General features: G+C 71.6%; 36 protein-coding genes and 1 tRNA gene. 18 read left to right on the top strand and 19 right to left on the bottom strand.

What is annotated here, in order from left to right:
* Nucleotides 1–184: 184 nt before the first annotated feature.
* Nucleotides 185–1,234, bottom strand: a complete 1,050-nt coding sequence (locus tag ACWD3C_RS34970; protein WP_451150307.1) for a mechanosensitive ion channel family protein — start codon at nt 1,232–1,234, stop codon at nt 185–187.
* Nucleotides 1,235–1,560: 326 nt separating this feature from the next.
* Here ACWD3C_RS34970 and ACWD3C_RS34975 point away from each other — a divergent pair, with 326 nt between their 5' ends.
* Nucleotides 1,561–2,097 (top strand): HNH endonuclease, encoded by a 537-nt coding sequence (locus tag ACWD3C_RS34975; RefSeq protein WP_010046718.1) that lies wholly within the window; start codon nt 1,561–1,563, stop codon nt 2,095–2,097.
* Nucleotides 2,098–2,318: 221 nt separating this feature from the next.
* Here ACWD3C_RS34975 and ACWD3C_RS34980 read toward each other — a convergent pair whose 3' ends face one another.
* Nucleotides 2,319–2,699 (bottom strand): winged helix-turn-helix transcriptional regulator, encoded by a 381-nt coding sequence (locus tag ACWD3C_RS34980; RefSeq protein ID WP_451150309.1) that lies wholly within the window; start codon nt 2,697–2,699, stop codon nt 2,319–2,321.
* A gap of 136 nt (nt 2,700–2,835) precedes the next feature.
* On the opposite strand from ACWD3C_RS34980, the gene ACWD3C_RS34985 reads away from it, so the two are divergent.
* A complete protein-coding gene (locus ACWD3C_RS34985) occupies nt 2,836–3,243 on the top strand; it encodes a RidA family protein (protein ID WP_451150311.1) in 408 nt (135 codons plus the stop codon).
* Between the two features lie 29 nt (nt 3,244–3,272).
* Here the strand turns inward: ACWD3C_RS34985 and ACWD3C_RS34990 are convergent, their stop codons facing one another.
* Nucleotides 3,273–4,301, bottom strand: a complete 1,029-nt coding sequence (locus ACWD3C_RS34990) for a hypothetical protein (protein ID WP_451150313.1) — start codon at nt 4,299–4,301, stop codon at nt 3,273–3,275.
* A gap of 118 nt (nt 4,302–4,419) precedes the next feature.
* Here ACWD3C_RS34990 and ACWD3C_RS34995 point away from each other — a divergent pair, with 118 nt between their 5' ends.
* From ACWD3C_RS34995 to ACWD3C_RS35045, 11 genes are all read left to right on the top strand, one after another.
* Nucleotides 4,420–5,040 (top strand): TetR/AcrR family transcriptional regulator, encoded by a 621-nt coding sequence (locus ACWD3C_RS34995; RefSeq protein ID WP_451150315.1) that lies wholly within the window; start codon nt 4,420–4,422, stop codon nt 5,038–5,040.
* A 120-nt stretch (nt 5,041–5,160) separates the two neighbouring features.
* The gene (locus ACWD3C_RS35000; protein ID WP_451150317.1) at nt 5,161–6,369 is read left to right on the top strand and encodes an ROK family transcriptional regulator; all 1,209 of its coding nucleotides are present in this window, start codon (nt 5,161–5,163) and stop codon (nt 6,367–6,369) included.
* A 7-nt stretch (nt 6,370–6,376) separates the two neighbouring features.
* Nucleotides 6,377–7,696, top strand: a complete 1,320-nt coding sequence (locus ACWD3C_RS35005) for a 6-phospho-beta-glucosidase (RefSeq protein ID WP_451150319.1) — start codon at nt 6,377–6,379, stop codon at nt 7,694–7,696.
* 17 nt (nt 7,697–7,713) lie between these two features.
* On the top strand, nt 7,714–8,700 hold the full coding sequence (locus ACWD3C_RS35010; protein ID WP_451150321.1) for an N-acetylglucosamine kinase: 987 nt from the start codon (nt 7,714–7,716) through the stop codon (nt 8,698–8,700).
* A 339-nt stretch (nt 8,701–9,039) separates the two neighbouring features.
* On the top strand, nt 9,040–10,476 hold the full coding sequence (locus ACWD3C_RS35015; RefSeq protein ID WP_451150323.1) for a hypothetical protein: 1,437 nt from the start codon (nt 9,040–9,042) through the stop codon (nt 10,474–10,476).
* Nucleotides 10,477–10,527: 51 nt separating this feature from the next.
* Complete coding sequence (locus tag ACWD3C_RS35020; RefSeq protein ID WP_451150325.1) at nt 10,528–11,541, top strand: glutamate ABC transporter substrate-binding protein; 1,014 nt, start codon at nt 10,528–10,530, stop codon at nt 11,539–11,541.
* Nucleotides 11,542–11,646: 105 nt separating this feature from the next.
* Entirely contained in the window at nt 11,647–12,972 is a 1,326-nt protein-coding gene (locus tag ACWD3C_RS35025) for a hypothetical protein (RefSeq protein ID WP_451150327.1), read from the top strand.
* A gap of 22 nt (nt 12,973–12,994) precedes the next feature.
* Nucleotides 12,995–15,748 (top strand): tetratricopeptide repeat protein, encoded by a 2,754-nt coding sequence (locus ACWD3C_RS35030; protein ID WP_451150329.1) that lies wholly within the window; start codon nt 12,995–12,997, stop codon nt 15,746–15,748.
* 3 nt (nt 15,749–15,751) lie between these two features.
* Entirely contained in the window at nt 15,752–17,125 is a 1,374-nt protein-coding gene (locus ACWD3C_RS35035) for a protein phosphatase 2C domain-containing protein (RefSeq protein ID WP_451150331.1), read from the top strand.
* Between the two features lie 248 nt (nt 17,126–17,373).
* Entirely contained in the window at nt 17,374–18,720 is a 1,347-nt protein-coding gene (locus ACWD3C_RS35040) for a vWA domain-containing protein (RefSeq protein ID WP_451150333.1), read from the top strand.
* Nucleotides 18,721–18,882: 162 nt separating this feature from the next.
* On the top strand, nt 18,883–20,430 hold the full coding sequence (locus tag ACWD3C_RS35045) for an FHA domain-containing protein (protein WP_451150335.1): 1,548 nt from the start codon (nt 18,883–18,885) through the stop codon (nt 20,428–20,430).
* 9 nt (nt 20,431–20,439) lie between these two features.
* Here ACWD3C_RS35045 and ACWD3C_RS35050 read toward each other — a convergent pair whose 3' ends face one another.
* Nucleotides 20,440–21,420: a methyltransferase domain-containing protein gene (locus ACWD3C_RS35050; RefSeq protein ID WP_451150337.1), complete on the bottom strand. Its 981-nt coding sequence runs from the start codon at nt 21,418–21,420 to the stop codon at nt 20,440–20,442.
* A gap of 205 nt (nt 21,421–21,625) precedes the next feature.
* On the opposite strand from ACWD3C_RS35050, the gene ACWD3C_RS35055 reads away from it, so the two are divergent.
* Together ACWD3C_RS35055 and ACWD3C_RS35060 are read left to right on the top strand one after the other, a co-directional pair.
* Nucleotides 21,626–22,039, top strand: coding sequence for a globin (locus ACWD3C_RS35055; protein ID WP_451150374.1), 414 nt, complete (start codon nt 21,626–21,628; stop codon nt 22,037–22,039).
* Between the two features lie 217 nt (nt 22,040–22,256).
* Nucleotides 22,257–22,535: a hypothetical protein gene (locus tag ACWD3C_RS35060; RefSeq protein WP_451150339.1), complete on the top strand. Its 279-nt coding sequence runs from the start codon at nt 22,257–22,259 to the stop codon at nt 22,533–22,535.
* Between the two features lie 491 nt (nt 22,536–23,026).
* Here ACWD3C_RS35060 and ACWD3C_RS35065 read toward each other — a convergent pair whose 3' ends face one another.
* The 7 genes from ACWD3C_RS35065 to ACWD3C_RS35095 form a co-directional block, all read right to left on the bottom strand.
* Nucleotides 23,027–23,719: a hypothetical protein gene (locus ACWD3C_RS35065; protein ID WP_451150341.1), complete on the bottom strand. Its 693-nt coding sequence runs from the start codon at nt 23,717–23,719 to the stop codon at nt 23,027–23,029.
* A complete protein-coding gene (locus tag ACWD3C_RS35070) occupies nt 23,716–24,132 on the bottom strand; it encodes an acyl-CoA thioesterase (protein WP_451150343.1) in 417 nt (138 codons plus the stop codon). The genes ACWD3C_RS35065 and ACWD3C_RS35070 overlap by 4 nt, the downstream gene beginning before the upstream one ends.
* Nucleotides 24,133–24,134: 2 nt before the next feature.
* Nucleotides 24,135–25,799, bottom strand: a complete 1,665-nt coding sequence (gene ettA, locus ACWD3C_RS35075) for an energy-dependent translational throttle protein EttA (RefSeq protein ID WP_451150345.1) — start codon at nt 25,797–25,799, stop codon at nt 24,135–24,137.
* A gap of 228 nt (nt 25,800–26,027) precedes the next feature.
* Entirely contained in the window at nt 26,028–27,440 is a 1,413-nt protein-coding gene (locus ACWD3C_RS35080) for a Cys-Gln thioester bond-forming surface protein (protein ID WP_451150347.1), read from the bottom strand.
* 300 nt (nt 27,441–27,740) lie between these two features.
* Nucleotides 27,741–28,202: a single-stranded DNA-binding protein gene (locus tag ACWD3C_RS35085; protein WP_451150349.1), complete on the bottom strand. Its 462-nt coding sequence runs from the start codon at nt 28,200–28,202 to the stop codon at nt 27,741–27,743.
* 260 nt (nt 28,203–28,462) lie between these two features.
* Entirely contained in the window at nt 28,463–30,472 is a 2,010-nt protein-coding gene (locus tag ACWD3C_RS35090) for a GTPase (RefSeq protein WP_451150351.1), read from the bottom strand.
* On the bottom strand, nt 30,469–32,076 hold the full coding sequence (locus ACWD3C_RS35095; protein ID WP_451150353.1) for a dynamin family protein: 1,608 nt from the start codon (nt 32,074–32,076) through the stop codon (nt 30,469–30,471). Before ACWD3C_RS35095 ends, ACWD3C_RS35090 begins: the two co-directional genes overlap by 4 nt.
* A gap of 310 nt (nt 32,077–32,386) precedes the next feature.
* Here ACWD3C_RS35095 and ACWD3C_RS35100 point away from each other — a divergent pair.
* Nucleotides 32,387–32,459, top strand: a tRNA-Arg gene (locus tag ACWD3C_RS35100).
* Nucleotides 32,460–32,681: 222 nt separating this feature from the next.
* Here the strand turns inward: ACWD3C_RS35100 and ACWD3C_RS35105 are convergent.
* Nucleotides 32,682–33,284, bottom strand: a complete 603-nt coding sequence (locus ACWD3C_RS35105; RefSeq protein WP_451150355.1) for a TetR/AcrR family transcriptional regulator — start codon at nt 33,282–33,284, stop codon at nt 32,682–32,684.
* Nucleotides 33,285–33,409: 125 nt separating this feature from the next.
* Nucleotides 33,410–35,593, bottom strand: coding sequence for an MMPL family transporter (locus ACWD3C_RS35110; RefSeq protein ID WP_451150357.1), 2,184 nt, complete (start codon nt 35,591–35,593; stop codon nt 33,410–33,412).
* A gap of 396 nt (nt 35,594–35,989) precedes the next feature.
* On the opposite strand from ACWD3C_RS35110, the gene ACWD3C_RS35115 reads away from it, so the two are divergent.
* The gene (locus ACWD3C_RS35115; RefSeq protein WP_451150359.1) at nt 35,990–36,445 is read left to right on the top strand and encodes an SRPBCC family protein; all 456 of its coding nucleotides are present in this window, start codon (nt 35,990–35,992) and stop codon (nt 36,443–36,445) included.
* A gap of 126 nt (nt 36,446–36,571) precedes the next feature.
* Complete coding sequence (locus tag ACWD3C_RS35120) at nt 36,572–37,834, top strand: FAD-dependent oxidoreductase (RefSeq protein WP_451150361.1); 1,263 nt, start codon at nt 36,572–36,574, stop codon at nt 37,832–37,834.
* A 91-nt stretch (nt 37,835–37,925) separates the two neighbouring features.
* Here ACWD3C_RS35120 and ACWD3C_RS35125 read toward each other — a convergent pair whose 3' ends face one another.
* The 6 genes from ACWD3C_RS35125 to ACWD3C_RS35150 form a co-directional block, all read right to left on the bottom strand.
* Nucleotides 37,926–39,164, bottom strand: a complete 1,239-nt coding sequence (locus ACWD3C_RS35125) for a cytochrome P450 (RefSeq protein WP_451150363.1) — start codon at nt 39,162–39,164, stop codon at nt 37,926–37,928.
* A 231-nt stretch (nt 39,165–39,395) separates the two neighbouring features.
* Nucleotides 39,396–39,812 (bottom strand): hypothetical protein, encoded by a 417-nt coding sequence (locus ACWD3C_RS35130; protein WP_451150365.1) that lies wholly within the window; start codon nt 39,810–39,812, stop codon nt 39,396–39,398.
* 186 nt (nt 39,813–39,998) lie between these two features.
* Nucleotides 39,999–41,045 (bottom strand): ketoacyl-ACP synthase III family protein, encoded by a 1,047-nt coding sequence (locus ACWD3C_RS35135; RefSeq protein ID WP_451150366.1) that lies wholly within the window; start codon nt 41,043–41,045, stop codon nt 39,999–40,001.
* A 27-nt stretch (nt 41,046–41,072) separates the two neighbouring features.
* Nucleotides 41,073–42,698 (bottom strand): phosphopantetheine-binding protein, encoded by a 1,626-nt coding sequence (locus ACWD3C_RS35140; RefSeq protein WP_451150368.1) that lies wholly within the window; start codon nt 42,696–42,698, stop codon nt 41,073–41,075.
* A complete protein-coding gene (locus tag ACWD3C_RS35145; RefSeq protein WP_451150370.1) occupies nt 42,688–44,274 on the bottom strand; it encodes a class I adenylate-forming enzyme family protein in 1,587 nt (528 codons plus the stop codon). The genes ACWD3C_RS35140 and ACWD3C_RS35145 overlap by 11 nt, the downstream gene beginning before the upstream one ends.
* Nucleotides 44,271–45,335 carry a ketoacyl-ACP synthase III family protein gene (locus ACWD3C_RS35150; protein WP_451150372.1) on the bottom strand — a complete coding sequence of 355 codons (1,065 nt, stop codon included), beginning with the start codon at nt 45,333–45,335 and terminating at the stop codon, nt 44,271–44,273. The genes ACWD3C_RS35145 and ACWD3C_RS35150 overlap by 4 nt, the downstream gene beginning before the upstream one ends.
* Nucleotides 45,336–45,550 lie beyond the last annotated feature (215 nt).

The following is a 45,550-nucleotide window of genomic DNA, read 5'->3' on the forward strand; positions in this document are numbered from 1 at the left end:
AGCGAGGGCGGCCGGACACGGCGCGAGGGCGGCCGGACACGGCGCGAGGGCGGCCGGACACGGCGCGAGGGCGGCCGGACACGGCGCGAGGGCGGCCGGACACGGCGCGAGGGCGGCGCCCGGAGTGTTCCGGGCGCCGCCCTCGCGCCATATCCCGTACGGGCTGCTTCCGTATCCCGTACGGCTACCTCGGCGTCGAGGAGATGGGTGCCGACCGCTCCGCCTGCGAGCCCCCCTCCGCATGCGCCGACGGGGGCGCCGCGTCCACGTCCGACCCGTCGCCCTCCTGGGCGGAGACGCCGCCCACGATGCGGATGCCGACCGCGTCGAAGGCCCGCTTGATACGCCAGCGCAGCTCGCGTTCGACCCCGACCGCCTTGCCGGGCATGGTCTTCGCGGACACGTGCACCACCATCGAGTCGAGGAGCACGCTGTCCAGGCCGAGCATCTCGACCGGTCCCCACAGCGTCTCGTTCCACGGCTCGTCCTTCGCCATGTCCTCGCCCACCTGGGTGAGGATCGCCCGGACCTGGTCCAGGTCCTCCTCCGGGCTCAGCGTGACGTCGACGTGGGCCGTGGACCAGCCCTGGGAGAGGTTGCCCACGCGCTTGACCTCGCCGTTGCGGACGTACCAGATGGCGCCGTTCTCGCCGCGGAGCTTGGTGACGCGCAGGCCGACCTCGATGACCTCGCCGGACGCGACGCCGACGTCGACCGTGTCCCCTACGCCGTACTGATCCTCCAGGATCATGAAGACGCCGGAGAGGAAATCCGTCACCAGGTTCCGGGCGCCGAAACCGATCGCGACGCCCGCGACACCGGCGGAGGCCAGCAGCGGGGCGAGGTTGATGTCGAAGGTGGAGAGGACCATCAGGGCGCCGGTGCCCACGATCAGGAAGGACGCCACCGAGCGGAGGACCGAGCCGATGGCCTGGGAGCGCTGGCGGCGGCGTTCGACGTTGACGAGCAGGCCGCCGAGGGTCGTGCCGTCGACCGTCTGTCCCGCACGGCTCATGCGGTCGATCAGCTTGGTGATGGCCCGCCGGATCATCACTCTCAGCACGGCCGCTATGACCAGGATCAGCAGAACCCGCAGACCGATCGCGAGCCAGGTGGACCAGTTCTCCTCGACCCAGCTGGCGGCGTTGGTCGCGCTCTCCTGGGCGTCCTGGAGCGTGGGGGCCGACGGTGCCTCGCTGGGATCGGCGGCCGACAGCAGGACGGGCAAGGACACGGCAGGTACCTCCAGGTGTAGCGGCTCTGCCGACAGGGGGGACGCGTTGTGACGGCGGGGACACAGTCGTGACCGGCGTGGGGCCGTCGGGCAGGCCTCACACACTATCGGGGCAACTTGTGTGGATCGTTGCGGTGTTCGAGGGAGAGACGGCGCTCACCTGGGGATGAATCAGGACGTGATCCCGGGAATGAAAGTCAGGTGTGGTCGAAAACACTCCCAGCCCGTTACCGGGACATGGTGGCGCTTCCACCAGGCATGAGGGGAGACTGACTACAGATCGTCCCGGCGCGAGCCACGCGCCGCCGACGCACAAGGAGGCATCCGTGCCGCATGTCCTGGTCCTCAACGCGTCGTACGAGCCACTCGGCGTCGTACCGCTCCGCCGCGCGCTCGTCCTCGTCCTGGAGAACAAGGCCGTATGCCTTGAAGAGTCCGGCGCCTATCTGCACAGCGCGACCGTCACAGTCCCCGCACCCAGCGTGGTCCGGCTCAAGCGATTCGTCCGGGTCCCTTATCGGGGGCCCGTTCCTCTCACCCGCCGGGCGCTCTTCGCCCGCGACGGGGGCCGGTGCATGTACTGCGGTGGCGTCGCAACCAGCGTCGACCACGTCATCCCGCGCAGCCGCGGGGGCAAGCACGTCTGGGACAACGTGGTGGCGTCCTGCCGCCGCTGCAACCACGTCAAGGCCGATCGCCACCTCTTCGAGATCGGCTGGCGGCTCCGCCACAAACCCGCCCCGCCCTCCGGCCTGGCCTGGCGCATCATCGGCACCGGCCATAGGGACCCGCGCTGGCTGCCCTACCTGCAGCCATACGGCGCGGACGACGCCTTGGCCCGGATCGACGGCATCTCCGCCTGAGGATCCGGGCTTTTGCATGACCTCACGCCGTACCGGCCGTACCGGGGCCCCGTAGGCACCACGGGGCCCTACTGGCCGGGTCAGCGCACCCAGCTCTTCAGCGGCTCGGTGTCGAGGGTGATCAACTCGGAGGTGACCAGGGCGGCGTCTCCGACGAGGGCCGGGTGCCCCACTCGGTGAGCAGGCGGGCCGTACGATGCGCGTTCCGCATGCTCAACCAGTCAGGCGTCGAAACGGAGGCGGGCGGTCTCGATGTGGCCGAGGTAGCGGTGGGTCCAGTCGCACAGTCCGTCGATCGTCACTCGCAGGGCTCGGCCCGACTCGGTGAGGGTGTACTCGACCCGCGGCGGCACGGTGGGGTGCACGTCCCGCTCGACCAGGCCGTTGCGCTCCAGCATGCGCAGGTTCTGGGTGAGCATCTTGTGGCTGATGCCCTCGATCTCGTTCCGCAGCTCACTGAAGCGCAGGGTGCGTTCACCGAGAACCTCGATGATCAGGAGCGCCCACTTGTTGGCGACGTCGGAGAAGATCTCCCGTGCCAAGGAGTCCGCGCGCGTCAGGTCCGCTTCCTCGGGCGAGCCGCTGAACTGCTTGGTCACCATACGGTTCCCCAGTCACTGAAAAGTGCGTTCTTCCATGTCAGCGGCCACTCTCCTACGGTTCCCCAGTAACCACAAGAGACCGAGAGCATCGCTCATGGGTCATTCATGGGTCGCTCATGGCAAGGAGGCGGGCAGCATGGCCATCACTCTGGTGAACCCCAGCGGATTACCCGAGATCGATGTGTACCGGCAGGTGTCGATCGCGTCCGGATCGAAGCTGGTCTTCGTCGCCGGGCAGGTCGCCTGGGACGCGGACGGGGTCACGGTCGGCGAAGGTGACCTCGCCGCGCAGGTCGAGCAGTGCTACCTCAATGTCGGCGCCGCCCTGGCCGGGGTCGGTGGTTCCTTCGACGACGTGGCGAAGCTGACCGTCTACGTCGTCGACTGGACCCCCGACAAGATGCCCCTGCTCCTGGAGGGGATCACCCGGGCGACCGCGAAGCTCGGGGTCACCCCGGTCCCGCCGGCCACACTGCTGGGCGTCGCGGCGCTGGACGTCCCCGATCATCTGGTCGAGATCGAAGCCACCGCCGTCCTCGACTGAGCAGGTGTTCTCCGCCTGAACTCGCCGTCTCAGCACTCCCGGTGGTAGCGGTCGGCCACAGCGGCGAACGCGGCCTTGGGTTCCCATGGCATGTCGGGGTAGACGGTTCCGAGGCGGCCCTCAAGGACTTTGACGATGCCGTAACTGGCCAGGTCCAGGTCCTCGCGAGGGCCGCCGTCGGGGCGGTGCGGGTAGTCGTACAGCGCGAACGTGAACACAAAGGCGCTGTCGATGCCTCCGGCGTCGAATGCCTCCAGCAGTTCGCGCAGGTACGCGGCCTGACCGGCCTCGTCGCGGACGTACTCACCGTTCAGACGAACAGGCGCACGGGTGTCCTCGTCGTTCTCGACGATCTCCAGACCGTGGGCGCCCCGGTCACCCGCACCGCGGTACCCGGCGGCGCCGAACTCGGTGATCGCGACCGGCTTCCCCTGCGCAACGAGGTTGTGGACGCCTTCGGCGAACTGGTCGGCGATCTCGGCCGAGCGGTAGAGATCCATGGACACGATGTCGAAGGGTGCCCAGTCGACGCGCTCAAGCGGTACGGCGGCGTAGGTCACCTTGCCGCCGAAGCGCTGACGGACGAGTGCCGCCGCCTTGCCGAGGAAGTCGTTGACCCGTGCGCCGATCTCGCCGATCTGTTCGTGCAGACGGTGCGGCTGCCTCAGCAGCTCGACCCGGTCGTCAGTGCTGTCGCCGGGCAGGAATCCCTTGTTCATCAGGCTCAACTCGGCGCCGGTGACGAAGACGACCTCGGCTCCCCGCCGCCGGAGCCGCTCAGCGCGCTCGGCGCAGTCGGCGAACAGCGACAGCATCTGGTCGGTGGTCAGTTCGAGCGGGTAGGGGGAGAACCAGACCTCAAGGCCGAGGTCGGCGGCGTACCCCGCCGCGAGTTCCAGCCGTTCGGGATCACCACCCATGACGCGGACCGCGTTGCAGTGCAGGTCGTCACGGATGATGCGCAGTTCGCGCCTGACCACCTCCGCGTCGAAGTTCTTGCGGCCGGTCACTCCGTTGTAGACGAAGCCGGTGTCGTAGCTGATGCCTCTGGCCCGCATGCGTCGTATCCCCTCTCGACGGAAGCAATTAAGGTACTGACAGTACCTTAATTGCCGTAACTCAAAGACGCAAACCAGAATGGGAAGGTACGGTTGGTACCGCTTACCGGATGGGGCCATGACAGGGAAACCGACGAGGCAGCCAGGCGCCGGGCAGACGCGGCGACGCGGAGCCGCCCTGGAGGAGGCGATCCTGCGCGCCTCGGTGGACGAACTCACCGAGTCCGGATACACCGGGCTGACCATGGACAGGGTCGCCACCCGCGCCGGCACCAACAAGAACGCCATCTACCGCCGCTGGCCGAACCGACTGGAGCTGGGCATCGCCGCCTATCGGCAACTGGCCACGACGGTCCCGCCCCCCGACACCGGCACCCTGCGCGGCGACGCCCTTGAGCTGCTGCGCCAGGCGAATCGCTACTGGAGCTCCCCCCTCGGAGCGATCCTGCGCGAACTGCTCTCCGCAGCCGGCGGCACCGCGGAACTCCTGGCGCAGCTGCAAGAACAGTCCGGCGACGCCGTGGCCGCCCCCTGGCTGACCATCCTGGGGCGCGCGGTCGCACGCGGCGAAGCAGCCCCTGAGGCTCTCCATCCACGGGTCGCCACCGTGGCCATCGTCCTGCTGCGCAACGAGTTCGTCGTGCGCGGGGTCCCTACCGCACCCGCCGACGTCCTCGTCGAGATCGTCGACGAGGTGTATCTGCCGCTGGTGCGGCGACGGGGTCCAACCTCGGGCTGACCTTCCGCCGGGGCCGACACGCTGCTCCTTTGTCTGGACCTACCTTCCCCAGACCTGATAGGAAACTTTCCTAACAACGCTTCCGATAAGCCGAGCAGCCGAAAGGCAGGTGTCCTACACATGCCGGGCACCCCCCGCCTCCTGCGCGCCATGAACGACCGTGCCGCGCTCGACCTGCTCCTCGACCAGGGGCCCCTGTCCCGGACCCGGATCGGCAAGCTCACCGGGCTGTCCAAGCCGACCGCGTCCCAGCTCCTCGCCCGCCTCGAAGCCGCCGGGCTGGTTCTGGCGACCGGTACGAGCGAGGGGCGGCCAGGGCCCAACGCCCAGTTGTACGCCGTGAATCCGGCCGCCGCGTACGCCGCCGGGCTCGACGTCACCCCCGAGCGCGTGCTCGCCGCCGTCGCCGACATCACCGGCCGTACGGTGGGCGAGTACGAGGTCCCCGCTCCCGGACGGCGCTCGCCCAAGACCACCGTCGTGCAGCAGGTCACCAACGCCCTCGACGGGGCCGTGAAGGCCGCCGGACTCACGCGGGCCGACGTCCACCGGCTCGTCATCGGCACCCCGGGCGCCTTCGACCCCAACACCGGCCGGCTGCGCTACGCCTCGCACCTGCCGGGCTGGCACTCCCCCACCCTCCTCGACGAACTCGCCGCCGCGCTGCCGATGCCGGTTGAGTACGAGAACGACGTCAACCTCGTCGCCGTCGCCGAGCAGCGGCTGGGGGCGGCCAAGGGCCACGGGGACTTCGTACTCCTGTGGAACGAGAGCGGGCTCGGTGCCGCTCTCGTCCTCGGTGGCCGGCTGCACCGCGGCTGGACCGGCGGTGCCGGGGAGGTCGGGTTCCTGCCGGTGCCGGGGGCGCCCCTCGTGCGCCAGGTGACCAGGGCCAACAGCGGCGGCTACCAGGAGCTGGCCGGTGCGCAGGCCATCCCCCGGCTGGCCCGGGAGCTGGGGATCGAGGACATCCCCGAGGGGCCGTACACGGAGGTCGCCGCCGCCCTCCTCGCGCGGGCCGCCGACAGCGGCGCCGGGCCCCGACGTCAGCTGCTCGCCATGTACGCGACCGGCCTCGCCACCGGTCTCGCCTCACTCGTCTCGGTACTCGACCCCGAACTCGTCGTCCTCAGCGGCACCGTCCTCACCTCCGGCGGCGAACCGCTGCGCGCCCTCGTCCAGGCCGAGTTGGCGGAGCTGGCCGCCTCCCGGCCACGCCTCGTCATCGGCGACGTACGCGAACATCCCGTCCTGCGCGGCGCGTTGGAGCGCGCGCTCGCCACGACCCGCGACGAGGTCTTCGACACCTCGGGCGGAGTGAAAGGTTGAGCTGTTCATGAAACTCACCGTGGTCGGCGGAGGATCGACCTACACCCCCGAACTCGTCGACGGTTTCGCGCGGCTCAGGGACACCCTGCCCGTGGAGGAGCTGGTGCTCGTCGATCCGGATGCCGGGCGGCTGGAGTTGGTCGGCGGCCTGGCCCGGCGCATCTTCGCGCGGCAGGGGCACGGCGGGCGGATCGTGACGACCGACGATCTGGACCATGCCGTCGACGGCGCCGACGCCGTGCTGCTCCAACTGCGCGTCGGCGGTCAGGCGGCCCGCGACGAGGACGAGACCTGGCCGCTGGAGTGCGGCTGTGTCGGGCAGGAGACGACCGGCGCGGGCGGGCTGGCCAAGGCGTTGCGGACGGTGCCGGTGGTGCTGGACATCGCCGAGCGGGTACGGCGGACCAACCCGCGCGCGTGGATCATCGACTTCACCAACCCGGTGGGGATCGTGACCCGCGCGCTGCTCCAGGCCGGGCACCGGGCGGTCGGGCTGTGCAACGTGGCGATCGGGCTCCAGCGGAAGTTCGCGGGGCTGCTCGGTCTCGCCCCGGCCGAGGTGCACCTGGACCATGTGGGGCTCAACCACCTCACCTGGGAGACGGGTGTGCGGCTCGGGGGCCCCGAGGGCGAGGACGTCCTGCCCCGGCTGATCGCCGAGCACGGGGGCACGATCGCGGACGACCTGCGGCTGCCGCGCGCGGTGCTGGACCGGCTGGGGGTGGTTCCCTCGTACTACCTGCGCTACTACTACGCCCACGACGAGGTCGTGCGAGAACTGCGGACGAAGCCGTCGCGTGCCTCGGAAGTGGCGGCGATGGAGCGGCAGTTGCTCGACATGTACGCCGATCCGGCGCTCGACGAGAAGCCGGAGCTGCTGGCCAGGCGGGGCGGGGCGTACTACTCGGAGGCCGCGGTGGACCTGGCGGCGGCGCTGCTGGGTCATGGCAGCGGGCCCGCAGGGTCCTCGTTTGAGGGCGGTGGTGGGCGACGGGCGGGCGGGGGCAGTACGTACCAGGTGGTGAACACGTACAACAACGGGACGTTGCCCTTCCTGCCGGACGACGCGGTCATCGAGGTACAGGCGGCCGTCGGCGCGCAGGGGGCGGCACCGCTACCGGTGGCGGACGTGGACCCGCTGTACGCGGGGCTGATGGCGAACGTGACGGCGTACGAGGACCTGGCGCTTCGGGCCGCGCTGCGCGGGGGGCGTGACCGGGTCTTCCGGGCGCTGCTCGCGCACCCCCTGGTCGGCCAGTACGAGTACGCCGACGCCCTCACCGACCGGCTGATCGCACACAACCGGGAGCACCTCGCGTGGGTATGACGGGCAGTGTCACCGCCATGACGGGCAGTGTTCTCGCCGTCGACGCGGGGAACAGCAAGACCGACGTGGCGGTGGTCGCGGCCGACGGGGAGGTGCTCGGCACGGCACGCGGGGGCGGGTTCCGGCCCCCTGTGGTGGGAGTCGGGGCGGCCCTGGACGTTGTCGCCGACGCCGTACGGCGGGCCTTCGCCGAGGCCGGGGTCGACTCGGTCGCCCATGTCTCGGCGTGTCTGGCGAACGCCGATCTGCCCGTGGAGGAGGAGCGGTTGGCGGAAGCGCTGCACGCGCGCGCGTGGGGAGCGGTTGTTGAAGTCCGCAATGACACCTTCGCGATCCTGCGGGCCGGGGTCGCCGAGCCGCGTGGGGTGGCCGTGGTCTGCGGGGCGGGCATCAACTGCGTGGGCATGCGCCCCGACGGCCGCACCGCCCGCTTCCCGGCCCTCGGCCGTATCTCCGGCGACTGGGGCGGCGGCTGGGGCCTGGCGGAGGAGGCGCTGTGGCACGCGGCGAGGGCGGAGGACGGCCGGGGCGAGGCGACCGCGCTCGCCCGCGCCCTCCCCGCCCACTTCGGCCTGGACTCCATGTACGCCCTGATCGAGGCCCTCCACCTGGAGTACATCGCCCCTGCCCGCCGCCACGAGCTCGCCCCGGTCCTGTTCGCCACGGCAGCAGACGGCGACCCCGTGGCCCGCACGATCGTGGACCGCCTGGCCGACGAGGTCGTCACCATGGCGACCGTCGCCCTGACTCGCCTCGACCTCCTCGTCGAGGAGACCCCCGTCGTCCTCGGGGGCGGCGTCCTCGCGGCCGGGCACACCCAACTCGACACCCGTATCCGTGACGTGCTGGCGGCCCGGGCGCCCAAGGCCGTCCCCCACGTCGTCACCGCCCGCCCGGTCCTGGGCGCCGCCCTGCTCGGGCTGGACCGCACGGGCGCCCCGGAGGAGGCACACGCGCGCGTGCGGGCGCATTACGAAAGGGGCCGACCCCGGACCCCGGCCTGACCCCAGGCGCCATCACCAACGCCCACGCGCGCGTGCCGACTTACCCCGAAAGGGGCCAGATCGCCGGGGAACCGAACCCGGGTGGAGCGCGTATTCATGGGCAGGGGATGGTGCGGGAAGTCTGTTCCGTGCCGGGGTTCGACAAGTGCGCCGGTCCGGACACGATCGGGGAACAAGATCCAGGCAAGGCCTGTGCGGATGTCAGTCCCGGCGGCGATACTTGCGGCCGTGCACCTCCGCTCGCACGCCGGGCGCCGTGAGACGTCACGCGCCGTCCGGCACCGTGCGGCGCCGCGCGCCGGGCGGGGGTGACCGACGGATGACCATGGGGGAGGTCAAGTGACGTACACGCCGAGGGGCAGCGCGGCGCCGCCGGCGCCGGCCACGCCGGCGGTTCCGGCCGTCCCGCCGCAGGCCTCACGCGCGCCGCAGGAGGGCGCCGGCGCCACCCGGCCGCGCCGCACCGCGTTCGCGGAGGGCGTCGACCAACTGCGCGCGGCCGCGACGACCGAACCGGGCCGGCTGCGGATCATCGGTGCCGTCCTCGCCCTCCTCGTCGTCTCGTTCGGCGCCGTCACCGCCTGGCAGATGACGGACCGTTCCGCCGCCGCCGACGACGTGCTGAACAGCAGTCAGCCGCTGAGCGCCGCCGCGGCCGACATCTACCGCTCGCTCGCCGACGCCAACACCGCGGCTTCCAGCGGCTTCCTCGCCGGCGGCCAGGAGACGCCCGAGTCGCGCCGGCGGTACGAGGACGACATGAGGGACGCCGCCGACGGTCTCGCCAAGGCCGCGGCCGCCTCCGAGCCGGGCTCGACCTCCGCGGACACGATCGCCGAGCTGAACCGGCTGCTGCCGGAGTACAAGGGCCGCGTGGAGCGGGCCCGCGCCAACAACCGGCTGGGCTTCCCCCTCGGCGGCGCGTATCTGCGGTACGCCAACGAGCTGATGCAGGAGCAGATGCTCCCGAAGGCCGAGGATCTCTACAACACCGAGAACGCGCGGCTGCGAGCCGACTACGACGACGCGACGCCCTACCCGTGGGCCGCGATCGGCCTCGGCGTCCTCGCGCTCGGCGGCCTCGCCTGGGCCCAGCGCCGCCACTACCACCGTACGAACCGGGTGCTGAACCGCGGTCTGGTCGCCGCCTCCGCCGCCACCGCGGTCGTACTGCTCTGGCTCGCGGTCGGCCACACCGTCGCCCGCGCGGGGCTGAACGACTCCTACGAGCACGGGGTGCGCTCCCTGAACGTGCTCAACGACGCCCGGATCGCCTCCCTCAAGGCCCGTGGCAACGAGAACCTGACGCTGATCAGCCGCGGCGCGCAGACCAAGGAGGTGGGCGGCGAGATCGTGGACGCGTACGACGCCGACTTCCGGGTCGAGATGGGCAAGCTCGGCAAGCATCTGGAGGCGGCCGGGCGCCTGGCGGACGACCAGGCCGGCGAGCAGCCCGTGGAGGCCGCCAACGGCAACATGGAAGTCTGGATGGAGCGCCACGCTCAGGCCCGCGCGTTCGACGAGGACGGCGACTACCAGGCCGCCCTGGACAAGGTGATCGGCTCCGAGGAGGACGAGCCGACGGGCGAGTGCTTCGACGGTGTCGACGAGAACCTCGCGACAGCGATCACGCACGAGGGCGAGGAGTTCGAGCGGGCGGCCGGTGACGGCCGGGACGCGATGACCGGCCTGCCCGTGGGTGCCGCCGTCCTCGCCGTCCTGGGCGCGGCGGGCGCGGTGTTCGGGATCGGGCGCAGGCTTTCGGAGTACCGGTGAGTGCCGGTAGGTACCGATGAAGGAGGCAGCACGGTGAAAGGGGGAGCGGTGATGAGTGCGGCACGACGTCTGAGGGCCAGTCTCAAGGGCTGGGGCGGCGTGGGCGCGATGGCGGTCGGCTGCGCCCTCACCGCCCTCGTCGCGGTGTTCGCGCTGTGTCTGCCACGGGGCGACACCGGCGGCGGCAGTGCCGGGGGCGAGGCCCGGAAGGTCACCGAGGGCACGTACGCGAAGGCGGAGGAGTGCGAGGCCCCCGAGAAGGAGAGCCTCGCGCCGTCCACCGCCGAGACCGGCCCGACGATCACGCGCATCAAGGAGAAGGGCTATCTGACCGTCGGCGTCGACCAGAACAGCTACCGCTGGGGCTACCGCAACCCCACCAGCGTCGAGCTGGAGGGCTTCGATATCGACATCGCGCACCGTATCGCCGAGGAGATCCTCGGCAGCCCGGACGCCGTCCGCTTCAAGGCCATTCCCACGCTCCAGCGCATTCCCGCGATCCAAAGTGGGCAGGTCGACATGGTGGTCCGCACGATGACGATCAGCTGCACGCGCCTGAAGGAGGTCGCCTTCTCCGCGCCCTACTTCCGGACCGGTCAGCAGGTCCTCGCCGCCAAGTCCTCGACGATCGAGGGGTACGACGATTCGCTGGCGGAGAAGAAGATCTGCTCGGCGGCCGGTTCCACCACGCTCGACAAGCTGACGGACGACCAGAAGACCGGCCGCCTCGTCTCCTCCGCCGACATATCCACCACCGTCCCCAACCAGCTCGACTGCCTGGTCAGACTCCAGCTCGGCGAGGTCGACGCCGTGGTCACCGACGGCGCCCTCGCCGCGAGCCAGGCCGCCCAGGACCCGACGGTCGAGCTGAAGGGGGAGCCGCTCACCACCGAGTACTACGGCGTGGCGATGGAGAGGGAGGCGGAGGACCTGGTACGCCGGGTCAACCAGGTCCTGGAGGAGTACCGGACGAACGGCTGGCAGACCTCGTACGACAAGTGGCTCTCCCCGACCCTGGGCACCGACTCGGGGGACTCCCTGCCGCCCCCGCCCGAGTACCGGTGACCAGTACCGGTGACCAGTGCCTGAGCACCGACAAACGACCTGATACGACTGGAGAGTTCCCCGACCGCATCCCGCGCGGGGAACGACGAGAGCGAGAGGTGATCGATGGGCGTCACGGGACCCCCCGGGCCGGTGATGGACCGGGACGAGGTGGACCGTGCGCTGGCGCGGCTCGGCGCGGAGCACGAGGCGATCGAGACCTCGCTCCTCGCCCTGCAGGACCACGCGGGCCGCAGACTCCTCGAAGGCGCCGAGCTCACGGGTATCACCAAGGAGCGCTGGACAGCCGCGGAGGCGTCGATCACCGTCCTGTGGGCGTACTTCGACGCGTACACGGACGCGCTGCGCAGCGCGCGCGAGGTCCGCTCCCGGCGCCGCTGGTCGAGCCGCGAGGACCTGGCCGAGCTGACCGAACTGCTGCGCGGCGAGAGCGTCACGGTCGCGGGCAGCACCACGGCGACGGCCAACGCGCCGACGCTGTCCGGCTCCGGCAGGCTCAGCGAGCGGTTCACGCTGGCCACGCTGGTGGAGCGGATGAACGAGCTGTACGCGTCCTCGCTCGACATGGTCGTCGCCGCGGACGCGGTGTGGTCGGCGCTGCCCGCGCGGATCGATTTACTGGCCGCGGAGTTGCAGCGCACCCGCCGGCTCGCCCACTCGGTCGGCGTGCGCCCCGGCGAGCACCCGGCGGGCGACGACCTGGAGCGCATCACGCGCACGCTCACGCGTCTGCGCGAGCAGGTGGTGTCCGATCCGCTGGCGTACTGGCTTCCCGCACCGGGCAGTTCGGCCCCCGGCGGCGGCCGCCCGGACACGACGACGTACGACCGCGAGGCGCGCGCCCTGGAGGACGTACGGCGGGAGATCGACGCGGTGCTGACGGTCCGCCAGGACGCGGAGGCGCGACTGGTGAAGCTGCGGGACGTGCTCAGCCGCGCGGACCGCACCCTCGCCGAGGCGCGCAGCGCCCGCGGTGAGGTGCTCGCGAAGATCGCCGCGTCCGAGGTGCCCGCGGTCAGCGGCCCGCCGACCGCGCTGCAGGAGCAGTTGGCGATGGCGGCCGAGTACCGCAGACACGCCCGGTGGCACCGCCTGTCCCCGCTCCTGGAGTCCCTGGAGGAGAAGGCGGAGGACGAACTGATGCGCGCCCGCGAGTCGTTGACCGCGGTCACCGCGCCCCTGGCGGTCCGCGCCGAGCTGCGCGGCCGCCTCGACGCGTACAAGGCGAAGGTCGCCCGGCACGGCCTCGCGGAGGACCCCTTCCTCATCGAGCGGTACGACGCCGCGCGCCGCATGCTGTGGAGCGCGCCCTGCGATCTGCGCGTCGCCGAACAGGCGGTGCTGCGCTACCAGCAGGCGGCCGCCGAGATGCTGGGCTCGCGGGTGCCGGGACAGCAGGGGCCCCTCGACCGGAGGGAGCCGGGCGCGTGAGCGACGACAGAGGTGATGCGGCATGAGTCAGCAGCGGGCATGCCAGCGGCCCGGCTGCACGGGGTCGTACGAGGACATGGGCGGCGGCGAGCTGTACTGCGACACCTGCGGTCTGGCCCCGGTCGTCTCGACGGCCGGCATGATCGGCTCCCCGCCCACGGGCGCCACCGGCGGCAGCGGCGCCGGCGGCAAGGGCTCCAAGGGGTCGGGCCGGGGATCGGGGAAGGGGTCGGGCAGCAGTTCGCGGGCCAGTTCCGGTACGTCTTCCCGTACGTCCTCGCGTTCCTCCCAGTCCCGCCGCTCGGTCTCGGGCCGGCTGACCGGCCGTACCACGGGCCGCTCGGTCTCGGTGCGCAGCTCCGGCTCCTCCTCGGGCTCCACCAGCCGCTCCCGGCTCGGCGTCGGCCTGGTGGAGGTCCCCCAGGTGCCGCGGCCCGACCCGCGCTCCATGGTGCTGGAGAACCCCGAGGTGCCCGAGCGGAAGCGGTTCTGCTCCCGCTCCGACTGCGGGGCGCCGGTGGGGCGGGCGCGCGGTGAGCGGCCGGGGCGCACGGAGGGCTTCTGCACCAAGTGCGGCCACCCGTACTCGTTCATCCCGAAGCTGAAGTCGGGTGACATCGTGCACGGCCAGTACGAGGTCGTGGGCTGCCTCGCGCACGGCGGGCTCGGCTGGATCTACCTCGCCGTGGACCGCGCGGTGTCGGACCGGTGGGTCGTGCTGAAGGGCCTCCTCGACACCGGGGACCAGGACGCGATGGCCGCCGCGATCTCCGAGCGCCGCTTCCTCGCCGAGATCGAGCACGCCAACATCGTGCGGATCTACAACTTCGTGGAGCACCTCGACCAGCGCACGGGTTCGCTGGACGGGTACATCGTCATGGAGTACGTCGGCGGCAAGTCGCTCAAGGAGATCGCCAACGGTCGCCGTACTCCGGAGGGCAAGCGCGACCCGCTGCCGGTGGAGCAGGCGTGCGCGTACGGCATCGAGGCGCTCGAAGCGCTCGGGCATCTGCACAGCCGCAACCTGCTCTACTGCGACTTCAAGGTCGACAACGCGATCCAGACCGAGGACCAGCTCAAGCTGATCGACATGGGCGCGGTCCGGCGGATGGACGACGAGGAGTCCGCCATCTACGGCACGGTGGGCTACCAGGCGCCGGAGGTGGCGGAGGTCGGGCCGTCGGTGGCGTCCGACCTGTACACGGTCGCTCGTACCCTGGCGGTCCTGACTTTCGACTTCCAGGGCTACACGAACGTGTTCGTGGACTCCCTGCCCGACCCGGACAACATCGAGGTCTTCCGCCAGTACGAGTCCTTCTACCGGCTGCTGGTCCGCGCCACCGACCCCGACCCGGCCCGCCGGTTCGCCTCCGCGCAGGAGATGGCGGAGCAGCTGACGGGGGTGCTGCGGGAGGTCGTGTCCCTCCAGACGGGGCGTGCGCGGCCTTCCATGTCGACGCTGTTCGGGCCGGAACTGAGGGTCACGGACACGGAGTTGTTCGGGGAGCTGGACGGGGACGTGTCGCGGCTGGGGGTGCGGACGGTTCCGTTGCGGGGGTACGCGTGGGGGAAGCGGAGGGCTCTCGCGGCGACGGGGGCTTCCGTATCGGCTACGGGTGGTTCCGTATCGGCTATGGCTGCTTCCGCTTCGGGCACGGCTGCTTCCGCTTCGGGCACGGGTGCTTCCGGGGGTGCCGTCGCGTCGGGCTCGGGGAGCGCCGCCGCGGCGGGATCCGGGGGCGCCCTCGCGTCGAGGCTCGCCCCTTCCCCGCTGCCGCCCGCGCCGAACGGCTCCCCCGCCTTCCCGCCCCCGCCCGCGGGCGGGGGCGGGAACCTGGTCAAGCCGCTCGACACGGCCGCCGCCGCGCTCGCGCTGCCCGTGCCACGGGTCGACCCGTCCGACCCCAACGCCGGTTTCCTGGCGGGCCTGATCGCGTCCGCGCCCGCCGAGCTGGTCGTCGCCCTGCACGCGGCGCCGACGGGCTCGCTGGAGCTGCGGCTGCGGGAGCTGCGGGCGCGCCTTGAGATGCGCGAGTTCGCGGGTGCCGTCGGCACGCTCGACGCCCTGGAGGCCGACCATCCCGACGACTGGCGTGTGGTCTGGTACCGGGGCGTGGCCGCGCTGGCGACCGGGGACCGCGAGAGCGCGGCGCTGGCCTTCGACGCGATCTACGACGCCTTCCCGGGCGAGCCCGCGCCGAAGCTGGCCCTCGGCCTGTGCGCGGAGGTGCTCGGGCAACTGGACAACGCCGCCGAGTACTACCGCCTGGTGTGGACGACCGACCCGAGCTTCGTGAGCGCGGCGTTCGGCCTGGCCAGAGTGCAGTTGGCCGCGGGCGACCGGCAGGGTGCCGTACAGACGCTGGAGTCGGTGCCGGAGGCGTCGATCCACTACACGGCGGCCCGGGTGGCGGCCGTACGGGCCCGTCTTCGACAACGCATGGACGAAGCGCCCGACACCCCCTTCCTGGACGACCTCACCGCGGCCGCCGGGCAGGTCGAGGCGCTGAGCGGGTACGGTCTGGACGCGGTTCGCCGCGAGCAGTTGTCCACAGAGGTCCTCGGTTGCGCGCTGGACTGGGTACTCTCCGGTAGCCAGGCCTCGCCACCGGAGGGTGGCGAGCGGAGGCTGCTCGGCAGCGCGCTGACCGAGCGCGGCATCCGCTTCGGCCTGGAGCGCTCGTACCGCACGCTGGCCCGGCTCGCGCAGGGCGGCGAGGAGAGGATCGACCTGGTGGAACGTGCCAACCGTTACCGCCCCCGGACGTGGGTGTAGTTGATGTCGCAGATGCCCCAGCCGACCGCGCTCAACAAGTGCCCCGTCTGCGCCTGGCCCCTCGCCTCGGACGACCGCTTCTGCGAGGGGTGCGGATACGACCTGTCCGCGGTGCCCCCGGTCCCCGAGGACCCGCCGACGATCACCATGAACGGGTCGTCGTCGCCCCCGCCGTCCGAGTCCGCGCCCATGGCCGCCTGGCCCGTCGCCCCCGAGCCGGACGGCTCCGGCGCGCCCACGCCGGTGCATCTGCCCACCGACCTCCAGGGCACGGACTCCGGCGGCGCCGCGCTGCCCCCGCACGGCGTACGGTTCCACCGGCCGCCCGAGCCCGATGAGTACCCGCTGGCCGCGCCCCGGCCGATGGCCGACCCGGCGATTCCCCTGCCGCCGGTGGACCCGGCGGCACCCCAGCCGGTGGCGGACCCGCGCGCCGTCGGCCCCGCCACTCCTCCGGCGGGCACCAAGCTCTGTGTGGCCTGCCGCGCCGGGCACGTCGACCGGGACGGGTACTGCGAGAACTGCGGGCACGCCCAGCCCCGCGAACGCGACCACATGGAGCAGGAGTTGGGGGCGGTCGCCGCTGTCAGCGACCGGGGCCTGCGGCACCACCGCAACGAGGACGCGTTCAGCGTGTCCTCGACCGCGCTGCCCGACGGCTCGCCCGCCGTCGTCGCGATCGTCTGCGACGGCGTCTCCTCGGCGACCCGCCCCGACGACGCCTCCGCCGCCGCCGCGCACACCGCGGGTGAGGCGCTCCTGGAGTCCCTGCCGCGCGGCACGCACCCCCAGCAGGCCATGCACGACGCCATCGTGGCCGCCTCGCACGCCGTCAACTCCCTGGCCCAGGAGCCCGAGACGGCCCAGGTGCAGGCCCCGCACCAGAACGCGCCCGCGTGCACGATCGTCGGTGCCGTCGTCACCTCCAGCCTGCTGATCGTCGGCTGGGTCGGCGACAGCCGCGCCTACTGGGTCCCGGTGGACCGGAGTTCACCCCCGGCCCGGCTCACCGAGGACGACTCGTGGGCCGCGCAGATGGTGGCCGCGGGACTGATGAGCGAGGCCGAGGCGTACGCCGACGACCGCGCCCACGCCATCACCGGCTGGCTCGGCGCGGACGCGTACGAACTGGAGCCGCACACCGCTTCCTTCAAACCGGACCGGCCGGGTGTAGTGGTGGTGTGCACCGATGGGCTGTGGAACTACGCGGAGGCCGCCGAGGAGATGGCCGCGGCCGTACCCCTCGACGCCGCCCCGCGTCCCCTGCACGCGGCCCAGGTACTGGTCGGCCACGCCCTGGACGGCGGGGGCCACGACAACGTAACAGTGGCCGTCCTGCCGTTCCCGGCCCCGCCGCAGGGGGCAGGATCGGCCTGAGGGTGTCCACGCGGCACCGCCCCGGCCGGACGGGACCGGCCGACGGGACGAACGGGACGGGCCGGCTGACGGGGCCGGTCCCCGGAGAAGGGCCGGCTCACGGGGTCGGCCCGCGGAGCGGACAGTACGCGAAGAGAGACGGCCGACGTACGTCATCGGCCCGCGGGACCGGAGGGGACCGGTCCCGCGTACACGCACGCACAGTCATCACCCCACCGCCGTGGGGGCCTTGAGGGGGAGCAGAAGGCATGGCCAATTTCTCGAAGTCGAACGTGCCGCAGTTCTCGGTGGACGTGTACCAGAACGAGTACCTGCCGGAGGGCGGCCGCGAGGTCAACGCGATCGTGACGGTCACGGCGACCGGCGGCGGCACGATCGGAAGCGCGGTCGCGGCACCCCACCTGTACTCGCCGGGGCAGGGACCGTCCGCCGCCGTGGCGATCATGGTCGACTGCTCGGGCTCGATGGACTACCCGCCGACCAAGATGCGCAACGCCCGCGACGCGACCGCCGCCGCGGTCGACACCCTGCGCGACGGCGTGCACTTCGCGGTGATCGGCGGCACGCACGTGGCCAAGGAGGTCTACCCCGGCGACGGGCGGCTCGCGGTCGCCGGCCCCGCCACTCGTGACCAGGCCAAGCAGGCCCTGCGCAGGCTCAGCGCGGGCGGCGGCACCGCGATCGGCACCTGGCTGAAGCTCGCCGACCGGCTGCTGGCCTCGGCGGACGTCGCCATCCGGCACGGCATCCTGCTCACCGACGGCCGCAACGAGCACGAGTCGCCGGAGGACCTGAAGGCCGCCCTGGACGCCTGCGCCGGCCGTTTCACCTGTGACGCGCGGGGCGTGGGCACCGACTGGGAGGTCAAGGAGGTCACCGGGATCGCCTCCGCGCTGCTCGGCACCGCCGACATCATCGCCGACCCGGCGGCCCTCTCCGCCGACTTCACACAGATGATGGAGACGGCGATGGGCAAGGAGGTGGCGGATGTCGCCCTGCGGCTGTGGACGCCCCTCGGCACGGAGATCAAGTTCGTGAAGCAGGTGGCCCCCACGGTCGAGGAGCTCACCGACCGCCGCACCGAGGCCGGTCCGCGCGCCGGGGACTATCCGACCGGCTCCTGGGGAGACGAGTCACGTGACTACCACGTGTGCGTCGAGGTGCCCCCGGCCAGCATCGGCCAGGAGATGCTGGCCGCCCGCGTCTCCCTGGTCATCCCGCAGTCCGACGGCAGCGCGCAGAACCTGGGCGCGCAGGGTCTCGTACGGGCCGTGTGGACCGACGACATGGTGGCCTCGACCTCCATCAACCCGCAGGTCGCGCACTACACGGGTCAGGCGGAACTGGCACAAGTCATCCAACAGGGTCTGGATGCCCGCAAATCGGGAGATGTCGACGGAGCGACGGCCAAGCTGGGACGGGCCGTTCAGCTCGCGAGTGACTCCGGCAACGCCGATACTGCGAAACTGCTTGCGAAGGTGGTGGACGTGGTCGACGCGGCGGCGGGTACTGTGCGACTGAAGGCGAAGGTCGCGGAGGCCGACGAGATGACTCTCGAAACACGGTCCACAAAGACTGTTCGTGTAAAGAAGTAGACAAGTTCACAGGTTCAGCGGACAAGTTCAGCAGACAACTTCATACGTCCAGAAACAGCGAGCCTGGCTCCCCTCCGGGGACCGGACAGAACCAGCCACACCGCCCTTCGTGGCTGAGAGCCCCGGCCCGTGCGGCCGGAGAGGAAAGGGGGAAGCGCCGACATGCCGACCTGCCCGAACGGACACCAGTCGGGTTCCGACGACTGGTGCGAGGTCTGCGGTCACCGCATGGCCGGTGCCGTACCCCCGCCACCCCCGCCGCCCCCGCCCGCCGGTTACGGCTACCCGCCGCCTGGCTCGCCTCCCCCACCGCCGGGTCCGGGCGGGCGCCCGCATCTGTCCGCCGTGCCCGATCCCCAGCCGGAGCTCTGCCCGCAGTGCCGTACTCCCCGGGAGGGGGGCGCGCCGTTCTGCGAGGAGTGCCGGTGGAACTTCCTGACGAATACGGCGACGACGTACACGCCGGCCGCACCGCCGAGGCAGGCCGCGGCGGGCGGGGCCGGGGGGCCCGGGCCCGGTCCCGGAGGGCCTGGCCCTGGCGGGCCCGGTCCTGGTCCTGGCGGTTTTGGTGGGCCGGGGGGTCCCGGTGGTCCGGGAGGGCCTGGGGGTTCGGCTGGGCCTGGCGGGCCCGGAGGACCTGGGGGTCCAGGGAGTCCTGGGGGGCCTGCGGGTCCCGGAGGTCCTGGAGGGCCGAATCCGGCGCTCCGGTTCCAGCAGCCGCCGCCCGGTCCCGGGCCGTCGTTCGGTGGCGGTGACTCGTACGACTACCAGAGCTCGCGGCCCTCGCAGGTGAACCGTCCGGCGGAGCCGATCCCGCCGTTCGGCGGTGAGCCGGGGCCGAACGGGCCGGGGCCTTCGGGCTTCGGCGGTGACCCTTCGCGTCCGGGCCCGCCACCGCCCGGGCCTACGCACGGTGGGCCTGGCGGTCCTGGCGGGCCCGGTTCTGGTCCTGGCGGTCCTGGTCCTGGCGGTCCTGGTCCTGGCGGATTCGGTGGCCCCGGGGGTCCCGGTGGGCCGCCGCAGGCCTTCCACCAGTCCGGTCCGCCGGCTCCGCCCGCGTTCCCGCAGGAGACCGGGCGGCCCGGGCCTGGTGGACCCGGTGGGCCCGGTCCTGGTGGACCCGGTGGGCCCGGTCCTGGTGGACCCGGTGGCCCGTCCTTCGGGGGCGGGGACGACGACTGGGTGATCTCGCCGCCGTCGTCCGGCCCCGGCGGACCGGGTATGGCACAGGGCGGCGGCGGATACGGCTACCCGCAGCCGGGCTCCACGCAGGCCCCGCCCGGGTCCGCGTACCCGCAGCAGTCGGCGGGCTGGACCGCGACGATCGGGCCGGACCGCGAGTACTTCATGTCGATGATGCAACGCTCGGGCCCCGAGGCCGCGGGCCTGAACCTGCCCGCGTACTCGCCCGAGCAGCAGCGCACCCTCACCGGCAACCAGATCACCATCGGCCGCCGCCGTCACTCCACCGGCGACACCCCCGACATCGACCTGGCGGTGCCGCCGGAGGACCCGGGCGTCTCGCACCAGCACGCGGTCCTGGTCCAGCAGCCGGACGGCGGCTGGGCGGTCGTCGACCAGAACTCGACGAACGGGACCACGGTCAACGGCGCCGAGGAGCCGATCCAACCGTTCGTTCCGGTGCCGTTGCAGGACGGCGACCGGGTGCATGTCGGGGCGTGGACGACGATCACGATCCGGCGCGGCTGACGTCGGTGTTCACGTGAGGGGCCAGGCGTACGGCCCCTCCGGGTCGTCCAGCCAGGCCCAGGCGCGGTCGCCGCTGACTGTGATCCCGTAGCGGTCGCGCGGCGGCTGGTGCTCGCGCTCCCACAGGGCGAGCGCCTCGTACGGGTCGAGGCTGCCCGCCGTCAGGGTCAGCAGGAACCGGAAGAGCTCGTGTTCCCTGGCCCGGCGCGGCAGCCCGCCCACGTGCGGCTCGTACGGCTCGGGCCCGCTGCCGCCGCGCAACGGCACGAAGTACGCGGGCGTGTGCAGGAACCGCCCCTCGGCGTGCTCGGTGTCCTGGACCCTCAGCCGGAGCAGGCCCGTGGCCAGCGGGGTCAGGATGAGCGCCTCGGGGTTGCACTGGTCGAGCCAGGCACGCGGGACCGACCGAAGCGTGCAGGTCGCGATGATCCGGTCGTAGGGCGCGCGTTCGGGCACCCCGCGCGCCCCGTCCCCGGTGACGACCGCCGGGTGGTATCCGGCGGCGGCCAGATGCCGGCGCGCCGCTTCGGTGATGTCGGCGTCCAGGTCGACGGAGGTGACGGACTTGTCGCCGAGGCGGCACGAGAGCAGGGCCGCGTTGTAGCCGGTCCCGGCACCGATCTCCAGGACCCTGTTGCCGTCCTCCACCTCCAGCTCGGCCAGCATCTTCGCCATCAGCGAGGGCTGGCTGCTGGAGGAGATCAGCTCCCCGTCGCGCACCCGGGTGGCGAGCGGGGTGTCGGCGTACGCGCCCCGCAGCCACCGCTCACGCCGCCTCGGGTCGTGCTCCTCGCCCCACAGCCGCTCGTAGCCGCCGACGGCGCTCACGTAGTAGTACGGCACGAAGAGGTGACGCGGAACCGCCTCGAACGCCTCCCGCCAGACCGGGTCGGCGTCCCAGGCCCCGCTCGCCTCGATCTCGCGCACGAGGGCCGCCCGGGCCTCCTCGGCGAGGTCCTGCAGGTCATGGTCGAGCGCGTGCGTGGTCATACCTCCACTGTGCTGCCGCACCGGCCGCGAGGCGAGCGCCACGACGGGCCCGAATGGGCGGCCGAGCGGGGTGCTCACGAGGACGGTGGCCCCGTGGACAGCGGCGCCGAGGGGCATCCAGGAGGAGGGCCGAGAGCATGGCCGAGAGGAGGGCCCAAGAACGGTGGTCCTAGGCCTTGAGTCCTCCGCCGCCGGGTCTGCGACCATAGAGGGCGTGAATGAGATTCGGCGCGGCACGCTTCAGGAGCAGACCTTCTACGAGCAGGTCGGCGGCGAGGAGACCTTCCGGCGGCTCGTGCACCGCTTCTACGAGGGTGTCGCCGAGGACCCGCTGCTGCGGCCCATGTATCCCGAGGAGGACCTGGGCCCGGCCGAGGAGCGCCTCACGCTGTTCCTGATCCAGTACTGGGGCGGCCCGACCACATACAGCGAGAACCGCGGCCACCCCCGCCTCCGTATGCGCCACGCCCCCTTCCCCGTCGACCGGGCCGCGCACGACGCCTGGCTGAAGCACATGCGCGTCGCCGTCGACGAACTCGGCCTCTCCGAGGAGCACGAGCGCACGCTGTGGAACTACCTGACGTACGCGGCGGCCTCGATGGTCAACACGGCGGGCTGAACCGCAAGGCCGCGTAGACGGTCGGTGGATGGGCGTGTCCCTTGGGTTTCGCGGTGCCGGAGTGGCTCCGAGCGACCGGATTCCGGTCACGACCTGCCGTTGTTGGTCATCGAGTCCCTCATGAGGGTGAAGGGATCTCAGCGCGCGTTGGCTGCCAGCGGTGGGCGGTGCGTTGGCCGTGGCGAGGTGACCGAGGTGTGAGGGGAGGCTGCAGCGTATGTCCAAGCGCGGGAAGAAGCGCGAACTGCGCACGATCGTGGCCCCCTTCACGGTGGCCGCACCCATGGGCGCCCGGATCCGGGACCGGCTCCGCCCCGGTGTGGCGGACGAGAAGATCCTCACTCTGGTCGGTGAGCATCTCGGCCGCCACCAGCGCGCCGATCTCGCGGTGCGTGTCGCCATGGGCTACGTGCCCCGGAAGGACGCTGGGCGTGCCGCGCGGAAGAAGGCGCTGACGGCGGAGTCGTCGTCGCGGTGGGCGGGGACGATGACCTGAGTCTCGGAGGCTCAGTACCAGCTCTCGGTGCGTTGCTCGTACGACGAGCGCGTCACGCTGCGTCGCGCCATCGACACCATTGGCCGGCGGCTCGCGGTGCCGTGCGGACAGCGCGGGGGCAGGATACGCGGATACGCGGATACGCCGACCGGAACGAGCGCTTCCAGAAGCCGCGCCGTATGCAAGACGCTCATGACCCGGCTCGCGGTCGTGGAAGCGCGTATCGAGTGCGGGCGCCCGGTCATTGTGGTCGGTGGTAGACGCCTGGCCGGCACGCGGCACCACCCTCGAACGATGCCGACGCAGCCGCTGACACGGCCTTGATCGTCAAGGCGAACACCCGGCCACGGCCGAGAGCGCGCGACCGCATCGCCCTGGAACTGGAGCGGGACCACATCGGCGTATGGCCGGACGACAGCAACAGCACCGGCTGAGCGACGCCGGGAGCGCACCCGCGCCCCCCGGACGTCGTGCGGACCCGGTCGGGGTACTCAGCGCACGCTGACGTCCAGAGCGCCGAGTCCCGCCCTGCGCAGGGCGATCGATCCGTACGGTGTGCGCAGCCTGAGCCACGCGCCCGAGGAGAACAGCGCCAACTGCCCCGGCTCCCCCTCGCTCGACGCCCCCTGGGGCCGCAGGAAGCCGAGCGACTGCGCCGCGTGCGCGGCCCGCACCGGCAGACCGGTGTCGCCGATCGGCCGGGACCAGATCTCCCGCCCGATCCGGTCGAGTTCGGCCCGCGTACGCCGCTCGGGCGCCAACTCCCCCGTACGGGACCGGAATTCGGCCACCGCGGCAGCGACCATCGCCCGTACCGCGTCGGGCGAGGGCAGCCCGGGCTCCGGGCGCCAGCCCCCGCGCGGGGGCAGTACTCCGGCCCACGGCGGCCCGGTGACGGCGGCGGGCACGACGGCCGTGGCCGCCGCCTCGTCGAGGGACTCCAGGAGTTCACCGGCCGACACGGTCACGTCGAGCGTGACGTCCAGCCCGTTCTCGTACGGCTTCGCGAGCCGCGCCGTCCGGATCGCGAGGACCTCGAACGACGGTGGCCGCCCGAACACCGCGAGCTTGGTCGCGGCCGCCTGCAGCCGGACCGCCGCCGCCCGGTCGTAGTGGATCAGCCGGGCGAGGAAGGCGGCGAGATCCGCCGCCTCCCCCTCGTCGGCGAGGTGGAGCACCGTCATGCCGCGACGGCCTCGGCCTCGTCGTCATCGTCCGTGTACTCCTGTAGGAACTCCCGTTCCTCGGAGGTGAGCCGGCGCGGCCGCTGCGCCTCGAAGTCGAACGGCACGATCACCGTCGAGGCCCGGACATAGACCTGGTCCGGGTCCTTGACCTCGTACGTGAGCGTGAACGACGCCGCTCTTACCTCGGTGACCCACAGCTCGATGTCCACGGGCGTGTGCCGGTGGACCAACTGCCGCTTGTAGTCGATCTCGTGACGCGCCACCACGGACCCCTGCTTGAAGTCCTTCTCCGGACGGAAGAGGAAGTCGATACGGGCTTCCTCCAGGTAGCGGAGGAAGACCACGTTGTTGACGTGGCCGTACGCGTCCATGTCCGCCCAGCGCAGCGGGCAGCGGTAGATGTGCCGCAAGATCAGCCCCGGGTCAGCTTCTTGTAGGTGGCGCGGTGCGGACGGGCCGCGTCCGGGCCGAGCCGCTCGACCTTGTTCTTCTCGTACGACTCGAAGTTGCCCTCGAACCAGAACCACTTGGAGTCGCCCTCGTAGGCGAGGATGTGCGTCGCCACGCGGTCCAGGAACCACCGGTCGTGGGAGACGACCACGGCGCAGCCGGGGAACTCCAGCAGCGCGTTCTCCAGCGAGGACAGGGTCTCGACGTCGAGGTCGTTGGTCGGCTCGTCGAGGAGCAGCAGGTTGCCGCCCTGCTTCAGGGTGAGCGCCAGGTTCAGGCGGTTGCGCTCACCACCGGAGAGCACCCCGGCCGGCTTCTGCTGGTCCGGGCCCTTGAAGCCGAAGGCCGAGACGTACGCGCGCGAGGGCATCTCGACCTGGCCGACGTTGATGTAGTCCAGCTCGTCGGAGACGACGGCCCACAGCGTCTTCTTGGGGTCGATGTTCTCGCGGCTCTGGTCGACGTAGGAGATCTTGACGGTGTCGCCGACCTTGATCGTGCCGGAGTCGGGCGTCTCCAGGCCCTGGATCATCTTGAACAGGGTGGTCTTGCCCGCGCCGTTCGGGCCGATGACGCCGACGATGCCGTTGCGCGGCAGTGTGAAGGAGAGGTCGTCGATGAGGACCTTCTCGCCGAAACCCTTGGTCAGGTTCTCGATCTCGACGACGACATTGCCCAGGCGCGGGCCCGGCGGGATCTGGATCTCCTCGAAGTCCAGCTTCCGCATCTTCTCGGCCTCGGCGGCCATCTCCTCGTAGCGGGCCAGGCGCGCCTTGGACTTGGCCTGCCGCCCCTTGGCGTTGGAGCGGACCCACTCCAGTTCGTCCTTGAGGCGCTTGGCGCGCTTGGCGTCCTTCTGGCCCTCGACCTTGAGACGGGTCTGCTTGGTCTCCAGGTACTTGGAGTAGTTGCCCTCGTAGCCGTGCAGGCGGCCGCGGTCCACCTCGCAGATCCACCCGGCGACGTTGTCCAGGAAGTACCGGTCGTGGGTGACCGCCACGACGGTGCCCTCGTACTTGGCGAGGTGCTGCTCCAGCCAGTTCACCGACTCGGCGTCGAGGTGGTTGGTGGGCTCGTCGAGGAGCAGCAGGTCGGGGGCTTCGAGGAGGAGCTTGCAGAGCGCGACGCGGCGCTTCTCGCCACCGGAGAGATTGGTGACGGGCAAGTCGCCGGGCGGGCAGCCGAGGGCGTCCATGGCCTGTTCCAGCTGGGCGTCCAGGTCCCAGGCATTGGCGTGGTCGAGCTGCTCCTGGAGCTTGCCCATCTCGTCCATGAGCTCATCGGTGTACTCGACCGCCATCTGTTCGGCGATCTCGTTGAACCGGTCGAGCTTGCCCTTGACCTCGGCGACACCCTCCTGGACGTTCTCCAGGACGGTCTTCTCCTCGTTCAGAGGGGGCTCCTGGAGCAGGATGCCGACCGTGTAGCCGGGCGACAGAAACGCGTCACCGTTCGACGGCTGCTCCAGGCCGGCCATGATCTTGAGGACGGTGGACTTACCGGCGCCGTTCGGGCCGACGACGCCGATCTTCGCGCCCGGATAGAAGCTCAGGGTGACGTCGTCGAGGATCACCTTGTCGCCGTGCGCTTTGCGCGCCTTGCGCATGGTGTAAATGAACTCAGCCAAGAGAAACCGTCCGGCAGCTTGAAATCTGGAGGTGGGCAGTACCACCCATCTTGCCGCACGGCCACCCCTCGACGGAAACCGGATATCCAAGGGCTGGGCGTATGACGCGGCCCCGGGCGCCTGGGAGGCGTACCGGGGCCGCGTCGCTCGCTGCGGTCACCGCGCGGTCACTCACTGTTGAGTTGCCAAGGTGCGGTCCGGCTCAAGGCCGCTCATTCCTGCGTGGGCTCATTCCTGCGTGGGCGTCTTCTTACCGACGAGCAGCAGCGCCACGCCACCGATCACGACCAGGCCGATGGCCACGCCCGCGATCGTCGGCGTCGCGCCGGAGCCGCCGGTCTCGGCGAGGTCGGTGCCCGTGGTGGACGTATCTCCGGCCGTCACCGGGCTCGGCTCGGTGAGCGTCTGCACCGATTCGCCGCTCGCGCTGGTCTCGGTCTGGGTCTCGCAGTCGAGGACGCCCTTGAACCGCTTCTCGAAGCCGCTCGGTCCCTTGATCGTGAAGTTGTACGCCTGGTCCTCCCACAGGGGCACCGTCACCGTCTCCGTCGCGCCGGCCGCGATCGTGTGCGTGATCCCGAGCAGTTCGAAGGTGAACTCCTCGTCGCCCACGTTGGCCGCCGTGATGTCCACCCCGCCCTCGGCGCAGTTCTTCTCGGCGGACAGTGCGGGTATCGCGCCCGTCTCCGCCCAGGTCGCGGTCGCCGTCGCGGAGACCGTCGACTCGCTGGAGCCCGCGAGGATCTGCGTCTGGCTGCGGGTCTCGGAGGCGAAGGCGCGGCCGACGGGCACGGAGGTGGAGGCCTGCACGGTCAGCGTGGCCGAGCCGTCCGGGGTGTCCTCGGGCACCTCGAACCAGACCTGGCTGCCGTCGTCGGCGGAGCTCAGGGCCTTGCCGTTCTTGCCGACGACCTTGACTCCCGCCGTCACGTCCACCGGCGGCGTGACCGTCACACTGTCCGCGTTGGTGTGCACCGTGATCGGGCCGAGCCGCTCTCCGGCGCGCCCCGAGACCGCCGGCGGGTCGAGGGTCAGCGAGGCCTTGGGCTCCGTGAGGTTCCGCGCGCTCTTCTCCAGGTAGTCCGCGAGCTTCTCGGCCTGCGGGTTCACCGCCTCGACGTCGACGCCGTCCGAGTAGCGCCAGATGGCCACCTGTGTGCCGGCCGCCGCGTCCTGTTCGGTCAGGCCGCTCGCCCCGGCCTTGTCGGCGAGCGCCGCGAGGTCGTTCACCTGGGGGTAGGAGTTCTGCAGAATCCAGCGGATCCTGCCCGCGTCCTTGTTGCCGCTCAGGGACGTGCCGCTCCACGGGGTCTCGTGGTACTTGGCGTCCCGCTGCGTCGGGTTGTGGATGTCGACGCAGTAGGTCTGCAGCGTGCCGCCGCCCTCGACGGACATCTCGAACAGGCCGGCGGACACCTGGTGCTCCGTGCCGTTCTCGTGGATCACGGCGGTCCCGTACGTCTTCAGGCCGCTGATGGTGGCGGTCGCGCCGCCCGGGGTCTGCGGTGTCTCGGCGGCGGCGGCCGGGCCGGCCGTGGCGAGCGCACTCGCGACGACGAGCCCGGACGCCAGTGCCGTGGCGGCGAGGCGGGCGGCCCCTCGCCTGCGCCGCGCGGACAACGCGGAGAACGAAGAAAACACAGAATTCCCCTTCGAGCAGGACCCGTTGGCGTGGGGGGTGCGGTCCCACCAGCAGAATCACAAGCCCCGTGAGCTATGCCACGGCATCCTAGGGACGCGGTCGCACCGCCTTTCCCGATCATGCCGTCGGACAACCGATCCGACTCGGAATCGTTATCGCTCGCACGGCCTGCGAGCTGCGCTTATCGACAAATCCATAGGACTGTCCACAGCGCTGTCGGGATCGTTGGGACCCTTCGGAACGCATTCGCCGATAAGCCGCAGGCCGGTCAAGTCGGTTCCGCCGCAAGTGGTTTGACGTCACGCCACGCCTGCTGGCTCCGGCTGCTGTTGGGCGGCTGCCACGGGTTGTGGTTCCCAGTTGGGTTCGGGCCGGGGTGCCGTCGTGGCCGCCTGTGTCTCCGCCCTGGGTGTGCGCCTGAACGCCGACGTACCCCGTGACAGATCGTGGCCGACCGCCACGGCATCGACGTCCGCCGTGGTCCAGGTCTGCCCGTCCCGCTGTTCCGTGCGCACCTTCAACCGCCCCTGGACGACGACGGGATCGCCCAGCGAGATGGAGGAGCCCACGTTCGCGGCGAGTGTCCGCCTGGTCCACACCGTGAAGAAGTTGGTGTGCCCGTCCGCCCACTCGCTCTTCTCCCGGTCGTAGTACCGCGAGGTCACCGCCAGCCGGAACCTGGCCGAGGTTCCTGCCGCCGTCTCCTTGCACACCGGCTGGGTGGCCACGTTCCCCACCACGCACACCTGAGTCTCGTTCATCTCGCATCCCTCCCTCGCCCCGGCACCGCGCCGGGGCGGATACGCGTACGGGCCCGTCCCGTACGGCTGCGTCTGCTCCGCGCCGACCGCGTCCGCTGCGATCGCCGCGGGTTCAGACTGCCTCCGTCGGGCCGAGCCCGCTGAGCGCTGTGTGCTACCTGCCAGTTGTGGAAAACTCCGTCACCCGAACGGGTGAACTCCGGTCAGTCGACGGCCGCTTCGACGGGTGTCGGACGCCCGCGTATCCACATCCACGTCCGTCACCCCACCGGCGCCGCCGCCCCCAGCACCCGCCCGTACTGCTCCCGCACCTCCCGGTAGCGCAGCAGTTCCGCCGCCACCGGATCCAGCACCCGCGCCCGCCCGCACCCGGCTGCCGCCGTCCGCAGCCGCCGTTCCGCTTCGAGCCCGTACCGCCGGGCCGGTCCGCGTGCCGCCAGCCTGCAGCTCCACTCGACGGCCGGGCCGCCGACGATGCCCACCACCATCAGCAGCACGGGTACGCCGAGGTTCGGGGACATGAACCCGACGATCTGGCCCACCAGCCACAGCCCGCCGAGGATTTGAAGGATCGTCATGGATGCCTGGGCCAGCACGGCGGCCGGCCACCAGCCCGGCCGCGGCGGCCGTCCCTGCGGTGTCCCGGCCCGCGCCGCCAGTTCGTCCAGCGCCTCGGGCAGCCCCTGTGACCCGCGTACGGCCGCCTCGCGCACCGCCTGCGCCCATGGTGCGGGCAGCCCCAAGGCGGCCCGCTCCGACAGCGTGCGTACGGCCTGTTCGACGCGCTGCCGGGCGGTGGCCTCCTCGTCGGCCGACGCGCGCACGGGCAGGCGTCCGGTGGTGGGTTCGTGCTGCTCCTGGCACCAGCGCCACAGCCGCAGCCAGGGCGTGCCGCACGCGCGGTTCGCGTTGCGCAGCCACGCCCGTTCGGCTGCCTCGCCCGACGCGGTGGCGCCCACGGCGTCCGCGAGCCGGTCGGCGAACTCGTCGCGTGCCTCCTCGCTGAGCCCGGTGCGCCGCCCCGTGGCGTACACGGGCCGCAGGCGCCAGGCGGCCGTGTCCAGGTCGGCGGCGATGCGGCGGGCCGGGGCCGCCCGGTCGGCCACGAACTGGCCCAGCGCCTCGCGCAGTTCCCCGACGCCGTCTCCGGTGAGCGCGGACAGCGCGAGCACCGTGACGCCGGGTTCGCCGTACTCCCGCAGCGCGATCCCGTCCTCGTCCAGCAGCCGCCGCAGGTCGTCGAGCACCTGGTGGGTGGCCTCCCCGGGGAGCCGGTCCACCTGGTTGAGGACGACGAACATGACCTCCGCGTGCCCCGCCATGGGCCGCAGATAGCGCTCGTGGAGGACGGCGTCGGCGTACTTCTCCGGGTCGACGACCCAGATGACCGCGTCCACGAGCGCCAGGACGCGGTCCACCTGTTCACGGTGCTGGAGTGCCGCGGAGTCGTGGTCGGGCAGATCGACCAGGACGAGTCCGCGCAGCTGCGCCTCGGCCTCCGGGCTCTGCAGGGGGCGCCTGCGCAGCCGCCCCGGGATGCCGATCCGGTCGATGAGCGTGGCGGCGCCGTCGCTCCAGCTGCACGCGATGGGCGCGGCGGTGGTGGGTCTGCGCACGCCGGTCTCCGAAATGGCCACGCCGGCGAGCGCGTTGAAGAGCGTCGACTTGCCGCTGCCGGTCGCGCCCGCGATGGCGACCACGGTGTGCTGCCCGGACAGCCTGCGCCGCGCCGCCGCCTCGTCCAGGACCCGGCCTGCCTCGGCGAGCGTCCTGCTGTCCAGCCGGGTACGGGAGAGCCCCACCAGCTCGCGCAGCGCGTCCAGCCGCGAGCGCAGCGGTCCGTCGTATGCGAGCGGGGGTGCCGTCTGCGTACTGGAGACCCTGGTCTCCATGATCGCGGGCTGCTCCGCCTCGGCCGTCTCTGACACGCGCCGGGCGATCAGCCCGTCGTCCCAGGCGGGCTCGGACTCCGTACAACCGGACGTGTCGTCGTGCACGCGCGCGTGGGCATCGTTTTCGCGCTCTTCTTCGCGCTCTTCGGGGTGTTCGGTGCCGGTGTTCCCCATGGGGTCCCCCTCCGGTCGCTCGCTGCCGGAATCGCCTTCTCCGGAGAGGCCGCTTTCGGAATCGTCGCCCTCGGGGACCTCGTTTCCGGTCTGGCGGGCGCGATCAGTGCGATCGGCGTGATCGGTGCGATCGATGTGATCCACTTGATCGCTGTGATCGCTGTGATCCGCGTCGTGGTCGGCGAGGGCAGTCACCACGGTCACCTCTCCTTCTGCAGTACGGACAACGCGGCGATGAGTTCGGCCTGGGGCTCCGGGTGGACGTCGAGGGCGTCCAGGGGGGCGAGCCGGCGCTCGCGTTCGGTGTGCAGGGCTCTGTCGAGGTACTCGGTGAGCAGCCGCCCGCCCCGGTCGCGCAGTCGCAGGGCTCCGTGGGCCCCGATCCGCTCGGCGAGCCCCTCTCCGGCGGACCGCGCCCGGCGTCCGCCGAGGAGCGCCGTGGCGACCAGGGCGGCCACGATCTCGGGGTCCGGCGCGACACTCCGGTCGAGGTCGCGTACTTCCTCCTCGGCGTACTCCTCCAGGACGCGCCGCCAGCGCCGTACGGTCATCCCGATGCGGTGCTCGGCGCTCTCCAGCGTGGGGTCGCGGTCCGTCAGCCCGGGGGCGCCCGCGGCCGGTTCGCGCCGCCAGGCCTCGTCGATGCGCTCGTCGGCGGCCGTGACCGCGCAGAGCAGCAGCGCGCAGAGGCTCCCCGCCAGGGCGTCGAGGAGTTCACCGGCGGTGCAGTCGAGCGGGTAGCTGCGCCACCGCTTCAGGGCATCCCCCGCGAGCACGGCCCCGACCTGCAAACGCGCCCTCACGCGCGCGTGCTCACTGTCGTACGCGACCTCGACGGCCGAGGTGAGCCGCAGCGCGGCGGCGTGCTGCGCGGCGGCGGCGCCGGCGAGTTCGGGCATCCGCGCCCGGAGCGAATCGAGGACCCCCTGGGCGGTACGGGCCATCGCCTGGTGCCGGGCTCCGGGATCCGTCGCCTGGTGAATGAGCCAGGTGCGCAGCGGCGCCACGGCGGAGGCCGGCAGCAGCCCGCCGCCCCAGGCGGACTCGGGCAGTTCGGGCACCGTGAACCGGGGCACCTCGCCGAGCCCGGCCTTGGCGAGCAGAGCGCCGTACTGCCGCGAGACCTCGGACACCACTTGGTGGGGCACCCGGTCGAGAACGGTGACCAGGGTCGCCTTGTGCTCCTTGGCGGTACGCAGCAGATGCCAGGGCACGGCGTCGGCGTACCGGGCGGCCGTGGTGACCATGATCCAGATGTCGGCGGCGCAGATCAGTTCGGCGGCGAGGAAGCGGTTTTCGGCCACCAGGGAGTCGACGTCGGGCGCGTCGAGGAGGGCGAGCCCGCGCGGGAGCGTGTCGACGGTCTCGATCCGCAGCACCCGCTCGCCGTCCCGGCCCGGCAGCAAGGGTTCGTCGCCCGGCTCCTGATGCGGTACCCACGCGCGCGTGAGGTTGGGCAGCACGCGCATCCCGCTGAACCAGTGATGGTCCTCCGGATGGCACACGAGCACCGGCGTACGGGTCGTGGGCCGCAGCACCCCGGCCTCGCTGACCCGCCGCCCCACGAGGGAGTTGACCAGGGTCGACTTCCCGGCCCCCGTGGATCCCCCCACGACGGCCAGCAAGGGCGCTTCGGGCTCCCTCAGGCGGGGCACCAAGTAGTCGTCGAGCTGTGCGAGCAGTTCGTCGCGGTTGGCACGCGCGCGTGGGGCCCCCGCCAGGGGCAGCGGGAAGCGTGCGGCGGCGACACGGTCGCGCAGGGCGGAGAGTGCGTCGAGCAGCTGAGGCCGTACGTCCAAGGTCACCACATGCGAAGAATGCCCAATTTTATGGACATTCTGAAGCATATAAGCCTGCCTGCGCGCCGACAGGACACAGGGGACGGAAGGGACGACCGGGGCACAGGCATAACGAGTACACAACACCCGGGGCCCGAGGCGCCAAAAGCGATGCACGATTCGTACCTGCCTGCGATTATCAGGACCGCTTCACCGAACCTCCACATCGAGCCACGGAGGCGAAGCAACAGGGACAAGGACCCGGGAGCCCTATCCTTGTCCCCGGCAATGTCACGGATCAGCCCACACCCGGGCACCAAGACAAAGGCCACCACACCTGGCCCCCGTAGCTCAGTGGATAGAGCAGGCGCCTTCTAAGCGCTTGGCCGCAGGTTCGAGTCCTGCCGGGGGCGCCGCGTTTTCGCAGGTCAAACGCTACTTCCAGCCCGTCGCAAGGTCGCTTGCGGCGGGCTTTTTGCGGCGCTCGAAGGGTGTTTTACCCCGATTTACGCCACCCTCGCGACGCCTGCCCCATATACGTCCCCCGGTGTGGCGGTACCCGCCCCTCCGCAGGACGAGTTGTCGGCGGCGGCTGAATTTCGGGGACTCAGTCCGAACCGCGCTGCCTCAGGCGGTCAGGGTGTTTCGATGATCGTGCGGATCGCTCGGACGAACGCGTCGGGGCTCACCTCGTCGCCCATGGCCAGGCGCAGCGTGTACCCGGTGAGGAGAGCCAGGAGCACGTTCGCCTTCCCGGTGGTGTGCGGGTCACCGGGAAGGCCGCGAACGGTGCGTTCATCGCGAATGAGGTCGACGGTCTTCGCGTGTGCGGCGGCCAAGTGGCGGCGGACCTGTTCGGCCAGACGCGGAGAGACGGCCGCCTCGCCCCAGATCTGCGCCATGAGCCTCGCGTGCTCCCGCCTGTCGACGGTGCCGCTGACCCGTTCCGGCGACTCTGACAGGTTCGGCGAAGTGGCCTTGTCCAGCGCCATGCGGATCGCGTCGTCGCACACGGTCTGGATGAGGTGGTCCTTGCTCGGGAAGTAGCTGTAGATCGCACCGGTGGACAGGCGTGATCTCGCGACGATGTCATAGGTGGAGGCCTGGGCGAATCCCTTCTCGGCGAACACGGCGCGGGCGGCGTCCAGGATCTGCCGACGGCGGGCGTCCCGGTGAGCCTGGGTGACCTTCGGCATGGAGAGACGGCCTTTCGTCGTGTCGTGGGCGGTGGTGGCCACTGTGCGGCTACAGCTCGGGGAACGGTCCGTGTCTGATGGCAGGGCTCGCGCGCCGTGGACGGGCGTGGCCTTTCGAGGACCACGGGGGCACTCGGACCCGAGTCGCACGGCCCGGCTTTGACGTGTCAGCCGATGTGTGCGGATGTCTTGTCGGGAACCGGCACGGAGGCGGGGGAGTGTTCCATCCGGTCGAGGCGGAGGGCGCGGTGCAGGGCGCGCAGAGGGGACGGGGCCCACCAGTTGGCGGCGCCGAGGAGGGCCATGAGAGACGGGACGAGGAAGGCCCGGACCACCGTCGCGTCGATGAGGACGGCGAACGCCGCGCCCAGGCCCAGTTCCTGGATGAACACCAGCCGGGACAGCGCCAGCGCGCCCACCGGGACGCAGAACAGGACGGCGGCCGAGGTCACGATCCCGCCGGTGCGGGACAGGCCTTGGGCCACCGCCTCGCGGTTGTCCAGGCCCTGTGACCGGGCCTCCTTGATACGGCTCAGGAGGAAGACGTTGTAGTCCGTGGAGAGTCCGAACGCGAGCGCGAAGACCAGTACGGGCGTGGTGGCCTCCAGCCCGGTCTGCGCGGAGAAACCGAGGTTGCCGTGCTGGAACACCCACACCAGGAAGCCGAACGCGGCGCTGGTGGACAGCAGGTTCATCACCAGGGCCTTCAGCGGCAGCACCACCGAGCCGGAGAAGGCGAAGAGCAGCAGCAGGGTGACACCGACCAAGATACCGCCGGCCAAGGGCAGGCTCTCCGCGATGCTCTGACGCTGTGCCAGGAAATCCGCCGTCGTACCGGTGTAGCGGGCGGGGTACGGGGCGGTCAGGTCCTGGACGGCGCCCACGGCGTCCTTGGCCGCCTCGTCCAGGGGGTTGTCGGTGAGGACGGCGTCGATCTCCCAGTGCCGGTCGCCCAGTTCCAAAGGGGTGCCCACCGACTCGACACCGGGAACAGCACTGATCCGCTCCGTGTAGTCGGTGAGACGGGACGCGTCCGGGGAGCCGTCGGTCTCCAGCACGATCTGCAGGGGGGAGGTGGCGCCGGCGTCGTACTCCTCGTCGAGCACCGCGGCCACCCGGCCCGCGCTGGTCTCCTCGGGCAGGAGCGTGGGGTCCACTCCGGTGAAGCGCACGCCCAGCAGCGGCGAGGCGATCACCATCAGCACCGCCGTGGCGAGGAGCGCGAACACCGCGGGGCGGCGCATCACGGTCTGGGCCATGCGGTACCAGCGTCCCTCGGTGGCCCGCGCGGCACCGGCCGTGCGCTGCCAGCGGCGCGGGGCGAGGGAGTTGACCCGTCGGCCCAGGAGGGCGAGCAGCGGGGGCAGTCCCAGGAGGGCGAACAGCGCCGCGGACACCACGGTGATGACGCCGGCCAGCCCCATGGACCGCAGATAGGGCTGCGGGAACGCGGTCAGCGCGGCGAGGGCCGCGGCCACCGTGAGGGCGCTGAACAGTACGGTGCGGCCCGCCGTGGCAACAGTCCGCAGCACCGCCTCCGCGCCCGGTCCCCGGTCCGCCAGTTCCTCGCGGTAGCGGGAGACGATCAGCAGACCGAAGTCGATGGACAGGCCGAGGCCGAGGGCGAAGGCGAGGCTCATCGCGCCGACGGAGACGTTCATGAACTCGGTGGCGACGCGCAGGCCCGCCATGGTGAGCAGCAGGGAGACGATCCCGCCCAGCAGTGGTAGCAGGGCAGCCACCAGCCCGCGGAAGACCAGGAAGAGCACCACCAGCATCACCGGGGCCGCGAGGAGTTCGGCCCGCGCCAGGTCGGCGTCCGAGACCTCGGCGACCTGGACGTGGCCGGGAGTGGCGCCGCCGAGCCAGGTGCGGCCGCGCAGGGCGGGGTCGTCCTCGACGGCCTTCTGGAGTTCCTCCTCGGCCTGGACGCTCTCCTGGTCCGTCAGCGACCCCACAGCGCCCACGACCACGGTGCTGCGCCCGTCGCGGGCGATGAGCGCGGCGCCCTCGGGGGAGGTGTAGTCGAGCACCTGCTCGACCTCGGGACGGGACCGCAGGAGCTCCGCGGCGGCGGTGACCGCCTCCGGCGGGGTGGTGGTCGCATCGACCGGCTCGTCGGTGCGCACCAGCAGCACATGGCCCTGCTGGGGATCGATGCCCGTGGCCCGCTCGATGATCTCGCGGGCCGCAACGTTGCCGCCGCCCGGATCGTCGTAGTCGGCCAGGCCGTTGGAGAGTTTCTCCGACACGCTGCCGCCGTACACGGTGGCCAGGGCGGTGACCAGGAGGGTCAGCAGGAGCACGGCGAACCGCCGACGGTGCAGGGCCGAGCCCAGAGCGGAGAACATGGGATTTCCTTTCCTGCGCGCCCGTGGGGGGCCGGGGCGCGCACGCCAAGCCTCGGCCAGGGCGCTGGAATCTCGCTGAAGCGTCCGGCAGGGATCCTGCGGGGCAGCGCTAAGGTCCCGCTGTAGCCGGGGACAGGAGGGCTGTGCCGGTCTCGGCCCGGCCGGTAGCGTCGGCTTCCCGGCGCCGTTCGCGGCTCGCCTCCGACACGCTCCGTGCCGCTGGCTCCCGTCCCACGAAAGCGACCGTCGACCGGGTCCACCGACAGCATCGATCAAGGGCGGCAAGCGGGAGCTGCCCGCTCTGGCCTTCCCGCGTCCGCGCCGTCTCTTCTCGTCCCGCGGCCCCGTCACGGGACCACTTCACCGCGGCCCGCGGTCCGTCCTGGAAGGAATCTCATGCGCCGTATCTCGTCCGCCGTGCACATCCGCGACACCGTCGACCGGGTGTGGGGGGTACTCACCGACTTCGAGCGGTTCCACGAGTGGAACCCCTTCCTCGTCGAGGCCGCCGGCCAGGCCGTGCCGGGTGCCCGGCTCACCCTGCGCCTCCGACTGCCCGACAGCGGACGGGAGATGGTGTTCCGGCCGACCGTGCTGGAGAGCGAGCCGGGGCGGCTGCTGCGCTGGCGCGGCCGGTTCGGCGTACCCGGCGTCTTCGACGGAGTGCACAGCTTCGAGCTGACCCCACACGACGGCGGCACACGTGTGGTGCAGACCGAGCGCTTCAGCGGGCTGCTGGTGCCGTTCGCCGGTTCGATCATCACCCCGTCCGAGCAGGGCTTCCAGCGCCTCACCGACGCACTGAAGGCCAGGGTCGAGTCGTCCGGTGTCGCGGCTCGGGATGTGGACTGACCCGCCTACGAGCCGTCATCTGCCGTCTGCCGTCTGCCGTCTGCCGGGGGAGCTTCTGCAAGGGGAGCTTTAGCCCGCGGTCCCACGATCGACCGACCATGACTCCGCTGGAGAGGCAGCAAAACGATGACAGCTGAGCTGACCGCACAGGTGTGCGTGGTCGGAGGGGGGCCCGCCGGTCTCACCCTGGCCGTGGAACTCGCCAAGCGTTCCGTGTCGGTGGTGGTTCTGGAGCAGAGCGGACACTTCAACCGGTCCTTCCGCGGCGAGTCGGTGTCCCCGGACTCGGTGTGGCTGCTCGACCGGCTCGGTCTGCTCGACCGGCTCGACGGAACCTACGCGCAGATGCACCACATGGAGATCGTCGACTCCGGCAGCACCGTGCTGAGCGTCGACTTCTCCGACTTCCACTACCCCCACCCCTACCCGGTGGAACTGCCGCAGCCAGCTCTGCTGTCCGCCCTGGCCGACGCCGGGCGGGAACACCCGGGTTTCACCCTGTGTCAGTCGGCCACCGCCGTCGGCCTGCTGAAGGAGCAGGGCGACAGCGGTCCGGTGACCGGCGTGCGCGCCCGCACCCCCGACGGCGAACTCGTCGTACGGGCCGCCCTGACAGTGGCTGCCGACGGGCGGTTCAGCAAGGTCCGGGAGATGTCCGGACTGCCGTACGACAAACAGCCGCTGGATCGGGACGTCGTCTGGCTGCGGCTGCCCTTCCCCGACGAATGGGACAGCCACACGTACCGCATCCGCATCCGGGGCGGTGAGCACGGACTGTTCATCCCCACCCAACCGGACAGTGTCCGGGTGGGTCTCAACATCCCGAAGGGCGGTCTCAGGGACCTGCGTGCCCAGGGGCTGAGCGCGCTGCACGAGCGGCTGGACCGGCTCGCTCCCGAGCTGTCGGACACGGTGCGCCGCGAGGTGCGGGCCTGGTCGGACACCTCGATGCTGGACATCTTCACCACCGTGGTGCCCCGCTGGTCCATGCCCGGTCTGATCCTCATGGGCGACGCCGCGCACACCCTGACCCCGATCCTCGGCCAGGGCGTCAACCACGCGATCATCGACGCGGTCACCCTGGCGCCGCTGGTCGACGGGGCGATGGCCGACGGGGGCGGTACGGCCGCACTGGTACGGGCCGGTGAGACGTTCCAGCGCTCGCGGGAGGAAGCGGTACGCCTCTCCCGCGCCCTCCAGCTCCGCCAGGAACGGCTCTTCGCGCTCGACGGACAGCTGGGCGGCCTGGCCCGCCGGACCCTCTACCGGGTGGTGGACCACAACCGGGCGCTTCAGCGGAAGGTGCTGGCCAGGGCGTACTTCCAGGTACAGGAGCCGGGTCCGATCGCGGCCCGGCGGGTGGTACGGCAGCCGACCCCGCGCCCCTGAGCCCGAGACGTGACGGCGCACGCCGCGACCACGGACCGCTGCCCGGGCCCCGACAAGGGGACCCGGGCAGCAGTCTGCGCACCGGCGACGGTCACCAGGTGACGGGCATACGGTTCAGCGCGTGCACCATCATGCCGCTGGTCATCGTGAGGTTGCCCACCTCGTCGGCCAGGCTCAGCCGGGGGAAGCGGCGGAGCAGCGAGGAGATCGCGATCTGCAGCTCCGCGCGCGCGAGGGCGGCGCCCAGGCAGAAGTGCGCGCCGTGGCCGAACGCCAGGTGCGCGGTGGCCGAGGACCGGGACGGGTCGAAGTCGCCCGTCGCCTCTCCGAAGCGGTCCGCGTCCTGGTTGGCGGAGGCGACCGCGGCGATCACACCGCTGCCCTTGGGAATGGTGCTGCCGGCGATCTCCACGTCCTCCAGCGTGATGCGGAACGGGCCGCCGTCGCCGATGGGGTTGATCCGCAGCAGTTCCTCCACCACGTGGTCGATCGCCTCGGGCCGCTCCCGCAGCACGGCCAGGTGCTCGGGGTGCCGCAGCAGCGTCAGCACACAGGTGCCGATCATGCTGACGGTGGTCTCGTGCCCGGCGACCAGCAGGGTGATGCCCATGGTGATCAGCTCGTGCTCGCTGAGCCGGTCGCCGTCCTCGTCGTGCACGGAGACCAGGGCGCTCATCAGGTCGTCGGCGGGCTCCTCGCGCTTGCGACGCACCAGCTCACCGAGGTACTGGACCATCGACATCCGCTGTTCCATCACCTCCTCAGCGGTGTGCGAGGTGAGCGAGACGAAGGCGTCGGACCAGCCGCGGAAGCGGTCCCGGTCCTCGAAGGGCACGCCGAGCAGTTCGCAGATGACCATGACCGGCAGGGGGAACGCGAAGACGGGGTTGAGGTCGACCGGCGGGGAGAGCTTCTCCATGCCGTCCAGCAGGTCGTCGGTCAGCTGCTGGATGCGCGGGCGGAGGTTCTGCACCCGGCGGGCGGTGAACTCCCGCGAGACGAGCTTGCGCAGCCGGGTGTGCTCCGGCGGGTCCATGGTGAAGAGGCTGCCGGGCATGGGCGGGGCCGCGGTGAGTCGCGGGGCGCCCTCGGCCAGCATCGCGGCCCGGCTGAAGCGGGGGTCGGCCAGGACGGTACGGACGTCTTCGTACCTGCTGACCACGTAGCCGTCGTCGCCACTGGGCAGCTGGACCTTGGCCACCGGGCACTTGGCGCGCAGTTCCTCGTAGACGGGTGGCACCTGCACCGCCGAGGGGCGGTGGAAGGGGTACTGGTATCCGGTCTCGGTCCCGGTGTCGGTCCCGGTGGGGGGCGCTGAGGCGGTGTCCATCGTGTGGCCTCCAGGGCTTCTTCGGTTCGCAGACGTGTCGGGCTGTCAGCGACAGTCGCAGGAGCGCCTTGCGCAGCGATAAAGGCGCTCTGTACCGACACGAGCCGCGAACATGCCGGAGCCGCGGCCGCGCATCCCGCCGGTCTCCTGGGGAGCACGCACACGGAACAGGCCCGCAGCCCCGGGGGACGGGATGCGGGCCTGAGCGCTGTGTCTGAGAGTGCCGCGGGTTCAGCGCTGCCAGCCGTCCGATGTCCGCAGGCCGAAACCCAGGGCGCGGGCGAGCGCGATGGTGGTGAGCCAGCTCATGCCGAAGGTGAAGGGGGCCGCGATGTCCTCCGGGCGGTCCCCGAGGAACGAGAAGACGACCATGATCGAGAAGGGGATCACGGCACGGTTCAGCAGGTTGTGCAGCGGTACGGCCCGGGGAGCCAGCTGACCTGGCTCGTGGGCCTGGCCCAGCCCTGCCGACCGGGCGACGAAGGGCAGGACCGCGCCGAGGACGGCCGCCGGAATCACCCAGCCCATGTGCTTGACCATCTCGAAGACGTCCCAGAGCAGGAGCAACGCTCCCAGCGCGCCCCAGGCGAGGCGCAGTTGCAAGGGGGTGGAACTCCTCGTGGCGCCGGTGGATTCGGTCGTCGCCATGTAATTCTCCTCAGTGTCGAGGCAGGACGGCCGGGCCGACCGTCCCTGGCCGTACGGACCGTCCTGGCCGTACGGCACAAGCGGTCGAACGATGCAGTATCCGGAGGTCCGCTGGAGCGCCGCTGAAATCGCAGGTGGCAGGCGAATGCTTCCCACCCGAGCACCGGGTCACTCCCCCTCGGCCCGTCATCGCCCGCTGCTACGGAAGGGCTCCCAGTCCGGTATGTCGAGGACCTCCAGTACGGCACAGGTGCAGCTGAACCCGGAGCCGCCGCCGACGAAGAGCACCCGGTCGCCCCGGCTCAACTCCTGCCGCTCCACCAGGTCGTTGAACCCGGCGATCTGGTCACCGGCGCCCAGGTGGCCCACTTCGCGGGCGAACTCCCAGGTGGAGCGCTCCACGGGGATGCCGAGCAACTGCGGCACCTGCCACTCCAGACGGCTGCGCCCGCTGGCCAGGGTCACCACGCGGTCCACGTCCGACCTGCCGATGCCGGCATCGGCCAGCGCGGTGTCCACCACGGTGTTCATCACCTCCGCGACCCGCTCGGTGGCCTCCCGGACGCTGCCGTGGGCGCGTGCGTAGTGGCCTACCCTGCCCAGCAGATCCAGGGGTTCGCCGGAGGGCAGGGGGCGCAGCCCGGGGCCCCTCACCACAGCCTCCAGGGAGTTGTCGGCGCCGCTGGCCGTGGACAGCAGCCGGGCGAAGCCGCCCCGCGCGGACAGCAGCAGGGCGGTGCCGCCGTCGCCGTACACGAATCCGGGTTCGCTGCTCCACCGTTGTACCAGGGGCGCGCCGAACCGGTCCGCGGTGGTGACCATCGCGGCTCCGGTGTCCGGGCGCGCGGCGACCTGGCGGGCCGCGATCTCCAGCGCGCCGAGGCCGCCGTTGCACTCCTGTTCCAGTCCGAAGGCGGGCACGCCCCGGCCGAGGGCGTGGCCGGCCACATAGGAGGCCGCGGGCCACATCTCGACGCCCTGGAACCAGATGCCGCTGTGGATCAGCAGATCCACGTCGGACGCGTCCACTCCGGAACGCTTGAGCGCGGTCGTCGCAGCGTGGACGGCCATGTCCGGAGGGGCCATGGACTCGTCGGCGACGGAGACGGAAAGGATCTCGTCCGCCGCGTACTGCTCCGCGTCGTACGCGCCGGACTCCAGGGCCGACCGGGCGTATTCGGGCTCGCCCAGCCATACCCCCGTCCCCGCGACGTACACACCTTCCCACTGCATGAGGTCTCCTCTCTGGTCGCTCGGAAGTCAGGCCGATCCGACGGACTGTTCCCGCAGGGCGGACACCACGCGCCACAGCGAAGCGGGGGTAGCGAAGGTGTCGGCCATCAGCTCGGAGTCCGGGACGGCGATGCCGTACGTCTCCTCCACCCGGGCCAGGACCTCCACCATCGCGAGCGAGTCCAGTCCCGCCGCCTTGAGGCTGGTGTCGGGCCGTAGTTCGCCCTTGGCGGCGAGCCGGGGCAGGGCCTCGTGCAGCAGTGCCTCGTACGTCGGGTCCCAGGGCGCGGCCGGTTCGTCCGCTGTGCCGGCGGGCGCCGTCCCCGTGGTCGTCTCGGTCATGGCGGTGATGTCCTCCGTACGGGATCCGGTGTGGGGTGAGACGGTGTGGCGCCGCAGGGTCAGGCAGGTGGCGGAGACGGTCTCGCCTCCGTCCACGACGATCTCGGCGGGCGCCGGATGGCCGAGGAAGCCGAGCAGGCTCGCGGACAGTCCGTAGGCGCCTACGTTGGGGAAGGCCAGCAGGTCGCCCGCGCGCAACCCCGGCAGCTCGGCCGCGCGGGCCAGGATGTCGGCGGGGGTGCACAGCGGGCCGGCGAGGGTCACCGTGGCCGGTTTCTGGTCACCGGCCTCGTCCGCCGCCCGGCCGGGGGCCGACAGCGGCTGGGCGGAGAGGGGCAGCAGACGGCCCAGGCCCGACAGACCGCCCAGGTGGTTGATGCCGGAGTCGAGCACCGCGTAGGTGCCGCCGCGGCTGTTCTTCACGTCGGTGACGGTGGTCACCAGTCGTCCGCTGTCGCCGACCAGATAGCGCCCGGACTCGAAGGCGACCACCGGTTCGCCGTCCCGCCAGCCCGGCAGGTGCTCGTCGAGCACGGCGGTCAGTGCCGTCCGCAGCCGCGGGTACCCGGGCCGCTCGCCGGGGGACGCGTACGGGGCGGCGAAGCCTCCGCCGAGGTCCAGCAGGTGCAGCGGGATGCCGAGGTCCTCCCGGAGCTGGGCCGCGGTGCGCACGCTCTGGGCGAGTTCGGCGATCAGGCCGTCCTCGTCCCTGGCGTTGGTGAGCGGGAAGAAGTGCATCCCGATGATCCGGACGCCCTTCACGAGGAGCCGGGCCCCGTGCTCGGCCAGGTCGTCGAGGTCGAACCCGAACTGGGACGGTCCCCCGGTCATCCGCAGGCCGCCCTGGCCGGGCGCCCCTGCCGCGTTGATCCGCAGCACACAGTCCGCGGTGACGCCGTGGGCGTCCGCCGCGGCGCCGATCCGCTCCAGATCGCCGAAGGACTCGGCGGAGAAGGTGCGCATCCCCGCCGCGATCGCCTCGTCGAGCTCCGCGGGGACCTTGCCGGGACCGGAGTACATCAGTTCCGCCGCCGGACAACCCGCTTCGAGGGCGGCCGCCAGTTCGCCGCGCGAGGTCACCTCGGCGCGGGCTCCGCCGCGTCGCAGTTCGGCGACGAGATCGGGGTGAGCGTTGGCCTTCAGCGAGTAGTAGACGCGGCACGGCTGGGGCAGGGCCGCCCGCAGGTCCTTCAGCGCTGAGCGCACCCGGGCCAGGTCGTAGACGTAGAGGGGGCTGCCGTACTGCTCGACGAGCCGGCGGACCGTCAGGTCGTGGCCGGGGTGCCCGGTGCGGTCGCGGTCAGTGGCCATCGGTGCCCTCCATGAGCCGTCGGCGCAGCTCCTTGCGGTCGGTCTTGCCGTTGGGGGTGAGCGGAAGCGCGGTCAGCACCTGGCAGACGTCAGGCACCTTGGCGGCTTCGAGGCGGTCCGCGAGCCGGGCCAGCACCTGCTCCCCGCTCACGTCCGGTGTCTCGCCGACGACGAAGAGGACCATGTCGCGGTCGTCCTCCGGTACGAGCAGCGCCGTCTCCCGCACGCCGTCGATGTCGAGCACAGCGGCCTCGATCTCGACGGAACTCATCCGTGAGCCGCGCCGTTTGAACAGGTCGTCCCTGCGGCCCTGGAAATAGACGTGCCCGTCCTCGTCGAGCCGGCCGTAGTCACCGGTGTGCAGGGTGACCGGACCGCCGTCCGGGCCCGGCCGGAAACGCAGTGCGGTCTGCTCCGGGGCCCGCCAGTAGCCGGCCATCACATGCGGGCCGCGCACCACGATCTCGCCGGTCTCCCCTGTCGGGAGCGGCCGTCCGTCGTCGTCGACGACGAGCACCTCGGTGCCGGGCAGCGCGGGCCCCACCGAGCCGGGGCGGGCCAGATCGCCGTCGGGCTCCAGGATGGTGATCCGCTTGCACTCGGTGGTGCCGTACATGGGCGCCACCGACGCGCCCGGGAACGTCTCCCGCAGCGTGGCGATGAGCGGGGCGTTGAGTGCGGCCCCGGTGTTGGTGAACAGGCGGATCCGGGTGGGCCGCGGGTCGCGGGAGGTGAGCTTGACGAGCAGTTCACCCAGCGACGGCACGAGGGGTACGACGGTCGCCCCGTGGTCCCGGGCGAAGCCGAGCAGCCGGGCATGGTCGGCGGATCCCGACAGCAGCAGTTCGGCGCCGGCCAGCGCGCTGAGCAGGATCTGGTAGAGGCCGTAGTCGAAGGAGAGCGGGACGGCGGTGAGCACGATGTCGTCCGGGCGGTAGTTCAGCCGGGCCGCGATGGCGCGGGCGGCGAACGCCACGGGACCGTGCGGACAGGCCACCGCCTTGGGCGCCGAGGTACTTCCCGAGGTGTAGATGAGCAGGGCAAGCCGGTCGGCGGGCACCTCGGTCTGGGTACGGGCGGCCGGGTCGGCCGGTCCGGACAGATCCAGCTCGGAGACGACGGCGACCGGCACCTCGGACGGCCACCGGAGACCTTCGGTGCCGTCGCGCTCCGCGCCGTCGACGACGATCAGCGAGGGTTCAGAGTCGGCGAGCACCGCCTGGAGGTGGAACGCCTTCATGCCCGGGTTGATCGGCACCAGGACGGCACCGCGCCGCCAGGTCCCGTACAGCAGGGCGGTGAACTCCCTGACGCTGTCGACACGGGCCAGCACCCGGTCGCCGGGCCGGATGCCGTAGCGGTCCAGCTCCCGGGCGAAGGAGTCGGCGGCGGCGTCGAGTCCGGCGTAGGTCCACATGCCGTAGCGGTCCCGCACGGCCGGGGCGTCGGGGCGCCGGGCGACGGCGGCCGTCAGGAACACCTCGGCGGCGTTGTCGACCCGGGGGGCGGTGTCGGTGCCCGCGGCGTCGTCGATCAGTGCCGTGCCCGGGAAGGATCCGATCACGGTCGCGGTCATCGCTGCTCCTCAGGTGTCTGTGGATCGGCGGCCGGGGTCGTCCAGCCCGGTCTGCGGAGGATCTCCAGTACGGCACAGCTGGCGGTACCCGGGCCTGCGGAGAGCATCAGCACACGGTCGCCCGGACTCAAGGCCCCGGTCTCGGCGAGGTCGTTCAGTGCGGCGAACTGGTCACCGGCGCCGAGGTGCCCCGTGCGGCGGCCGAACTCCCAGGTGGTGCGCTCCTCCGGCACCCCCAGCAACTGCTCGGCCTGCCACTGCATCTTGCTGCGGCCGCCGGTCGGGACGACGGCCCGAGCGAGCTCCTCCCGCTTGGTTCCGGCCTCCGCCAGGGCGTCGTCGACGGCGCCCTTGACCATGGCGACCAGCCGGTCTGTGGCCTCCCGGATGTTGCCGCCCCGGGCGCGCAGATGGTGGGCGAAGCGATCGGCGTGGTCGTACGGCTCCTGCGTGGGCAGCGGGGTGAGACCCGCTCCCCTGGCCAGCGCCTCCATCCGGTTGTCGGCGCGGGTCACGGTCGACAGCACCCGGGCGAAGCCGCCACGGTTGGAGAGCACCAGAGCGGTGCCGCCGTCGGCGTACACGAGGCCCGCCTCCGCACTCCAGCGGTTGATCAGCGGCTCGGCGAAACGGTCGGCGGTGGTGAGCACCGCCGCGGCCTCGCCCGGCTCGGTGGTCAGCTGGCGTGCGGCGAGCTCCAGCGAACTGATCGCCGCGTTGCACTCCTGCTTCACCTCGAACGCCGGCACGCTCCAGTGGACGGCGTGGTCGGCGACGTACGACGCCACCGGCCACATGGTCTGGCCCTGGAACCAGACGTAGTTGTGCAGCAGCAGGCGCACGGTCTCGGAGGCGAGACCGGACCGCTTGAGCGCGGTGGTGGCGGCCTGCACCGCCATGTCGGGTGGCGCGACGTCCGCACCGGCCACCCGGACGGACAGCAGACCGTCCGCCTCGAACTGCTCGGGGTCGTACTCACCCGCCTCCACGGCGGCGCGGGCGGAGAACGGTTCGGGGAGCCAGGCCCCCGTCCCCGCCACGTAAACGCTTTCCCAGCGCATGGTTCTCCCATCGTCGGTTGGCTCACCCATGGACGGCCGGGCAGCCGAGCCACACGGCCGGGGTCCTGGGATCCGCCCTGCCGGGATCGTCGGCCCTGGCGCTTTGGCCTGGCTAAAGACCAAGGCCGTGAAGTTACGGCTTCGGAGGCGCTGACAAGTACGCGCTGATCTGCGGTGACTCGGGACGTAAGAAGCGGAGCCCCGGTAGAACTGGC

The sequence above is a fragment of the Streptomyces sp. NPDC002845 genome (assembly GCF_053591955.1).

What these genes read in the sequence shown, in the direction of transcription:
- ACWD3C_RS35010 (WP_451150321.1), top strand. Translation starts at nt 7,714, where the DNA reads ATGACGGGCAGTGTTCTCGCCGTCGACGCGGGGAACAGCAAGACCGAC.
- ACWD3C_RS35135 (WP_451150366.1), bottom strand. Translation starts at nt 41,045, where the DNA reads ATGCAGTGGGAAGGTGTGTACGTCGCGGGGACGGGGGTATGGCTGGGC.
- ACWD3C_RS35120 (WP_451150361.1), top strand. Translation starts at nt 36,572, where the DNA reads ATGACAGCTGAGCTGACCGCACAGGTGTGCGTGGTCGGAGGGGGGCCC.
- ACWD3C_RS34980 (WP_451150309.1), bottom strand. Translation starts at nt 2,699, where the DNA reads ATGGTGACCAAGCAGTTCAGCGGCTCGCCCGAGGAAGCGGACCTGACG.
- ACWD3C_RS35045 (WP_451150335.1), top strand. Translation starts at nt 18,883, where the DNA reads ATGCCGACCTGCCCGAACGGACACCAGTCGGGTTCCGACGACTGGTGC.
- ACWD3C_RS35050 (WP_451150337.1), bottom strand. Translation starts at nt 21,420, where the DNA reads ATGACCACGCACGCGCTCGACCATGACCTGCAGGACCTCGCCGAGGAG.
- ACWD3C_RS35040 (WP_451150333.1), top strand. Translation starts at nt 17,374, where the DNA reads ATGGCCAATTTCTCGAAGTCGAACGTGCCGCAGTTCTCGGTGGACGTG.
- ACWD3C_RS35000 (WP_451150317.1), top strand. Translation starts at nt 5,161, where the DNA reads ATGCCGGGCACCCCCCGCCTCCTGCGCGCCATGAACGACCGTGCCGCG.
- ACWD3C_RS35085 (WP_451150349.1), bottom strand. Translation starts at nt 28,202, where the DNA reads ATGAACGAGACTCAGGTGTGCGTGGTGGGGAACGTGGCCACCCAGCCG.
- ACWD3C_RS35065 (WP_451150341.1), bottom strand. Translation starts at nt 23,719, where the DNA reads ATGACGGTGCTCCACCTCGCCGACGAGGGGGAGGCGGCGGATCTCGCC.
- ACWD3C_RS34995 (WP_451150315.1), top strand. Translation starts at nt 4,420, where the DNA reads ATGACAGGGAAACCGACGAGGCAGCCAGGCGCCGGGCAGACGCGGCGA.
- ACWD3C_RS35150 (WP_451150372.1), bottom strand. Translation starts at nt 45,335, where the DNA reads ATGCGCTGGGAAAGCGTTTACGTGGCGGGGACGGGGGCCTGGCTCCCC.
- ACWD3C_RS35025 (WP_451150327.1), top strand. Translation starts at nt 11,647, where the DNA reads ATGGGCGTCACGGGACCCCCCGGGCCGGTGATGGACCGGGACGAGGTG.
- ACWD3C_RS34990 (WP_451150313.1), bottom strand. Translation starts at nt 4,301, where the DNA reads ATGCGGGCCAGAGGCATCAGCTACGACACCGGCTTCGTCTACAACGGA.
- ACWD3C_RS35110 (WP_451150357.1), bottom strand. Translation starts at nt 35,593, where the DNA reads ATGTTCTCCGCTCTGGGCTCGGCCCTGCACCGTCGGCGGTTCGCCGTG.
- ACWD3C_RS35140 (WP_451150368.1), bottom strand. Translation starts at nt 42,698, where the DNA reads ATGGCCACTGACCGCGACCGCACCGGGCACCCCGGCCACGACCTGACG.
- ACWD3C_RS35035 (WP_451150331.1), top strand. Translation starts at nt 15,752, where the DNA reads ATGTCGCAGATGCCCCAGCCGACCGCGCTCAACAAGTGCCCCGTCTGC.
- ACWD3C_RS34985 (WP_451150311.1), top strand. Translation starts at nt 2,836, where the DNA reads ATGGCCATCACTCTGGTGAACCCCAGCGGATTACCCGAGATCGATGTG.
- ACWD3C_RS35030 (WP_451150329.1), top strand. Translation starts at nt 12,995, where the DNA reads ATGAGTCAGCAGCGGGCATGCCAGCGGCCCGGCTGCACGGGGTCGTAC.
- ACWD3C_RS35020 (WP_451150325.1), top strand. Translation starts at nt 10,528, where the DNA reads ATGAGTGCGGCACGACGTCTGAGGGCCAGTCTCAAGGGCTGGGGCGGC.
- ACWD3C_RS35130 (WP_451150365.1), bottom strand. Translation starts at nt 39,812, where the DNA reads ATGGCGACGACCGAATCCACCGGCGCCACGAGGAGTTCCACCCCCTTG.
- ACWD3C_RS35145 (WP_451150370.1), bottom strand. Translation starts at nt 44,274, where the DNA reads ATGACCGCGACCGTGATCGGATCCTTCCCGGGCACGGCACTGATCGAC.
- ACWD3C_RS35060 (WP_451150339.1), top strand. Translation starts at nt 22,257, where the DNA reads ATGTCCAAGCGCGGGAAGAAGCGCGAACTGCGCACGATCGTGGCCCCC.
- ACWD3C_RS35115 (WP_451150359.1), top strand. Translation starts at nt 35,990, where the DNA reads ATGCGCCGTATCTCGTCCGCCGTGCACATCCGCGACACCGTCGACCGG.
- ACWD3C_RS35005 (WP_451150319.1), top strand. Translation starts at nt 6,377, where the DNA reads ATGAAACTCACCGTGGTCGGCGGAGGATCGACCTACACCCCCGAACTC.
- ACWD3C_RS35125 (WP_451150363.1), bottom strand. Translation starts at nt 39,164, where the DNA reads ATGGACACCGCCTCAGCGCCCCCCACCGGGACCGACACCGGGACCGAG.